Source organism: Bradyrhizobium sp. CER78 (genome assembly GCF_029846235.1).
Classification (GTDB): domain Bacteria; phylum Pseudomonadota; class Alphaproteobacteria; order Rhizobiales; family Xanthobacteraceae; genus Bradyrhizobium.
In genome coordinates, this window is the sequence record NZ_JARVWP010000031.1 from 1 (window position 1) to 48326 (window position 48326).

A 48326-nucleotide genomic window follows, 5' to 3' on the forward strand; every position below is an offset into this window, starting at 1 on the left:
GGCGAATCCTTCACCAAAGAGAATCATCCCGGGTGACTTCTGCAAAGCCCTCGCTTCGCGGGTGATCCAGTATTCCAGAGACGCCGGTGCTGGAGCCGAAAGGCCGCGGCGTACTGGATCGCCCGGTCAAGCCGGGCGATGACAGCTGAGGGACGGCTCTCGCCAGTTGTCGTCCCTGCGCAAGCAGGGACCCATACGCCGCGGCCGGTGTTGTTGGAGGAGATCGTCGTTCCAACATCGCTCACCAATAACCATCGTCGTTATGGGTCCCTGCTTTCGCAGGGACGACGGTGAGGACGGTTCGCGATTCAAGACGCCGAACACGGGTGTCATCACCCGCGAAAGCCGAAAGCGGGTGATCCAGTATTCCAGAGACGGTTGTGCTTGAGCCGAGAAGCCGCGGCGTACTGGATCGCCCGGTCGAGCCGGGCGATGACAGTTGAGGTCGTGTTCAATCGGCAACGCCTCGAGCGGACGCTGCGGCATGGACCGAATCCATCGCTGCGCTATAGTGAGAAGCCATCGGTCAACGATGGGTTGGAGCACCGCAGAATGATTACCTGCTACCTGCGTTATGAGATCAGGCTGGGCAAGCTCGCCGACTTCGAAGCCTATGCTGCCATGTGGCTTGAACTGGTGCCGCGGTTTGGCGGCATCCATCACGGCTACTTCCTGCCATCCGAAGGCGCGAGCGACGTCGCGTTGGCGATGTTCAGCTTTCCGAGCCTCGCTGCCTACGAGCAATACCGGAAGGATTCCGCCGCCGATCCGGACGTGCAGAAAGCGATCGCTTTCGCCAAGGAGACCGGCTGCTTCACACGCTATGATCGGTCGTTTTTCCGGCCGTTGTTTCCGAAGGCGGCGTAAGGTCTGAGAAGCCAGCTGCGAGGTCATTCGCGCCGATCGACCGCTCCCCGGTTTCGATCGCCTACACCCCGAGCTTGTCCCGCACCCGCCCGGTGAGCACCGCCGTGGTGACACCAACCCGCCAGAAGGCGTGCATCGGGATCGGCTTGATGCCGGTCACGGGCATGTCGATCTCGGCCGTCGCGCCGCCAATCAGGCGGCGGGCGAGTTGTGCGCCCATCGCGGTCGAGAGCGCGACGCCGCGGCCGTTGCAGCCGAGCGAGATCAACAAGTTCTCCGCGGGCTCATGGACGTGGGGATAGTGATCGGCGGTGATGGCGAGACGGCTGTTCCAGCCATGGGTCCAGCTCGTGCCCTTGAGCTGGGGCCACAGCCGCTCGGCGTAGCGGATCAGATAGGCGACGTCGGCCGGCTTGCTGATCCAGCGCATCGGGCCGCGGCCACCCATCAAGAGCCGATTGTGCTGGTCGATGCGGTAGTAGACGGTGATATGGCCGCTCTCGTAGAGCACCTGGCGGCCTGGCATGATCGAACGCGCGACCGCGTCGGACAGCGGCGCGGTGGCTGCGATCGACGAGAACACCGGCACGATGGTGCGGCGGAGCGCAGGCCAGAGATCGTCGGTAAAGCCATTGGTCGCGAGCAGCACCTTGTCGGCGTGCACGACCGCACGCGGCGTCTCGATCCGCCAGCGATTGCCGTCGCGGCGGAGAGACAGTGCCGGCGTCTCGCCATGGACAGCGACGCCGGCCCCGATGGCGGCGCGCGCCAGGCCGCGCGCGTAACTCAGCGGGTGCAGGTCGCCGCCGCGCGCATCGAGCATGGCGCAGAGATAACGGTCGCTGCCGGTCATCGCGCGCAGCTCGGCGGCGTCGAGCAGTTTTACGGGCATGCCGCGCTGGATGCACTGCTTCGCCGTGGTCGCGATCGCAGCGGCACTCGCCTCATTGTAGGCGGCGCGCAGCGTGCCGTTCTGCCGCGCCTCGCAGGGGATCTGGTAGCGGCGGATCAGATCATGGGTGAAGTTGGTGGCGCCGTAGGAGAACGCGATCATGCGGCGGCCGAGATCGGCGCCGAAATGCTGCTCGATCTGGTCCGGATCGTGCTTCAGCCCGGGATTGGTCTGGCCGCCATTGTTGCCGGACGCGCCCCAGCCCGGCTCCTGCGCCTCCAGCACGGTCGCGAGCACGCCTTGCTCGGCAAGATGCAGCGCGGTCGACAGGCCGGTGAAGCCGCCGCCGATGATCGCGACCGGAACGCTCTTGTCTGAAGTCAGCGGCGGCGTCGGGGTCGCCTCGACCGCGGTGTCGGCGTAGAGACTCGGGGGCAGCGGCAGGCGGGCGGGAGCATTCATTGGATGAGACCGGATCACAGCGGATGCAGCACGCGGCGCAGGAAATCCTGGGTGCGCGAGTGCTGTGGTTGGTTGAGGACGGATTTGGCGGCGCCCTGCTCGACGATGACGCCGCCGTCGATGAACAGCACGCGGTCGGCTACGTCGCGGGCAAAGCCCATCTCGTGCGTGACGACCACCATGGTCATGCCGTCATCGGCGAGCTTGCGCATCACCGAAAGCACTTCGCCGACCAGCTCGGGATCGAGCGCCGAGGTCGGCTCGTCGAACAGGATCGCCTTCGGCTGCATCGCCAGTGCCCGGGCGATTGCGACGCGCTGCTGCTGGCCGCCGGAGAGCTTTGGCGGATGCACCTCGGCCTTGTCGGCGAGCCCGACCTGGGCGAGCAGCGCGCGGCCGCGGGCAATCGCCTGCTCGCGCGGCTCCTTCTTCACATAGAGCGGGCCCTCGATGACGTTCTCGAGCGCGGTGCGATGCGGAAACAAATTGAAGCGCTGGAACACCATCGACACCTGGGTGCGGATCCCAACGATCGAGCGGTCATTGCTGTCGACGCGCGCGCCCTCGACGCTGATCTCGCCGCGGTCGTAGCTCTCGAGCCCATTGATGCAGCGCAGGATGGTCGACTTGCCGGAGCCCGAGGGACCGATGATGCAAACTACCTCGCTCTTGGCGACCGAGGCGGTGATGCCCTTCAGCACCTCGACCTTGCCAAAGCTCTTGTGGACGTCGTTGAGCTCGATCATTTGCGGTTCGCCTTGTTCTCGAAGTGCCGAACCAGCAGGATGAGCGGAATGCTCATGGTGAGGTACATCAGCGCCACCAAGGTGAACACGCTGGTGTTCTTGAAGGTCGAGGACGCGATCAGCTTGCCCTGCAGCGCGAGCTCGGCGACCGTGATGGTGGAGGCCTGCGAAGAATCCTTCAGCATCATGATCATGATGTTGCCGTAGGGCGGCAGGATGATCCTGACCGCCTGCGGCAGCACCACGCGGCGCATGGTGAGCCACCAGCCCATCCCGATGGTCTGCGCCGCCTCGATCTGGCCCTTGTCGATCGCCTCGATGCCGGCGCGGAAATTTTCCGCCTGATAGGCCGAGTAGGCGATGCCGAGCCCGATGATCGCGGCCTGCAGCGCCGAGAGCGCGATGCCGAAATCGGGCATCACGAAATAGATGTAGAACAGCAGCACGATGATCGGGATGCCGCGGATGATATTGATGAGCGCGGCGCTGAGCCAAACGAGAATACGAATGCCGGATACCCGCATCAGCGCCCACACCAGCCCGAGCACGGTCGACAGCAACAGCGAGCCGACCGTAACGACGATGGTCAGCCAGACACCCTGCAGCAGGATCGGCACGAACTCGACGGCGTCGTGGAAGAATTTTTGCATCGGTTTACGCGCTCAAATGCTGATACCGTCACCCTGAGGAGCGCGTAGCGCGTCTCGAAGGGTCGACGGCCACCAGCCGGGCCGTGCATCCTTCGAGACGCGGCGAAGACGCCGCTCCTCAGGATGACGGGTCACATCAAATCCAATCGGAGGCAGGCGCCCTCACGACCCGCTGGCCTTCTGGCCCCATTTCTCGAGAATCTTCGCAATCGTGCCGTTGGCCTTCAGCTTCGCCAGCGAAGCGTTGATCTTGCCGAGCAGATCCGTGTCGCTCTTGCGGACGCCGATCGCGACCGTGCCGACGGTCACGGGCTTGTAGCCGTCGACCAGCCGGACGTCGGCGAAATTGCCCTGCTGCAGATTGTAGGCGAGGATCGGATAGTCGGCGAAGCCGGCCTTGAGGCGGCCCGCATTCACGTCACGCAGGATATCGGGAATGGTGTCGTAGACCTTCACCTCGCTGAACAGCCCGGTCTTCTTCAGCGCATCGACGAAGGCGGTCCCGACCTGGGCGCCGACCACCGTGCCCTTCAGGTCCTCCTGCGTCGCATAGGCCTTGTTGTCGGACTTCGGCACGACCAAACCTTCACCGTAGGTGTAGACCGGCTCGGAGAAGTCGATCACCTCCTTGCGCGCGGCGGTGGCGAACATCGCGGCGGCGATGATGTCGATCTTGTTCGCGGTCAGCGAGGGGATCAGCGCCGAGAACTGCATCGGCTCGATCTGCACGGTAAAGCCGGCATCCTTGCCGATCTCGGTGGCGAGATCGACCATGATGCCCTGGATCGAATTGGTCTTGGTGTCGAGGAAGGTGAAGGGGATGCCGGTCGGCGTCGAGCCGACCTTGAGCACCTGCTGCGCCGGCGCCGGTGCGCTCACGGCAAGGGCAAGCGCCGCCACCGCGGCCTGAACGAGACGCTGAAAGGACATCGCACCACCTCCCAAACTGGCGCCGGTGCCGCCTCGCCCGCTGTGTCAGCGCTTTTGGTTGCGGGCGACGCCGTTCCGGCCTATTTTCACCAATATGAAATTGTGGTCACGAAACCGCGGTCAATGCAAGCGGTTTTCATGCACATGAAGGAAGCGCACTGACGTGAGCGGCGGCAAGAGAATGCGCAAAGGTGCGGCAGCGAAGCCCGCGACGGCACGCCGCGCCGTCAGGAAACCCGTGAGCAAGCCGCCCGAGCCCGCGATGGATCTCGCGGTCGGACGCCGCATCCGCGATCTGCGCCGAGCTAAGCAGATGTCGCTGGAGCTCGTTGCCGCGCGCACCGATTTGTCGATCGGCTTCATCAGCCAGATCGAGCGCGGCCTGTCGTCGCCCTCGCTGCGCGTGCTGGCAACCTTGGCCGACGTGCTCGGCGTTGGCATCGCCGCGCTGTTCGGCGCGGCGCCCAAGGACGAGAGCGCCGGCGGCGTGGTGACCCGCGAGGTGCAGCGCGCCGAGCTGAAGCTGTGGCGCACCGGCATCTCAAAGCAGCTGCTGAGCCCCGCCGGCAGCGAGAGCCGGCTCAATCTGTTCCTGGTGCATCTCGAACCCGGCGGCAACACCGGCGACGAGTTCTATACCCATGACGGCGAAGAGGCCGGCCTCGTGCTCCAGGGCGAGATGACACTGACGGTGGACACCGAGACCTGGACGCTGAAGCAGGGCGACAGCTTCCGCTTCGCCAGCCGCCGCCCGCATCGCTTCTCCAATCCGGCCCCCGATGCCAAGGCCGTGGTGCTGTGGGTGAATTGTGTGACGGCGGCGGGATAAGCCGTCGCTCTCTGGCCGTCGTCCCGGCGAAAGCCGGGACCCATTACCACAGGATTGTGTTGTCGAAGAAAGCTGGAGCCCCAGCGTCGCTCCATAACTCACATTCGTGGTTATGGGTCCCGGCTTTCGCCGGGACGACACCTGTTGTTACGGAGTCCTCGCGTCAAGACGCGTCAGCCCAACCCCATCACGATCTCCTCGATCTTGATCGGGAAATTCCGCACCCGGATTCCAGTGGCGTGGAAGACGGCGTTGGCGACGGCGCCGGCGCTGCCGGTGATGCCGATCTCGCCGACGCCCTTGATGCCGAGCGGATTGACGTGCGGATCGTGCTCGTCGACCGTGATCACCTCCATCGGCGGCACGTCGGCATTCACAGGCACATGATACTCGGCGAGGTTGGCATTGAGGATGCGCCCCGACCGCTTGTCCATCACCGCCTCCTCATGCAGCGCGAAGGAGAGGCCCCAGATCATGCCGCCGCGCAGCTGGCTCTCTACCAGCAACGGATTGATGATGCGGCCCGCGGCGAACGCGCCGACCATCCGCGTGGCGCGAATCTGGCCGAGCTCCGGATCGACCTTTACCTCGGCAAAGACAGCGCCATGCGCGTGCATCGCATATTGCGATTGCGCCGCCGCATCCGCTGCGCCGCTGCCGGTGGCGTCGACCTCGGCAAGGCCGGCGCGCGCCAGGATCTCGGCATAGCTTTCGCTGCGCGTATCGTCGTCGCGGCGATGCAGCCGCCCGGCCCGCGCCACCACGCCGGCATTGCCTGCACCGAACAGCGGCGAGCGCTCGTCCGAGGTCGCAAGCTCGGCGAGTTTTGCGATCACGGCAGCACCGGCATTGTGGATCGCGGCGCCGACGGTTGCGGTGTGCCCCGACCCGCCGGCGATGCCGGCATCGGGCAGATCGGAACTGCCGGAGCGGAACGTCAGCTGATCGAAATCGAGACCGAGCGAGTCGGCCGAGATCTGCGCCAGCGCAGTCCAGGCGCCCTGCCCCATGTCGTGCGCGCCGGTCTCCATCACGCCCTTGCCGTCGGCGCGGATCACCGCACGCGCGTTGCCCTGGAACATGATGGCCGGGAAGGTCGCGGTGCCCATGCCCCAGCCGACCAGAAAACCGTTCTCGTCACGCATCTGCCTCGGTTGCAGCGGACGTCCCGCCCAGCCGAAGCATTCGGCGGCCTTGGCGTAGCACTGCCGCAGCGCCTTGGAGGAGAACGGCTTGCCGGTGGTCGGCTCGACCTCGGCATAGTTCTTCAGCCGGAACTCCAGCGGATCGATGCCGCAGGCGAACGCCGCCTCGTCGATCGCGCTTTCCAGCACGATCGATCCGGTGGCCTCGCCCGGCGCGCGCATGAACAGCGGCGTGCCGGTGTCGACGCGCACCGCTTCATGCGCGGTGCGGATCGCCGGGCTGGCATAGAGCGTGTGCGAGGCGTCGGCCGCGGGCTCGTAGAAATCGTCGAAGCTCGACGTCGTGACGCGCGCCTCATGATTGATCACGGCGAGCACGCCGGCATCGTCGGTGCCGATCCGGATGCGCTGGCGCGTCGGCGGACGATGGCCGACCGGGCCATACATCTGGCTCCTGCGCAGCACGAGCTTGACCGGGCGACCGATCAGCTTGGCGGCCATGATGCCGAGCACCTGCGGCCCGGAGATCAGCCCCTTGGAGCCGAAGCCGCCGCCGAGGAATGGGCTGTTGATGTGGATATTCGCCGGCGGAATGCCGAACAGGCCGGCGACGCGCATCTGGGCGAACCCCATGCCCTGGCTCGGCGTATCGATGAACAGACGATCGCCATCCCACACCGCGACGATCGCGTGCGGCTCCATCGCGTTGTGATATTGCGCCGGGGTCTCGTAGGTCGCATCGGTCAGCTTCGAAGCGGCAGCCATGCCGGCGTCGATGTCGCCATGGCGGACTTCGGCGGGATTGCCGATCCCGACCACCGGCGGCGCGTAAGCTTCGCCGGCGTCGAGGCCGACGCGCGCGATCTCGACCTGGTAGCGCGGCGACAGCAGCGCCGCGCCTTCGGTCGCGGCCTCCAGCGTCTCGGCTATCACGACCGCGATCGCCTGGTTGGCATAGCGCACCTCGTCGCTCTGCAAGAGCTCCATCCGGAACGCGAACGGATTGCCCTTTGCATCGGGGTCTTCCGCCAGCTGCGGCTTGTGCGCCGGCGTCATCACGTCGATCACGCCGGGATGGCGCTTGGCGGCGGCGACATCGAGCGAAGTGACGCGGCCGCGCGCGATGCAGCTGGTCGCGATCACGGCATAGACCATGCCGGCCGGATGATTGTCGGCGGCATAGCGGGCCTTGCCGGTGACCTTCAGCACGCCGTCGGTGCGGGTCATCGGCTGGCCGATATTCGAGCCATGCCGGATATGGGCGGGGTCGCGGGTCAGACTGAGTTCAACCGTCATGCGTTACGCTCCTGCAACGGATGAGAAGGGAGAGCCGGGCAACGCGGGAATGCGATCCGGCGTGCCTCTGGCAGCAAGGGTGAGCGCGCGCACCATGATGCGCTGCGCAAGCTCGATCTTGAAGGCGTTGTCGCCGGACGGTTTTGCCTCGGCGAGCGCGGCGCGTGCGGCCTCGCGATAGACCGCCACATCCGGCGCGGCGCCCGTCAGCACCTGCTCGGCCTCGCGCGCGCGCCACGGCTTTGCCGCGACGCCGCCAAGCGCGAGCCGCGCCTCGCGGATCCTGCCGTCCTCGATGCGCAGGCTAGCGGCGGCCGAGACCACCGCGAAGGCATAGGACGTGCGTTCGCGGACCTTGACGTAGCGGGCATGGCCGGCGAAGTTCTTCGCCGCAGCCGGCAGGCGCAGCGCGACGATCAGATCGCCGCGCTCCAGCGCGGTCTCGCGCTCCGGCGCATCGCCGGGCAGACAATGCAGCGCCTCCAGCGGCAGCTCGCGCCGGCCGCTTTTGCCCTCGATCTCGACAACCGCGTCGAACGCTACCAGCGGCACGCAGAAGTCAGACGGATGGGTTGCGATGCAGCCCTCGCTCCAGCCAAGCACCGCGTGCAGCCGGTTCTCGCCCTTCAGCGCGTCGCATCCGGCGCCCGGCCAACGCCGGTTGCAGGCGCTGCCGGCGTCGTAGAAATAGGCACAGCGCGTCCGCTGCATCAGATTGCCGCCGACCGTCGCGGCATTGCGCAGCTGCGCGGAGGCGCCCGACAGCAACGCCTCGGCAACCGCGGGATAGTTGCGCGCGAAGTCGGCGTCATGCGCCAGATCGGCGTTGCGCACCAGCGCGCCGATGCGCAAGCTACCGTCGGCGAGATGCTCGATGCGGTCGAGCCCGGGCAGGCGCGTGACATCGACGAGACGGCTCGGCCGGCTGACGCCGCCCTTCATCAAATCAAGCAAATTGGTGCCTGACGCGAGATAGCTCGCGCCCTTTTCGGAGCCCGCCGCGATCGCGTCCGCGACGCTGGCCGGCCTGACATAATCGAAGTTCATCATGCGGAGCGCCTCTGCTTGGTGGCGGTCATGTTGGATTGCGCCTCGAGCACGGCCTCGGTGATCCCCTGATAGGCGCCGCAGCGGCACAGATTGCCGCTCATGCATTCGCGCACGCGCTCCGGATCGTCGCCGGCCTGCCCCTCCTGGATCATGCCGATGCCGCTCATGATCTGGCCCGGCGTGCAGAAACCGCACTGGAAGCCGTCATGGGCGATGAAGGCGGCCTGCACCGGATGCAGCTCGCCGCCGCGCCCGACACCTTCGATCGTCGTGATCTCGGCGCCGTCATGGCTGACGGCGAGCGCAAGGCAGGAGTTGATGCGGCGGCCGTCGACCAGGATGGTGCACGCGCCGCACTGGCCGCGGTCGCATCCCTTCTTGGTTCCGGTGAGGTCGAGCCGCTCGCGCAGCAGGTCGAGCAGCGTGACCCGGGGGTCGTCGAGGACAATTTCCCGTCGGACGCCGTTAATGGTGAGGCTGAGTGGAAGATTCATGCAGGGCTCCGATCCGTGTATGGTCGGGTTGAATCGAGGCAACGCAGACCCGTGGCCGCCGATCCAGGGGGTCGGCGCGCCTTGTCAGGCCCGGTGCTGGTCGCCATATACGGAGGCATCCTCCGTTTACAAGGGAGGGTGAAAAGAAAAAGCAATGGCCGATCCATCACCAGAAATTGTCCGCAAGCCGCGCGCCGATGCGGTGCGCAACCGCGAGCGCGTGCTGGAAGCGGCCAAGGCTGTGTTCTCGGCCGGCGGCAGCGAGGCGAGCCTGGAAGCGGTGGCGCGCCATGCCGGCGTCGGCATCGGCACGCTCTACCGCCACTTCCCGACCCGCGAGGCGCTGTATGAGGCGGTCTACCGCCGCGAGGTCGAACAACTCGGCGATCTTGCCGAGCAATTGCAATGCGCCCCCGAGCCGGTCGAGGCGCTGCGGCGCTGGCTGCGCGCCAATGTGGAATTCGTCGCCACCAAGAAGGGCATGGTCGCAGCTCTGGCGCTGGTCGCGCATGGCTCGACCGAGCTGCACGCCTATTCGTTCGACCGCCTGACCAAGGCGATCGGCACCCTGCTCGCGCGCGCCGTCGCGGCAGGCGTCATCCGCAGCGACATCAGCGCCGAGGACGTGCTGCGCGCGCTGATCGGCATGTGCTACATGCACGACCAGCCCGGCTGGCAGACCACCGCGCTCAGGCTGTTGGATGTGTTCGTCGACGGCTTGCGCGTGCAGCCGGCGGCCAAGGCGGCATCGGCGAAGCCTGCGAAGAACGCCGGCCGAAAACCGCCGCGCAAGGCATAGCTGCGGGAGCCCGCAGAAAAAAGATATCGGCAAATGTGAAAAAGTGCACAGACGGTCCGGCCGGCGTCCGGCTAGATCGCCGTATTGACGCGTCCAAGCTCATATTTGCTCTAGTACATATTTGCGATCCAGCCCGGCCACCGCGCCGGGCTTTTCGTTGATCCGTCGCATGTTCGGCGAAAAACCCCGCGCGAGGCGGGGTTTTCGGGGTCATCGCGGATTGGGCCGCGTTCCGCTATTGTCGCCGGGCAGGTTCGAAGTCCCGGTCCCCGTCGCGGAATTGTTGCTCGGATCGGTCCCGTAGTTCGGTGTCGCGGCGCCCGGATTGTTCGTGTTGCCGGTGGTGCTGCCGGGCGGATTGCTCAATCCCGGGCCCTTTCCCATCCCGGTTGTGCCGCCAGCGCCGGACGAACCGGTGCCGGTGCCGGTTCCTGTGCCCGAACTTCCCGTCCCTGTTCCTGCGCTCGCGCCGCCTGCCGATCCGCCACCTGCACCGCCTGCCCCGCCGCTGCCCTGCGCGAATGCGAGCGGAGTGGACAGCATCACTGCCGCTGCCAGACCGACCGTTGCCAGTTTCTTCATGTGAGGTCCTTTCCTGGTTCGAACCGGAGCAACGTGTTCCGCGAGGCGGGCGTTCCTAAGCGACCAGATGCGCATCGCGACGTGGGGAACATGATGCAGGCTGTCCTGTTGAGCGGAATAGCGTTTCCGGAGATGCCCCATGAAGACACTTCAGATGCAGCACGAACTGACGGCCGAATTGGAAAGGCGGTCCGGCGTGACCGGATTGAAGCTGATCCGCCTCAAAGGCTATAGCCCGAGCTGGGACCTCGGCGGCACGCGCGAGACCGCACTGGGCGAGGCAAAGGAAAAACAACTCCGCGACACCGTAACCGCGATGCAAGACCAGTTCGACATCGCCTAGCACCCTCCGGCAAACCAGCCGCCGATATATCGTAACAAGACATATCTCGCGCCGGACACACGTTTGATTTCGCCCAAACCGCAATGAAAACGTGCGGATTCCGACAATTGAACGAAGGTCGAATGGGCGATCCGACGTTTCCATTCGCGTGTCGTCTCCGGGAATGAGTATTCTGGCAAAAAAACAGGCAGACGCGCAGGCCAACTTCGCGATCTGCCGATTGGCCATGGCGAGGAAAACGCGCGTTCGCGCTCGAGCTTTCGAGGACGACTCCCGACATTCGGGAAAAGATGCGCCTGCCGTTCATTTGGATTGCAGAAATGAACGAGAGCATCTCATCTCCGTTTATCCGCTACCCCATCGGCACCTCGCTGCTGATGGCCGGCGTTCTGTTCGTCGGCATGGTCGCCTATCCGCTGCTGCCGGTCGCGCCGCTGCCGCAGGTCGACTTTCCGACCATCCAGATCTCCGCAAGCCTGCCCGGCGCCAGCCCCGAAACCATGGCCTCCTCCGTCGCGCAGCCGCTGGAGCGGCAATTCGCGCAGATTCCCGGCATCGCGCAGATGACCTCGACGAGCTCACTCGGCTCGACCGCGGTCACCATCCAGTTCGATCTGAACCGCAACATCGACGGCGCCGCCAACGATGTCCAGGCAGCGATTAATGCCGCAGGCGGCCAGTTGCCCAAGAACCTGCCGTCGCCGCCGACCTATCGCAAGGTCAACCCGGCGGACTCGCCTGTCCTCATCTTGTCGGCGACCTCGGACACCCTGCCGCTGATCAAGGTGAGCGATGCGGTCGACGCCCAGCTCGGGCAGCAGATCAGTCAGATTTCGGGCGTCGCCCAGGTGTTCATCGGCGGGCAGCAGAAGCCCGCCATTCGCGTCCAGGTCGATCCCGCCAAGCTGGTCGCCAAGGGGCTCTCGCTGGAAGACATCCGCGGCCAGATCGCCATCACGACGACAGACAGTCCGAAGGGCAACATCGACGGCAATAGCCGCGCCTATACGATCTACGCCAACGATCAGCTGCCGGATGCCAAGGACTGGAACGACGTCATCGTCGCCTACCGCAACGGCGGCCCGTTGCGGATCCGCGACATCGGCCGTGCCGTCGCCGCGCCGGAAGACATGAAACAGGCCGCTTGGGCCGATGGCCAACGCGGCGTGTTCCTGGTCATCTTCAAGCAACCCGGCGCCAATGTCATCGGAACGGTCGACAGGATCAAGGAGCAGCTTCCGAGGCTGATTGCCGCGATTCCGCCCGCCATCAAGATCAAGATCATCAGCGACCGGACCTTGACGATCCGCGCTGCGGTCGAGGACGTCCAGATCACCCTGCTGATCACCATCGTCCTCGTCGTCATGGTGATCTTCCTGTTCCTGCGCAGCTTCTGGGCCACGGTGATTCCGGCCGTCACCGTGCCGCTGGCGCTGCTCGGCGCCTGCGCGCTGATGTGGGTGTTCGGCTATACGCTCGACAATTTGTCGCTGATGGCCCTGACGATTGCGGTCGGCTTCGTGGTCGACGACGCCATCGTGATGCTGGAAAACATCACGCGCTATGTCGAGCAGGGTGAGCGGCCGCTCGCCGCGGCATTACGAGGCGCGGGCGAGATCGGGTTCACCATCCTGTCGATCAGCATTTCGCTGGTTGCGGTGCTGATCCCGCTGCTGCTGATGGGCGGCGTGATCGGCCGGCTGTTCCGCGAGTTCGCGGTGACCCTGGCAATGGCGATCTTCGTCTCGCTGGTGGTGTCGCTGTCGCTGACGCCGATGATGGCATCACGCTTCCTGCGCACACATGCCGAAACCAGGCACGGCCGACTCTACCAATGGAGCGAAGCGGCATTCGATTGGATGCTGCACGGCTATGAGCGCGGCCTCGATCTGGCGCTGCGCTGGAGCCGCACCACGCTCTGCATCTTCTTCGCGACCGTTGCACTGTCGGTCTATTTGTTCGTGATCATTCCCAAGGGATTCTTCCCGCAACAGGACAACGGCTTCCTGATCGCCGTATCGCAGATGGCGGAAGATATCTCGTTTGCCGACATGGAGCGGCATCAGGAAGAGCTCAGCAGCATTGTCCGGGCCGATCCCGCGGTCGACAGCATGGCCGAGTTCATCGGCGGCGGCGGCACCGCGCTGAATTCCGGCCGCATGTACATCACACTGAAGCCGCGCGAGGAGCGCGACGCCAACGCCGAGCAGATCATCGCGCGGCTGCGGCCGAAACTCGAGGCGGTCGAGGGCGCACGGCTCTACATGCAGGCGTCGCAGGACGTCCGGCTCGGCGGCCGGGCCACGCGGACGCAGTTCGAATACACCCTGCAGGACGCCAACCTCGCCGAGCTGAACGAATGGGCGCCGAAGATCCTGACCAGGCTGAAGACCCTGCCCGAATTGCGCGACGTCGCCACCGACCAGCAGACCGAGGGAACGACGCTGACGATGACCATCGACCGCGACACCGCGTCGCGCTACGGCATCCAGCCGCAATTGATCGACGACACGCTGTACGACGCCTTCGGCCAGCGCCAGGTGACGCAGTACTTCACCCAGCTCAACAGCTATCACGTCATCCTGGAAATCCTCCCCGAATTGCAGGGCAAGCTCGACACGCTCGACAGGCTCTACATCAAGTCGCCGACGACCGGCGACGAGGTGCCGCTCTCCGTGTTCGCCAAATGGACGACGGTTCCGGTGCGGCCGCTCGCGATCGCCCACCAGGGGCAGTTTCCGGCGACCACGATCAGCTTCAACCTCGCGCAAGGCGTGGCGCTGGGTCAGGCCACCGACGCGATCCAGAACGCCGTCGCCGACCTGGGCGCGCCAGGCACGCTCAGTTCGAGCTTCCAGGGCACCGCGCAGGCCTTCCAGCAATCATTGAGATCGGTGCCGCTCCTGATCCTGGCCGCGCTGGTCGTGGTCTACCTGATCCTCGGCATGCTCTATGAAAGCTACATCCATCCGCTCACGATCCTGTCCACGCTGCCGTCGGCGGGCGTTGGCGCGCTGGCGATCCTGATGGCCTTCGGGTTCGATTTCAGCCTGATCGCGCTGATCGGCATCATCCTGCTGATCGGGATCGTGAAGAAGAACGGCATCATGATGGTCGACTTCGCGATCGCCGCCGAGCGCGAGGAGCATCTGTCGCCGCGTGAATCGATCCGGAAAGCGGCACTACTGCGCTTCCGGCCGATCATGATGACGACGATGGCGGCCCTGCTCGGCGGCGTGCCGCTGATGCTCGGCACTGGAACCGGATCGGAAATCCGTCAGCCGCTCGGCTATGCGATGGTCGGCGGCCTGATCGTGAGCCAGGCGCTCACGCTGTTCACGACGCCGGTCGTGTATCTCTACCTCGACAGGTTCTCGAACGCGCTGTCGCGCCGGACGGCAACCAAGCGGGACGAGGATGCCGAACCGCCGGTGAGGAACGCCGCCGAATGACAATTCGTGCGCGGGCCTGGTCCCTGGTGATCGTCACTCCGGCGACTTCAGGCGAATGTGATCGGGAATCGGCAACGGCTTGTTGGGTCCGTCGAGGAATTCGACGGTCGTGAAGGCGAGATCGGTGTCGCCGATGTTGTGGACGGCGTGCACGAGATATTCGTTCGCGGCCAGTTCACGGTGCTGGGTGAAACCCTTGTAGAGCACGCGCTCGGCCGAGGAGCCATCCTCGAACCAGTTGCGCGAGCGTCCATCCGTCATCGCGGTCCAGAAATGGCTCAGCACATGACGATGAAAGCCGAACCAGGTCCCGGCCGGTATGTGCAGATGCCAGACCCTAAGCTTCGCGGTCTCGGACACCAGCTGGCTGCCGACCGCACCATTCCATTTGCCCGCTTCATATGCGTCCTGAAGCTCTTTCGGCCATGCCGCACGAGAATTTTCCGACATCGGTTTGCTGGCTCCTTTTGATACCAATATAATTATTGGTCTCAATGTAAGACTGATATTTACGCAAATATCCGCATAACTCCTTGCTCGCAAGGTCAAACCATCGGTACCATTTATGATTGATCTTGACATGGCGTGGGCCGAAGACTTACGACCGGACAAAACAAGCTGCCGCCTTGCAACGGTCGAACGCTGCGGCGTCAGCGACGCGAGAGGAAGTGCCATGTTGGAAACGCCTGTCCTGATCGTCGGCGCCGGACCTGTCGGTTTGACGGCCGCCATCGCACTCTCTCAGCATGGCATCCGCTCCGTGCTGGTCGAACGCCATCCATCGACCTCCATCGCGCCCAAGGCCCGCGGCATCAACGCGCGCACGATGGAGATGTACCGGCAGATGGGCATCGAGGACGACATCCGCGCGGCCGGCATGCCGGCGCGATACGGCAAGATGATCCTGTGGGCGGAGAGCCTGGCCGGCCGGGAGATCAATCGCCTTGAACCCGGACGAGGCTCGGCAGCGAGCCGCATGATGTCCCCGGCCGGCAATTGCGGCTGCTCGCAGGATATTCTCGAACCGATCCTGCGGCGTCACGCCGAAGCGCTGGCCCCGGACAGCATGCGGTTCAACACGGAGCTGACCGAACTCAAGCAGGATGCAAGCGGCGTCAGCGGCGTCCTCACGGACCTCGTGAAGCAGGCCACGATTCCATTCCATGCACGCTACGTCGTCGCTGCGGACGGCACGCGGAGCTCGGTGCGCGACGCGCTCCAGATCGGCAGGACCGGCGAAAGAGACATCTACGATTCAGTCAACGTTCATTTCCGCGCCGATCTGCGCCCCTGGGTCGAAGACCGCCCGGCTGCGCTGTATCTCATCGAGCAACCGGACTTTCGCGCCACGTTCCTGACCGTGAATGGCACCGACCGCTGGGGCTTTCTCGTCCACAGCCTCAGCGCCTACGGCTTCACGCGCGAGAATCTTACGCCCGAGCGATGCGTCGCATTGGTTCGCCGGGCCGTGGGAGCGCCGGACCTGCCGGTGGAGGTGCTCGGCATCAGTTTCTGGAACTGCTCGGCGATGGTCGCCGACAGGTTCAGCGACGGCAACATCTTCCTGGTCGGCGATGCCGCACATGAAACGACACCGAGCGGCGGCTTCGGCATGAATCTCGGCGTGCAGGACGCGCAGAACCTTGCGTGGAAGATGGCCGCCGTGCTGCACGGCGAAGCCGCCCCATCGCTGCTCGACACTTACGATGCGGAACGGCGGCCGCATGCCTCCGAGGTCGTGCAGGCGACGCTGCTCAACATGCAGAGCTTCGATCGTACGGCGCGCCAGATCGAGGCAAAGTTGCCGCGGAAGGAGTTTCTCAACGAGCGCGGCCTGATCTTCGGTGCATGCTACCGCTCAACGGCCGTCGTTCCCGACGGATCGCCGCCCCCCGTCACAAGCGTCACAGAGTACGAGCCCTCGGCCCATCCCGGCTGCCGCGCTCCGCATGTCTGGCTCGCGCGCAACGGCGAGCGCATCTCGACAATCGATCTGGTCGGACGTGGTTTCGTGCTTCTAACCGCGTCTGGTGGCGAGGCCTGGCGCGCGGCCGTCAACCAGCGCGGCCTGCCGCGGATCGACCTGCACGCTATCGGCGAAGAACTCATTGACGCTGAGGCCGGCTGGATGAACGCCTACGGCGTTCAGGAGGGCGGCGCGGTGCTTGTGCGTCCGGACGGCTATGTGGCCTGGCGTGCAGCGTCCTTGCCTGATGATCCCGTGCGCGTTCTCGCCGAGGTTTTCGCTCATCTGCTCGGCCGCCAGCTCAACACCCAAGCTGCCTGAGCCTTGCGCACCAGCCCGCCGGCGATCCGCCTGCGCGTTGCCGAAGAGGGGGATGCCGTGACGATAGCCGTGCCGGATGTGCGGGAATCTCCGCAGGTCGAGCAAGCCGCCAGTCAGGCCACGTGGTACGCGTGGTACGTCGTGTTCATCCTCACCGCCTGCTACACGCTCGCCTTCGTGGATTCCAAAATCCCGTTCATCCTGGTGCAGGCGATCAAGAGCGATCTCGCGCTGACCGATACACAGCTCGGCATCATCGCGGGGCCCGCCTTCTCGCTGATGTATGCCGCCGGCGCGATGCCGATCGCAAAGCTGTCGGACCGCATCGCGCGCAAATACGTCATCGCCGTTGCGGTGACGATCTGGAGCGGCTTCACCGCCGCCGGCGGCGCCACCCACTCGTTCCTCGCATTCATGTTCAGCCGCACCGGCGTCGCGCTCGGCGAGTCGGCGCTGACACCCGCCGCGCATTCGATATTCGCGGACTACTTCCCGGCGGGCCAGCGCTCCAAGGTGATCGCGATCTACTCGTGCGGGATTGCGATCGGCAGCTTCATCGCGCTGACGGTCGGCGGCGCGCTGTCCGATCGGCTGGGCTGGCGCACCACCTTGATGATCGTCGGCGGTGTCGGCCTGGCGCTGTCCTTCATCGTCGCCGCCACCGTTCGGGAACCGGCGCGCGATCTCAGCACGTCGGGCCGGCAGATGTCTGAGGGCAGCCTGGTCGCACTCCTCAGCGATCCGGCGATCCGCAACACCATCGTCGGCGGCATGATCCTTGGCATCGCCAACGGCTCGGTGAGCGCGTGGGGACCGGCCTACATCATGCGCACCTTCCACCTGTCGGCCGCGGCCACGGGTGCGACCTACGGCACGCTGCTCGGCATCCTCGCGATCGTCGGCACGCTGGCGGGCGGGTTGATCGCCGGTTGGCTCTCGAACAAGGACGTCAGATACGGCTTCCGCCTGCTCGCTGCGGCGTTCCTGATCTCGACCATCGCCAAGATCATCTCGCTGCTGACGCCGAGCTACGTCCTGTTCCTGGCGTTCGGCGCGGTCTCGGCCTTCTTGCAGCTGTTCTATCCCGGCCCGACCTACGCGACGATCCAGTCGCTGGCGAAACCGAATGCGCGCAGCTTCGCGTCGGCGGTGACGATGTTCTGCATCAACGCCGTCGGCATCGCCGGCGGCGCTTTCCTGACCGGATTGTTGAGCGACCACCTGGTGCCGTTCGTCGGCGCCGAGTCGTTGCGCTGGTCGCTCGGGATCATGTCGCTGATGTCGGCGTGGGCCGCCATCCACTACTGGCGGGCATCCTATCACCTCGGGCGACGGGCCAAGGCAATCGGCTGACGATTACTCGAACAGGTTTCGTCGCGTCGTCAGCAGATGATCGCGCATCGCGCGGGCCGCGTCGTCGGCCGAGCGCCGTCGCAGCGTCTCGCAGATCGCGCGGTGATGGGCGAACGACCTGCGCCGCTTTTCGGGCGTGATCGCGGCGAGCCGCAGGGCCTGCCAGTCTCCGGTCGATCGCGCCGCGTTGAACGCCGTCACCAGGCCGACCAGGATGTCATTGCGGGTCGCCTCGGCGATCGCCAGGTGGAACGCGCCGTCCCAGCGCACCCAGGCCTCATCGTCCTTCACCTCGGTGGTGCGGCGCATGCAGGTCTCGATATTCGCGAGGTCTGCTTCGCTGGCGTTGACCGCTGCGATCGCTGCGATCGAGGGTTCGACGACGAGGCGGGCCTCGAGTACGGCAGCCGGACTGCCGCGCGCGATCAGGCGCTCGATGCTGACGGGACCGACGGTGCGGCGGCCGAGAAACGTGCCGTTGCGGCGGCCGCGCCAGATCTGCCCCTCGAGCTCCATCTGGGTCAGGATCTTGCGCAATGCGCGGCGGCTGATGCCGAGCTCGGTGGCGAGCTCCCGCTCCGGCGGCAGACGATCGCCCTCGCCAAGTTCGTTCTGCTCGATGAAATGGAGCAGCTCGTTGGCTTCTTCGGCGTCGGTCTCTTGGTCTGATGGCGCCGCTCTCGGCACGTCGGGCTCGCTATCCTGAAAGGACTCTTGCGGAGTTTACTACCCCCGCAAGAAGCCGAATAGCGCTATTCACGCGACCGACCCGCGACGCGACGTGCTATCCAAAGCGATGGTCGTAGCGGGTGATCGACAGCTCCTTGGTGTCGATCTCGGGCGTCTTACCGGAGAGCATGTCGGCGAGCACGCGGCCCGAGCCGCAGGCCATGGTCCAGCCGAGCGTGCCGTGACCGGTGTTGAGGTGCAGATTGGCAAGGCGCGTTGCGCCGATCACCGGCGGGCCGTCCGGCGTCATCGGGCGCAGGCCGCACCAGAAGGTGGCCTTGGGAAGGTCGCCGCCGCGCGGGAACAGATCGGTCAGCGAATGATCCAGCGTCGCGCGGCGCGCAGCGTAGAGCTTGGTCGAATAGCCGGAGATTTCCGCCGTGCCGCCGACGCGGATGCGATCGCCGAGCCGGGTGATCGCAACCTTGTAGCTCTCGTCCATCACGGTCGATTCCGGCGCGCCGCTGGCGTCCTTGATCGGCACCGTGATCGAATAGCCCTTCACCGGATAGACCGGCAGCGAGATGCCGAGCGGCCGCACCAGATGCGGCGAGTAGCTGCCGAGCGCCAGCACATAGGCGTCGGCGGTCATCATGCCGGCGCTGGTCGCAACGCCGGTGATCCGGGTTGCGTCCGCATTCAGCCCGTCGATGCCGACGTTGAAGTTGAAGCGCACGCCGATCTTCTCGGCTTCCTGCGCCAGGGCCTGCGTGAACATGTGGCAGTCGCCGGTCTCGTCGTGCGGCAGCCGCAGCCCGCCGGCGAATTTCTCTTTCACGCCGGCCAGCGCCGGCTCGGCGGCGATGCAGCCCTCGCGGTCGAGCACCTCGAACGGCACGCCGTATTGCTTGAGCACCGCGATGTCGTCGCCGGTGCCATCGAGCTGCGATTGATAGCGAAACAGTTGCAGCGTGCCTTTCGCGCGCTCGTCGTATTTGATGCCAATCTCGCTGCGCAGCGCCTGCAGGCAGTCGCGGCTGTATTCCGCGATCGGGATCATCCGGCTCTTGTTCACCGCATAGCGCGACGTGGTGCAGTTGCGCAGCATCTTCAAGAGCCACAGCCACATCACCGGATCGAGCTTCGGGCGGATCACCAGCGGGCCGTGCTTCATCAAGAGCCACTTCACCGCCTTCACCGGCACGCCGGGACCGGCCCAGGGCGACGAATAGCCCGGCGACACTTCGCCGGCATTGGCAAAGGAGGTTTCCAGCGCGGGCTTCGGCTGACGGTCGATCACCGTCACCTCATGGCCGGCGCGCGCAAGATAATAAGCCGAGGTGACGCCGATCACGCCACTGCCGAGAACAAGGACCTTCACTTTTCCTCACATCCTGCAGCGAAAACGCAATCGCCGCTGCGAAACCACTCTGCTTCGCAACGGCGACAGCAATTTGTAGAGCTAGCTAGTATCTAGCTAGCAATTATCAGGCCACCCGCTTGATCGAGTCGCCGAGGATCGAGACGATGTCGTCGATGTGCGACTTCTCGACGATCAAGGGCGGCGACAGCGCCAGCGAGTCGCCGCTCATGCGGAAGTAGAGGCCGCGATTGAAGCAATCGACCATCACGTCGTAGCCGCGTACGCCGACGACGCCGTCACGCGGCGCGAGCTCGACCGCGCCCATCAGGCCCTGGTTGCGGATGTCGACGACGTTCGGCAGGCCCTTGAGCGAGTGCAGGCCATCGCGCCAGTAGTCGGCGATCGAAGCGCCGCGGGTCAGCAGGGCCTCGTCCTTGTAGATGTCGAGCGTGGCAAGACCCGCCGCGCAGGCCACCGGATGCGCCGAATAGGTGTAGCCGTGGAACAGCTCCATCGCGTTGTCCGGGCCGACCATCAGCCCGTCATGGACCTGGCGGCTGGCGAACACCGCGCCGCAGGGCACGGTGCCGTTGGTGATGCCCTTGGCGGTCGTCATCATGTCCGGCGTCACGCCGTAGAAGTTGGCGGCGAACGGGGTGCCGAGGCGGCCGAAACCGGTGATGACCTCGTCGAAGATCAGGAGGATGCCGTGCTTGGTGCAGAGCTCGCGCAGGCGCTGCAGATAGCCCTTCGGCGCCGGCAGCACCGCGGTCGAGCCCGGCACCGGCTCGACGATCACGGCGGCGATGGTGTCGGCGCCATGCAACGCGACCATCCGCTCGACGTCGTCGGCGAGTTCGGCGCCATGCTCCGGCTGGTCCTTGGCGAAGGCGTTGCGGGCGAGATCATGGGTATGACGGATGTGGTCGACACCCGGCAGATGGGTCGCGAACTGGCGGCGGTTGGCGACCATGCCGCCGACCGACATGCCGCCGAAGCCGACGCCGTGATAGCCGCGCTCGCGGCCGATCAGACGGGTGCGGGTCGGCTGGCCGGCGGCGCGGTGATAGGCCAGCGCGATCTTCAGCGCGGTATCGACCGACTCAGAGCCCGAATTGGTGAAGAAGATCCGGTCCAGCCCCTTCGGGGCGATCTCGGCGAGACGCTCGGCGAAATCGAACGCCAGCGGGTGACCCATGTTGAACGAGGGCGCGAAGTCCAGCGTCGACAGCTGGCGCTCGACGGCGGCCGCGATCTGCGGGCGGCCGTGGCCGGCGTTGACGCACCAGAGACCGGCGGAGCCGTCGATCACCTGCCGGCCGTCGACCGAGGTGTAGTACATGCCCTTGGCGGAGGAGAACAGCCGCGGCGCTTTCTTGAACTGCCGGTTGGCCGTGAAGGGCATCCAGAACGAATCGGTCTTGATGGTGTTCGGAATCTGATGAACGGTCACGGCGGCGCTCCATTGTTGGTTGGCCTAGTCGGACCATTCTTCACGGCACTCAACAAGTCCTTTTCTGTCGCACCGCAAGCCATTGATCTTGTTGAGGCGGTCTGCGAATATTTGTTCGATCCGCAACACCTGCAACAGGGATCCTGTCATGAGCGTCGACATCGGCGGTCGGCTTCGATTCATCCGCGCGCGGCACAAGCTGTCGCAGCGCGAGCTCGCCAAGCGCTCCGGCGTGACCAATTCGACGATCTCGCTGATCGAATCCAACCAGATGAACCCGTCGGTCGGTGCGCTGAAGCGCATCCTCGACGGCATCCCGATGGGGCTTGCGGAATTCTTCGCGATCGAGCCGGAGCGGCCGCGCAAGGCGTTCTACCGCGCCGACGAGCTGACCGAGATCGGCAAGAAGCCGATCTCCTACCTGCAGATCGGCGACAGCCTGTTCGGACGTGCGTTGCAGATCCTGAAAGAGCGCTACGAGCCCGGCAGCGACACCGGCCGGGTGCCGCTGGTGCATGAGGGCGAAGAAGGCGGCATCGTAGTCTCGGGCCGGCTCGAGGTCACGGTCGACGACGAGCGGCGGGTGCTCAATGCCGGCGACGCCTATTACTTCGAAAGCCGCCGGCCACACCGCTTCCGCTGCATCGGCGCCAAGCCGTGCGAGGTGATTTCGGCCTGCACGCCACCGACGTTTTGAACCCGGCGCGGGCGATGCGCGACCCAAGCCGCAAGGGCCGCATCTCGCGGCGTTGCGGGTGACGTCCATGCCTTGCTCCCCTCGGCTTGCCGCCGCGGTCGCGGCCATCTCAGTCCTTGCGTCCGCCCCGTCGGTTGCGATGGACGATTTCCTGCTCGCATCGAGCAGCGCACCGACCGCGATCAGCCTGTGCGGCGACGGCGGGGACGCCCGGATCAAGACCGCCGACTGCAGGAGGGCCGGCACCGACAAGCTGGTGACGCAGATCGACAAGGCGTTCGACGCGGCGCTCGCGAAGATGCCGGCGAATGCCCGGCCGCTGCTGAAGCGCGACCAGGCCTGGTTCAACGAGATGATCATCGACGCGGCGGAAGTGCTGGCCGATTCCGGCGAGGACGAACTGAAGCAGAGTTTCACTGAGGCGTTGCGCCGCCGCGCGGCCGCGCTTGAGGGGATCGCATCCGGCCGGCCCGGCATCGCCGGAAAATGGGTCAATGCCTTCGGCAGCATCACGCTGACGCCGGCCGACGGCGGCGCCTATCGCCTCGCCGCCGATCTGCGCGGCGACTATGGCGGCGACCGCAGGCGAACCTGCAAGCTGACCGCTGAGTTGAAGCCTTCGGGGACGGCGTGGCTCGCCGGCACCCTGGTGATCGTTGCGGACGCACCGGCCGACAAGCCGAAGACCGACGCGGCGACCGACGCAGCCGCCACGCCCGCCAAGCCGCCGTCGTTAAAGCTCCGCCGCCAGGGCGAGACCCTGCGGATCGTCGGGACCATCGATGACGAGGAGTTTGACGGCCTCAACGACTGCTCATCGATGTGGCAGGTCACCGGCAGCTATTTTGCGGCCGGCAAGGATGCGGCATCCGACAAGGCGGACACCGCCTTCGTCGCTCCGACCTTCGACTGCACGAAACCTGAGACCGCCACCGACGAGGAAATCTGCGCCGATCCTGATCTCGCCGACAACGACCAGCGGCTGAACCGCGCCTGGAAGGCGCTGCAGCCGCGGCTCGACGAGGCGACGCGGCGCGCGCTGATCGACGACCAGCGCAACTGGGTGAAGAGCCAGACCGAGCAATTCCCGGAATTCCTGCATCCGGCCTGGAACAAGCAGAGCTCGCAGGTCCACTTCACCGTCGATGCACGCGATCACGTCGACGGCTTGCAGCGCGAACGCCTGGCGCTGATCGAAGGCTTTGACGACAAGCGCAGCGGACTTGCCGGCGTCTGGCTCGCCTACAACGCAATCATCAAGGTCACCGTCGACGGCAGCGGCGCCGTGACGGCCAAGGGATGGAAATGGGACCAGGGCGACTGGAAGGCCGGCTGCGACTACGAGATGACGGGCAAGATGGCAGGCGGCGCGTTCCGCTCCGACGAGCGGCGCAAGAATCCCGATACGCTCGAGCGCGACCATGCGATGCTGATCGTCAACCGGCTCGACGATGCCTTCGCCAGGAAGCGCACCGGGAAAGACGGCGCTGAAGACAGCGCCGACGAAGCCAAATGCAGGCGCCGGCTCGACAACTCCTCGACCGCGCGGCTGTTTCCCGCCCGTCCCTCGCCTGATATCGACAATCTCAAGGGCTCGGTCAGGTAACCGTGCGGCCAGAGGGCTGCGCCATCACAAGTTGCGGGTCTGCCGGTCGCCATAGGCGATCACGAATGCGACCGTTGCGAACATCATGGTCACCGCGACGACGACGAGAATGGTATCCAAGTTCATGGCGCTCCTCCAATCTTGACGAACGAACGCTAGTGCGCCGGCCGGAAGGAGCCTTGCGGCAGATCAATTTTGATCGAAAATCGTATCGGCATGAAACCGCGGCGGTTCTTTTGCGTATGCTCAGCCATCGAAGGGAGCATTCCAATGCGCGCGATCGCCCTCATTGCCGCCATTCTGTTCGCCCTCGTCTCGCCTGCCGCGGCCGACGACGCCGGCGCCGCGCAGGACGTGATCCGCGCCCAGGAGCAGGCGTTCGGCCGCGACGACGCGGCTGGCGCCTATTCCTATGCGGCGCCCGCGATCCGGCAGATCTTTCCGCAGGCCGAGATCTTCATGTCGATGGTGCAGAGCCAATACGCGCCGGTCTATCGCCACAAGAGCTTCGAGTTCGGCGCGGCGCAGAGCGACGGCGACCGGATTGCGCAGCGCGTTCACATCGTCGATGCCAATGGCGAGGCGTGGGAGGCGCTCTATACGCTGGAGCGGCAGGCCGACGGCACCTTGAAGATCACCGGCTGCTCGTTGCTGAAGGCCGGCCAGTCGGTGTGATCGCCGCGATCGGCCGCGCCATTGTCCCCTCAGGACAAGCCTTTTCTCAAGCGCAGCCTGTCTTCGAGCCAGTCGAAGACGACTTCATTGACCAATGTCGGGTTGTCGATATGACCTTGCATGGCCGCGGTTTCGGCGCGCCGGAACAGGATCAGCCTGGCGTCGCGGTGCGTGTTGCCCAATTGATCGCCGAATTCGGTCAAGGCGCCCGGAAGAAGCCAGCCGGCTTCGCCCGCGGTGACGAGCAGCGGGCATTCGATGCTTCGCGAGATCGCATTGGCTTCCTCGAGCCATCCGGCCTGCTCGTCGTCGCCGGCTTGCCGAAAGAAGAAACTTCTCTCATGCGAGTCCCACATTCCGGCATCGCAAACCGCCGCGGCAAACCGGGCATCGCTTGCCGCCGCGCGCGCGACCAGGGAGGAATTGCACGCGTCGGCCACGATGGCGATCCGCGTGCTGTCGACACCAGGCTTCTCCGAAAGGAAGTCCAGCACGCGGCTCATGGCGGCTTCGAACCTGTGGCCCTCGAGCCGTTCCGGTGACAAGGCCATCTGCGTGCCCAGCAGATCCACGGCGAGCAGCGAGAAGCCGCGCTCGTTCGCATGACCGGCGTATTTGGTGATCAACTCTTCCTTGTAGGAACCGGGCTCGCCGATGCACACGATGACGGGCCCATCTTCGCGAAACGCCGACGGCAAATAGTAGGCCTGAAGCGACAGGTCTTCGGTCCACGGAATCGAGAGCACCTGACCGGCCGGAACCCGGGTCTTCAAAAAGCTGGTCGCGCATCGCCGCATGCCGTCGACGGCACGTGTCAGCAAATCGTTGGCGTATCCGGGAGGCCTTGCGGCCGCATGAAAGTAGGTCGTGGCCCGAAGCCAATTGCGACGAGCGGTGACCAGGTTGTTGTTCAGCAACGAAAGCTCGGCGCGCGCCTCGTTCAGCTCCGCGGTCCTGATCCACTGTTCGGACCACGAGCTCTCCGAGGCGAGGTTGATCTTGCTCAAGGTCAACCAGCATTCGGAAACCGTCGAACCGCCTTCCTGTGCGGCGGCCAGAAGCTTGACGAACTCCGCCGACAAGTCCTCTCGATCCGGCCAGGCAGGCCAGCCTTTGTCGTCGAACTCGACGCTGCTTGACGAGGCTCCGCGCGCCCCACAGTGGTCATGCATATTTCGTCAACTCGTTCGCACCCGGCTCCGCTGCCGGTATGCGTGATCGGTACGAGTCCACTTGTTGTTATCGATGAGCCGCCGCCTCGATAGCCGCGTGACGTTGGCGCCACAATCGCAAACGCCAATCACCCGGCTCTCCCAAGAAAATATTCCAATGTCGCTTCATATAATTGAAGTAATTCGGCGGCGGCAAATGTTGATATGGCGGCGCAGGAATGCGTTGCGCTTATGCCTGAGGGCCGAACGTTGCTGCAGCAATCGTTGCCGAGCAAACGCTCGGTAAATTGTTCCGTTTGCGAACTTGCCGCCGGCGTACGCCTGCTCACGGGATCGCGAGAACCGGCACGCCGCCACTCACCCGGTCGTGACAAAGCTGACCGCTCGAAACGCGCAGGCATATCCACGCACCGCTAAAACGGGTGCACTGTCGTCCGTCCTTAACCAGGTAGTCCTGCATCACCCGATCGCCAGACCTGATGCAGCGCGCGACGAGATCGAGAGAGATCGAGAACTCCGCATCGCTCATGCCATCCAGCCAGACGTCGCTGACGTTTGCCTGCATCGACCCTATTCGAACAGCGCACGATCCTACCTCCCTCAAATGAAAAACCTCCGGCAGGGCATTGCCGGAGGTTTCGGAGGCTAGTTCATGAAGAAGTCTGATATCTCCTCGTCATGGTCGGCAGAGCAACCGACACTTGGTTTCTACATGATAGACTAATGTTAGTAAATCATACAATGCGCTCTTCTTCCAAAATCAAAGCCTCGACAGTTTCCCGTCGAGGCTTTGGGTCGCGATCAAGTCCGGATCAACCGGGCTTTACCAGTTGCGCTGCGCGCGGAGCAGCAACATGTAGGTATCCTGGTTGCTGAGCGAGTAGACAGCGGCCGGCTTGCCGATCGCAGCGTTACCCGGGTAGCTGATCGTGCCGGCGTAGTTCTGATCCAGATGGGTGTAGGTGAAGTCAGCCGAGAAGGTCAGGTTCTTCACCGGGGTCCACTGGGTCTGGGTACCGATCTGAGCAATGCTGTAGTCGGGGTTGCACGAGGTCAGGTTCGAGGTGGCGCCGATCAGCACGCCGAACGATCCACCGACGCCAGTGCCGCCCGGGCCGCAGATGTAGCTCTTGGCGGTGCCGTTGTAGTTAACCTGGGCCCATGCACCATAGACGCTGGTGTTCCAATAGGGATTCCAGTTGTGGACGTATGCGCCGCGCACGCCGTACGTCGTGATCAGCTGCTGCTGACCGCCGGAGACGAACACGCTGTCCGGCGCGATGCCGAAGCCGATGCTCTGATAGGCGCCGGGAACGCTGGTGTTGCCGAAGGAGGTGAACGCACCGGCACCCGAGAGATCCTGGATGTTGTAGCGCGTTGCGCCGTTGGTATAGACGCCCTGGACGTTGATGGTATCGCCAGGTCCGGTCGGGATGTTCTTGATCGACAGGGCCAACTGACCCGCCCAGCCCCACTTGTCGTCGGGATGACCGGTGAGTTCAGTGCCGCCGTAGTAGGCCGCGTGATTGTCATGCGCCGCGAACGACGCCTGGAACAGGCCCCAGGCCTGGTCGACACGGAGAGACGCGACGAGATCCGGAGCAATCGTGCCGGCATAGTCGCTCGCGCCGTAGGGACCGAGAGCGCCGGTACCGAGCACGCCGAGATTCTGCACGCCGGCCTGATAGTAGGCCGACTGATCCTGGGCCGACAAGGCCAGCGACACGCCGTTGCCGAACTGCGCGGTGTAGGTGAACTGGTTCACACCGGTGATCGTGCCGCCGCCGCCGACGAGACCGTCGAAATTGTTGCCAGGGTAGTTGGCCCACGGCGTAGCGAACTGCGAGACCGCCTTACCCATTGTGAAGCCGGCGAACTGAATGAAGGCGTAATAGACGCCGACCGTGCCGGCGGCGACACCGCCCGCGCTGGCGTTGTTCGGAGCAGCAGACGTTCCGATCGGCGAGTAGACCGTCGAGCCTGCCGCGGCGCCCGCGCCATAGCTGTCCGAGGTCCAGCTGAAGGTCGCATCGAAGAAGGTGCGAACCACGCCATATTCGGTCGCGGTGCGGGTGTCGACGTTGAGGTCTTCACGCGAGCGCCAGGTGTAGCCGTTGGTGAAGCGGTTATTCGCGCCGCCGGCGCCGGCGTAGTTGCCGGTGTGATCCGAATTGGTGTTCGCCAGAACGTCGACGCGCAAATAGCCGCCCAGCTTGATGCAGGTGTCGGTGCCCGGAATAAAGTAGAAGCCCGGACCATAGAGCGAGCAGACCTTCACGTACTCGACCGCCTTGGCCTTGACCGGAAGGTCGGCCGCCATGGCTCCGCTGCTCGCGGCGAGAGCTGCCGCCGAGCCCAACAAAAGGCCCTTAACTATCTTCATGCTATCCTCCAATTGATGCCTTGCTCTGCTGGCAAAGCGACAAACGTTCCCATCCCGAAAACCGCTGCGGCGCAGCCATTTTCAAGATGCTCGTGGTCAACTCGGCCACTGCAGGCGTGAGATGGTGGATGCCCCCCATCTACGATGCGGAACAATGCAATTGAGAGGTCACATATTCAACTTATATTAGTTAGTCATTCTATGTTTGCGCACCCTTGTGTCATTCAGGCAACGCCCGCACGAACATTTTCGTCCGCCGCCTGCTTCAAAAATTGCTCGATATCTATGAAGATGAATTTTTGTTAAGGTAGGTCATGACCGAGCGTAAATCGACCGACAAACTGCAGGACGCGGCTGAGCGATTGGCTTGGGAGATCGTGTCGACCAGCATCCGCCTCGACGAGTTGCGCAGCATCTGGGCCAAGATGATCGGAATCACCGGGCCGCAATGGATGATCATGACGGTGCTGGCGAATGCCGAGGACCGCAGCGTCGGCCTACCGGTCGGCGCGGTTTCGAGGGCACTGCGCGTCGATCAGTCGTTCGTGGTGACGCAGTCGAAGCTGCTCGAAAAGAAGAACCTCGTGCGCCGCAAGAGCTCGACCGAGGATGCCCGGGTCGTAAACCTGTCGCTGACCGAGCACGCCAAGAAGCAGATGGCGAACCTATCCGCGCAACGCCGGGAGTTGAACGAGTTCGTCTATGCCGACATCGATCTGCGGGAGCTGCTGCAACTGACCGGCAAGATGGATTCTATCAAGAGCCGCCTGGACAAGGCGATCGCGAGGATCTCGGTCGATCTTTAGGAGATCGCTGATATCAGCCGCAGTCCGAATCAAGCTCTCATCTGAGCGTGATCTCGTCTGAGCATGATCTCTCCGGAAAACCGCTTCGCACTTTTCCGGATCAAGCCATCGCCAGCCGCTGCCGCGACCGCAGCAAGAGCAGCAGGATGATGCTGACATTGAGCAGGTTCCAGGCCAGGCCATTGGCGAAGGCGGCCGCGTAGGAACCGGTGGCGTCGAAGATCACGCCCGAGATCCAGCCGCCAAAGGACATGCCGAACACCGAGGCGAAGATCACGATGCCGATCCGGGTCGCAGCCTCGGACGCCGGCATCGCCTCGCGCACGATGATGGCGTAGCTCGGCACGATGCCGCCCTGGAACAGGCCGAACATCGCCGAGATGACATAGAGCGAGGTCAGGCTGTCGAAGAACAGATAGAACAGCAGCGCCGAGCCCTGCGCGATCGAGCCGATCAGCAGCGTGCGGATGCCGCCGATCCTGTCGGCGAGGAATCCCGAACCGATCCGGCTGATGATGCCGAAGCCGAGCATCAGCGACAGCATCTCGGCGCCGCGCGCCACGCCGTAGCCGAGATCGCCGCAATAGGCGACGATGTGAACCTGTGGCATCGACATCGCCACGCAGCAGGAGATCGACGCCAGCGACAGGATCGCGGTCAGCGCGTTGGTGGAGAGCCTGAGGTCGACGAGCGGCGGCGCCGCGTTGACATGGCTGCGCCGGGTCGCCGCCCCCATCAACAGCCGCAGCACCACGAGCGCCAGCGCCATCGCGATCGCGGTGAAGATGCCGATCGCGACGTGGGTGGTGCGCCAGCCGACGCTCTGCATGCCGAAATTGACCAGCGGCGGCCACACCGTGCCGCCGACATAATTGCCGCTGGCGGCGATCGCGACCGCAAGCCCGCGGTAGCGCTCGAACCAGTGCGAGGCCTCAGCCATCAGGGGACCGAAGGTCGCGGCCGACGACAGGCCGATCGCGAAATGGAGCAGGATGAAGGCCAAGATCGACGGCGCGTAGCCGGCGCCGATATAGCCGAGGCCGAGAATGCCGATCCCGGCGCCGATGGCCGCGACGATACCGTAGCGGTCGCTGATCTTGCCCGTCACGACCTGGCCGAGGCCGAAGCCGAGCATCACCATCGTGAAGGCGAGCGAGGCCGTTCCGCGGGTCGCGCCGAAGTCGGTCTGCACCATCGGCAACGCCACCACGACCGACCACATGCCGACGCTGCCGAGCGAGCCGATCACCACGGCGACGACAAGGCGCAGCCATGCCCGGCTCGAGTCGGGAACGAACGTTGCAGCTTCAGGGGAATATTCAGAAGAAATTACCACGGCACGCGGAACTTCGTCGGCAATTGCCTCCGGGTCAAGCCGCATTGCCGAGAGATTAGGCATGCAGCAACAAGGGGACGCGCCGAACTTCACCGGCGCGTGAGCAGCTCATTTGCCGTAGTTCGGATCCTGCGCCTGGAACGGGCCGCACTTCGCATCGAGCCCGAACCGGTGATCGAAATCGACGGTGCCGCCGCCGACCGGGATTCGGGTCGGCGGCAGGCCTCGCGTATACTGATCCACCGTCACGAACTTCTTGTCCGCGCTCATCGTGACGTGCACCGGCTCGAGGCCCTTGCCCTTGTTGAGCTCGGTCAGATCGAGCGTGTAGTAGCCCTCCGCCGTCATGCCCGCCGCCATGCCGCCATGCGGCGCGAACGCGACGGATTGCGGCAAATAGACCTCCATCAGGACGCCGTTGCCGTTGCAGACGATCATGCGGATCAGCCAGGTCCGATCGTCCGGCAGCGTCGCGGCCGAGGCCGGCGCCGACAGCAGCGCGATTGCCGCGGCGAATGCTGCCGTGACGGTTCGACCAGCGCGGTTCACCATGGATGCCTCCGGCGGCTGAATTGCCTTGCTGGCGCTTTCGTCGAAGACGAGGCCGCGAAAGTTCAATGGCGGTGCGGACCGCAGCGATCGCGGCCGGACCGGTCGGCCGGGAATATCGTCGGCCGAACCGTGATCCATGCTGACGAGGAAAAAACTGATACAATGCGAGCCGGTTCACACAGGCGGCTCGCCATCCGGACCTATCATCCCGCCGGATGGCGCGCAGTTCGCAGGTTATGAGGATCGAAGCGCACACTGTCGGAGGCTCATCATGCATTCGTCGTCAGCAGAGTGGTTACCCGTTGCAACGGCGCCGTCGGACCGCGAGCTCGAGGTCTGTGTCCTCGACTATGACGGCATGGTCCATGCGCTGATGTTCCCGTGCCACCGGGATGGCACTGAGTGGGTCGACCATGCCGGCAGCAGGCACCTCGACATCCAGCCGACGCATTGGCGCAGATGGATGCAGTCAGCCAACTAGCGCCGCGCTGATCGGTCCGGTGCAGCCGACACCGGCCTCGCACCGGCTCTGATATTGGGCTAGAATTGCCACGTGAGGTTCAAGGGTGGGCCAGGAGGCTCGTCATGGAATCACACGTGATCCCTTTCGAAAATCGCTGGACCAACGGCAAGCATGCCTGGGAGTGGCATTGCGAGCTCGAGCGGCTGGGCGCGGCGACCGTCCGGACCATGTATAGCGAGCATGAGACGCACCATCACGACGAGCCCGCCGTGGTGTTCGACATCCCCGCGGGCTTTGTCCGCGACTGGCTGGCCTTTCATGACCAGCGTACCGCTCGGCAGCAATTGCTGTGGCGGGCCAGCGTCATCACGCTCGGCATCATCGCCGCATCGGGCGTCGTGCTCGGCGCGCTCAGATAGCGGCCGCAAGCGCCCCCTCGGAACAGCCGGACGGTCCAAACCGCCCTTCCCGGCCCGGAATCGCATTCCCCGGCCCCTGCGACGTCCCGCGCAGCCCCTTAGGGGCACTTATTAACCCTTTGCTAACCATACACCCGGCAAGAATTGCCGAGTGAAGTCGAGTGTCGTCGAACGCGTCTAACGGGCGGAGATCCCCGTGAACGCCAGCGCGGTGCCTCACTTTCGGAACGGCGGCCCCGCGGCCGTCGCGCAGACGCTTGGCGGCCGCGGCCGCCAGTCGCGAGGGAGAGCGGCTACCATGGTCGACGTCACGGCGGGTCAGGGGACGGCAGGCAAGAGCGGACTACCGAGCCTCGGCGAGATCGGCGACATCCTCAAGCGCGGCGACATCGCGCTGGCGGTCGGCGTCCTCACCATCCTGGTGGTGCTGATCCTGCCGCTGCCCTCGATCGTGCTCGACCTCTTCCTGGCGGTCTCGATCACGGTCTCGATCCTGATCCTGATGACCTCGCTGTTCATCCAGGCGCCGCTGGAATTCTCGTCGTTTCCGACCATCCTCCTGATCTCAACCATGCTGCGGCTGTCGCTGAACATGGCCTCGACCCGGCTGATCCTGAGCCACGGCCACGAGGGCACGGCGGCCGCGGGCCACGTCATCGAGGCCTTCGGCAACTTCGTGATGGGCGGCAACTTCGTGATCGGCATCATCGTGTTCGCGATCCTGGTGATCGTGAACTTCGTGGTCATCACCAAGGGTTCGGGCCGGATCGCCGAAGTCGCGGCACGCTTCCAGTTGGACTCGATGCCCGGCAAGCAGATGGCGATCGACGCCGACCTCTCCGCCGGCCTGATCGACGAGAAGGCCGCCAAGGAGCGCCGCAAGGCGCTGGAGGACGAAAGCGGCTTCTTCGGCGCGATGGACGGTGCCTCGAAATTCGTCCGGGGCGACGCCATCGCCGGCCTCCTGATCGTCGGCATCAACATCGTCGGCGGCATCATCATCGGCGTCGCCCAGCAGGGCCTGTCCTTCAGCGAAGCCGCCCGCACCTACACCGTGCTGACGGTCGGCGACGGCCTCGTCACCCAGGTGCCGGCGCTGATCGTCTCGACCGCAGCCGGCCTGCTCGTCTCCAAGGCCGGCATCAGCGGCGCCGCCGACAAGGCGCTGATGCGCCAGCTCTCCGGCTATCCGCAGGCGCTCGGCATGTCGGCCGGCGTCATGCTGGTGCTGGGGCTGCTGCCGGGCATTCCGACCCTGCCGTTCCTGGCGCTGGGCTCCGGCGCGGCGATGCTGGCCTGGAACGCGCGCAAGCAGAAGCGCGCGGCGAAGGCGGCCGAAACTGCAGCGGCTGCGGCCCCCGCTGCGGCCGCAGCCGCTGCCGCCGCGGAAGAGCCGATCGCCGCCGCGCTGAAGATCGACGACCTCAAGATCGAGCTCGGCTACGCCCTGCTGCCGCTGGTCAACGGTCCTGACGGCACCGACCGCCTCACCGAGCAGATCAAGGCGCTGCGCCGCTCGCTCGCGATCGAGATGGGTTTCGTGATGCCGGCGGTGCGCATCCTCGACAACGTCCAGCTCGAGGCCAACAGCTACGCCATCAAGATCAAGGAGGTCGACGCCGGCAGCGGCAAGATCTGGCCGGCCCAGTTCATGGTCATGGATCCCGCCGGCAACCAGGTGCAATTGCCGGGCATCCACACCATCGAGCCGACCTTCGGCCTGCCGGCGACCTGGGTCGATGCCGGGCTGAAGGAAGAGGCGGCGCTGAAGGGCTACACCGTGGTCGACGCCGCCACGGTGCTGTCGACGCACCTGACCGAGCTGCTCAAGACCAACATGTCGGACCTGTTGTCCTACGGCGAGGTGCAGAAGCTGTTGAAGGACCTGCCGAAGGAGCAGGGCGAATTGATCAAGGACATCGTGCCGAGCCAGGTCACGGTGTCGGGCATCCAGCGCGTGCTGCAATTGCTGCTCGCCGAGCGCATCTCGATCCGCGATCTCTCGACCATCCTCGAGGGCATCGCCGACGCGCTGGCGTTCTCGCGCAACCCGGCGACCATGGTCGAGCACGTCCGCGCCCGGCTGGCGCGCCAAATCTGCGCCCAGAACACCTCGCCGAACGGCTACCTGCCGCTGATCGCGCTGTCGGCGCGCTGGGAGCAGGCATTCGCCGAGTCGATCGTCGGAACCGGCGACGACCGCAGCCTCGCAATGCAGCCCTCGAAGCTTTCGGAATTCATGACCGCCGTGCGCAACGCCTTCGAGCAGGCGGCGCGCGAAGGCGAGGCGCCGGTGCTGGTGACGTCGGCCGCGATCCGGCCGTTCGTTCGCTCACTGGTGGAACGGTTCCGTTCGCAGACCACCGTTTTGTCGCAGGCCGAGATCCATCCGCGGGCCCGGCTGAAGACGGTCGGCAGCGTCTAAAGCTTCGATTCTGGCCGAGGCGGAACCGAAGCCCTGGGTTGTTATCTGACGCGTCGTCGTCACGCGAACCGGGCGTCCACTTCGTTTGAAAACGCCCTAGCGGCCGCAAATCACTCGCGTTTTCGCCTGTGTTTTCTCGCCACAGGCAACTGATTTATGTGGAACAGACCGAAACGGACCTATCTGGGATGCAGCATTCCAGCGTCCGTTCAAGATACTGATATTACACTGGTTTAATGCGACTCCAGATTACCAAAGGGTCATCTTTGATCGCGCCCGATCACGTCTTATCACGCCCTTGTGATGACCTCTGGGGAACGGAATCGGCAAATCCTACGTTAGCGAGGCACGAGACGTTGAACCGGGCAGCAGACCGAACCGACAGATTGACAGAGAGCAGGAAGGCGGCAGGAGACTTCCATGAACCACTCGATCTACAGCGCTGATCGTATGACGCACCTGAAGATTGTGGTCGTGGCGTTGGTCGCCGGTATCCTGGTCGCTGGTTTCGGCATCTCGGCGCACAATTCGTCGGACGAGGGTTACACGCAGACTGCGCGTGTGATGAAGGCCGGCAAGCCGGTCGCCATCACAAGCTCGGGTACCTCAATGGTCCGCTAACAGGAGAGTTTCACGAATTCACGTGGTGTTCTTTACAGCCCCCCAAAGTCGCTACGTGGATATTTAAGACCCCCAACTACCCCCAAGTTGACTATCGAAAACGCCCGCTCCCCACGGGCGTTTTCTTTTTTGTGCGGGTGGCTAAAAGCACTCGCGTCCCGTCCACGTCATTGCGAGCGAAGCGAAGCAATCCATGTCTCCGCATGCGCGGAAGCATGGATTGCTTCGTCGCTCCGCTCCTCGCAATGACGGGGTTACCGCTTCCGACAGTCTCCGACGACGAGACGCCTGGCCTATCGCGGCGTCGAACCTGACGCAGGCGGCACGGTCTCGATCAGCTTGCCGGTGAAGATCGGCGCCGAGGTCGGCTGACCGTTCGGCGAACCGCCGGCCTGTTCGACGGTCACCGCGTAGGTGGCGCCGTTGATCACGTCGGGATCGTAGCCCGACAGTACCGGGCGCGCGGTGAAATCATCGGCGCCGATCACGCCGAGCGAACGCGGCTGCGGCAGCTTGTCGGAGATCAGCCAGAGCTCGAAGCTCTTGCCGGGTTCCGAGGCGGCGCCGACCTTGCGCACGGTAAAGTTCTTGGTCGCGCCGTCGATGGTCATGATGAAGGCCGGCCCGCCATTCTGGCCCTGCAACAGCGCGACATATTGCGCCGACGGCGTGAAGGCCGGCGCGGGCGTCTTCACTTCCACGGTCTGGATACGCGGCTTCGGCCGGATCGCGTTCGGCAAGGCATCGGGCCGGTAGATCTGCAGGCCGAGCGTCACCAGCAGCGCGGCCGCGATCGCGGTCGCGGCCGACGCGATGCCGCGCCAGCGCTTCATGCGGCTCGTCAGCGCGATCACCTGGCTGTCGTCGATGCCAAAACGCGCCCGGACCGATGCCCGCCGGGCCTCGGCCGGCTGCTGGACCCCTGGCGGCTGCGAAGGCTCCGGATCGAACGCCGAGCCGAACTCGACATCGTCTCCGATCGGCGTCGGTGGCGGCGGCGTCACCGTGGCGGCCGGCGTCTCGGGCAGCACCAGCGGCGCCTGCGGCGCGGTGGCATGGCCGATCGCCGCCTTGATGTTCTCCCAGACCACCGGGCGCGGCTCGACCAGGCCGACCATCTGGTTCAGCGGCCCGAGCCTGAACTCCCAGGCCTGCACGAGCGCGGCGAACTCGGTGTCGACGGCCATCATGGTCTCGACCTGCGTGCGCTCGTCGGCATCGAGTGTACCGAGCGCATATTCCGCGGCGAGCGCGATATGGTCTTCGCTATAGGCCATCAATCAGAGTCCAAGACACTCCCGGATATCCATCAGGCTGCGGCGCAGCCAGGTCTTCACCGTGTTCACCGGTGTCTCGAACTTTGCGGCGAGCTGCTCGCGGCTCCAGCCGTTGTAATAGGCGAGCAGCACGAGCTTCTGACGATCGGGCTCCAGGCGACCGACGCACTCCAGCAGCCGCTTCAACTCTTCCGTCATCTCCCGTCGCGCCAGCGGATCGGGCTGGTCGGCGGCGACTTCCATCGCGGCCGGCTCCTCTTCCAGCGAGGACTCGCCTCGCTTGCGCACCACGTCGATGGCGCGGTTGCGCGCGATCGACGTCATCCACGTGATCGGGGAGGACAGGGCTGGGTTGAATTGCCCGGCGCTGTTCCAGATCTTGACGTAAGCCTCCTGAATGACCTCCTCGGCGAGGTCCTGTCGCCGCAAGATACGGAGCACCACGCCAAAGAGTTTCGCGCGGGTCGCGGCGTACAGCCGCTCGAAGGCGGCCTCATCCCCCTTGGCGACGGCGGCGATCAGCCAGACGAGCTCAGCCGGCGTCAGCATTCAGCGCCCTCCAAGCCTGCATCCCCCATCGCCTCATTGCCACCGCGCTGCCGATCATCCGGTCCGGACCGGTGGTAGCATATTTTGGCACATCACGATCCGCCAAGTGGTCGCGACAAGAGGCCGGCTTGTGGACAGCGCCCAACAGAAAAGCCCGGGCGATCGGCCCGGGCTCGCAAGATGGTCAGCGGAGGGAGCTAAGGTTCAGGCGATGACGCCGAGACGGGCCCGCATCAGGCCGATCGAATCCATGTCGGCTTGCTCGCGAGCGCTCTCCTCCGCGCGTTCGCGCGCCTGGTCGCGCTCGTCGAGCAGCTCGACCTTCTTCAGCTCCTCGAAGGCTTCCGACAGCAGCGCCTTGGCGTCGTCGAGCTGGGCGCGCAACTCGTCGGCCGAGCGGGTCAGGTTCTCGCGGCGCTGGATCGCGGCCTTGGCATAGGTGGGATAGGCGAAGTGCGAGGGATCATTGATCCCGGCGCGCTCCTGCTCGGTCTGGATCTCGCGCTCGAGTTCGACGGACATGCGCTGGAAGTCGGCGATCATGCCTTCGATCTGGGTAACCCGACGGCGCTTTTCATCGACCTGAAATTTCTTCAGGCGGATCAGCGTTTCACGTGACTTCATCGACTCATACTCCCCAGAAGTCCCAAATCCGAACGCGGGACAGAGCCGGCTCCCCGCTGGGCCCCGCCGGCATAGCTATGGTGTGCCGGGGATGATGGCCTGACAAAGTTAGCGTTCCGTTTCCAAACCCGACAGGATTTGAGCGAGTTGCCGGTAACCGTCGCCGAGACTGGTCGCCTCGTCCTTGGCCTGGCGCAGGAAGCCTTCCAGCGGCTCATGCAGCCGGATCGCCTCGTCGACCTCGGGGCTGGAACCCGGCCGGTAGGCGCCGAGCCGGATCAGCTCTTCCATGTCGGCATAGGTCGCCATCACCTGCCGCGCCTTGTTGATGAAGGGCAGGAAGCCGGGGTCGGCCGACTTCGGCATGGTGCGCGAGACCGACTTCAGGATGTTGACGGCGGGATAGCGGCCGCGCTCGGCGATCGCCCGCTGCATCACGATATGACCGTCGAGGATACCGCGCACCGCGTCGGCGATCGGCTCATTGTGATCGTCGCCGTCGACCAGCACGGTGAAGATCGCGGTGATGGTGCCGGCGCCGGTGCCCGGCCCTGCCCGCTCCAACAGCTTCGGCAGTTCGGTGAACACGGTCGGCGTGTAGCCCTTGGCGGTCGGCGGCTCGCCGGCCGAGAGCCCGATCTCGCGCTGCGCCATCGCAAAGCGCGTCACCGAGTCCATCAGGCACAGCACGTCCTGGTCCTCGTCGCGGAAATACTCCGCAATGGCGAGCGTGAGGTACGCCGCCTGGCGCCGCATCAGCGCCGGCTCGTCCGAGGTGGCGACCACCACGACCGAGCGCGCCAGCCCCTCCTCGCCGAGATCCTCCTGGAGGAATTCCTGCACCTCGCGGCCGCGTTCGCCGATCAGCCCGATCACCGAGATCGCGGCATCGACGTTGCGCGCCAGCATCGACAGCAGCACCGACTTGCCGACGCCGCTTCCGGCGAAGATGCCGAGCCGCTGGCCGCGGCAGCAGGTCAGGAAAGTGTTGAGGCCGCGGACGCCGAGGTCGAGCGGCGGACCGACGCGCCTGCGCGAATGCGCCGGCGGCGGCGAGTTGCGGTAGGACATCGGCGAGGCGCCCTGCGGCAGCGGCCCCTTGCCGTCGATCGGTTCGCCCATCGCATTGACGACGCGGCCGAGCCAGGCCGACGACGGCCGCACCTGGCTTGCCGCATTGGCGATGACGGCGCGGCATCCGCGCCTGACGCCCTCGAGCCCGCCGAACGGCATCACTACCGCGTTCTCGCCGGAGAAGCCGATCACCTCGGCCGGGATGAAGCGTCCGGCGCCGACGTCGATCACGATGCGGGCGCCGACCGACATCGCGTGAATGGGGCCGGCGATCTCGACCATCAGCCCGCGGACGCCGACGACACGGCCATAAATATTGACGCCGTCGATGTCGCCGATCTGCTCCGCGAGGGCCTTCATTGCGAAAACCTTAAGTTTCCGCGATTTTGCTCCAACCGCTTAACTTCGTGTTTACCCGCATCATTAATCATTGCGTCACTGTCTTTGGTGACTGAGGTCGCTTGCCCATCAGAAGAAGGGCGAGTCGCGAGAGTCGGTTAGGCCCGTCTCTTAATGTGGAAACTGAACGAGCGCGGTTAGGAAAAGCTTCTTCTACGCAATATCTTAGGGCGATTCGACAAAAATTGCACGGTTAGAGCTTGCGTCGAGGAATCAGTTTTTGTTAACCATATCTCGTCAGGATCCGAATCAGTTGTTCAAAGGCGTTTTGTGAGTGCCGCAAGTGCGGCCGACCTGACGCCCGGAGCGGCGACTATAGGGGACTGGCATGCGCGTTTTGCTGATTGAAGATGATAGCGCCGTCGCGCAGTCGATCGAATTGATGCTCAAATCCGAGAGTTTCAACGTCTACACGACGGACCTCGGTGAGGAAGGCGTCGATCTCGGCAAGCTTTACGACTACGACATCATCCTGCTCGACCTCAACCTGCCCGACATGTCCGGCTACGACGTGCTCAAGCAGCTCCGGGTTTCGAAGATCAAGACTCCCATTCTGATCCTCTCCGGCCTCGCCGGCATCGAGGACAAGGTCAAGGGTCTCGGCGTCGGCGCCGACGACTACATGACCAAACCCTTCCACAAGGACGAGCTGGTCGCCCGCATCCACGCGATCGTCCGCCGCTCCAAGGGTCACGCCCAGTCGGTCATCCAGACCGGCGATCTCGTGGTCAACCTGGACACCAAGACGGTCGAGGTCGGCGGTCAGCGCGTGCACCTGACCGGCAAGGAATACCAGATGCTGGAGCTGCTCTCGCTCCGCAAGGGCACCACGCTCACCAAGGAAATGTTCCTCAATCACCTCTACGGCGGCATGGATGAGCCGGAGCTGAAGATCATCGACGTCTTCATCTGCAAGCTCCGCAAGAAGCTCGCCAACGCCTCCGAGGGCCGCAACTTCATCGAGACCGTGTGGGGCCGCGGCTACGTGCTGCGCGAGCCGCACGAGGCCGACGAGCGCATTCCCGCCTGACGCTTTCTGCAGCAAACCTCATGAACCCCGCCGCAAATGGCGGGGTTTTTGTTTTTGGGAGGGCTACGCCACCGGGACCGCGGCCAGGGCGGTGAGAACATCCGCGCCCCTGGGAACGCCGAGCCCGGTGCAGGCGCTCCAGCCGGGGCCGGCATCGTAGCCTTTGCCGCCGACGCGGTTGTTGCCCTGCTCGATCGCGCGGAAGGCGCCGGGATTGGCGTAAAGCGCCGCATTGAGCAAGCCGATCTGCTCGCCGCGTGCGGCGATCGCAATCGCGACCAGGGCGGCCCATAGCGGTGTCGCGGCGCTGGTCCCGCTCATCGCCATCGCCTGCCCGTTGACGATGATGCGGTAGCCCGGGCTTGCCGCGGCCGCGCAGGCAACGTCCGGGACGCCGCGCCGGATCGCGCCGTCGTTCTGCGACTTCGGCAGCGTCAGATGCGACTGATAGTCGGGGACGGGAAACGCATCGCTGATGCCGCCGCCGGTGCCGATCGCGCCGGCGTTCCACACCGCCTCAGCTCCGGCCGACCCGTTGCCCGCGGCGAGCGCCGGCTGCGTGCCGCCGCAGCTCGTCGCATAGGGGCTCGAGGCGGGAAACCAGACATGGACCTTGCCGTCGGTCAGGCCGCTGGTCGCCAGCTGATCGCCGGAGGCGAACAGTACGCTGACGCGCAGCCGCGCGGCATCGGCCAGCACCGCCTGCATCGCATCACGCCCCGGCTCGGTCCAGAATTTCTCGGCGCTGCCCCAGCTGACCGAGATCACCTGCGGCGAATGCACTTCATCGAACACCGCCTGATGGATCGCGTCGGTGAGACCGGCGGCGGAGTTCTCGGCAAAATAGACCACGATCCTGGCCTTCGGCAGCAGGCCGGCGAGCACCTGGAGGTCGAGCGCGAGCTCCTGATCGGCGACATCGTTGGTGCCGAGACCGCTGTCGTTACCGGTCTGCGGCACATTGACGACGACCGGCGGCTGCCGGTTCATGCCGGTTAGCGCCATCGCGAGATCGCTCTGCAGATAGCCGCCGCCGAGCGCGACGATACCGACGCAGATCGACGACACGTCGCGGTCCAGCGGAATGCCGTAGAGCGCCGCGATGTCGGTCGGCCACAACCCGCTGTCGCTTCCCATGTCGGCGCGGGCCTGCACAAGCGGCGGCTTCGTGGTCCGGAGCGGGCGCTGATCGAAGCCGAGAATGGCGCGGGTCCATGGCGCGATCTCGGCCGGCACCGTCAGGCCGCCGACCCGCGCACGAAATTCGCGCTGGCCGTCACGATAGATCCGAAGCGTTGCGCCGAAGGTCTCGGCCATCTGCCTTGCGGTGCCTTCAATCATGACGGTGCGCGCGACAACATCGGTGCCGAGGACGCTCAGTCCCCTCTCCGCCGCCAATCGAGCGATCCGCGCGGCGGCGCGGGCATGGCTGCGGTGGCGCTGGGTCGCGAGCTGATGCCGCGTGACCGGTTTGGCGAGCCGGGCCAGATCACCGGCGCTGCCCGGCTGAAACTTGTCCGGGGTGCGCCGCTTGACATAGACCACGATGGAGATCCGCTCGTTCGGATCGACATCGCCGACCAGCGTCGCGCCATCGGGCGCGGCGCGGTTGCTGCCCGCAAGCGGAATCCTGCGCTCGTGCGAGCCGGCCATCAGTCCGGTCTCACTTCCCGGCGCATGGCGTCGGCTGCACCGGACTTTGCGTATCGTCATAGGCGCAGAACGGGATCGACCAGACGAAGTCCGCCGCGGTCGCGATCCGCGTGAGACCGGGCTTGCCCTCGAAGATCGGCGGCTGACTCGAGAACTTCCAGTACCATTCGGGCAGCAGCGGCCCGAGCGGAGCGACCGGACCATTCGGACCGAACGAGAGGAACCCGGCCTGCGACGCCGGCGTGCCGTCCGCCTTGAAGGCGGCGCGGCCGTGGCAGGTGATGCAGGACGACGTCGCGACGAAGCCGTCCTCGGTGACGGAATTGCCGACCCTGATGTCGAGCCCGGCATTGTCGACGAAATCGACCTGCGACCCCTTCAGGCAGTAATTGTTGTAGACGGGATCGATGTCCGCGCTCGACAGCATCGCCGTCAGCGCCGGCGTCTTCACGCAATCCGGATAGCCCTGGCCTGCGGTCCGGTTCGACGGCACGAACGCGGTCTGCGCGCCGAAACTATCGCGGCAGCCGATGATGTCGCAGCGGCCCGGATTGAAGCGGTGCTCGAACGTCGCCCAGGTCCAGTTCGGCACCTGCTTGCTGATCACATGCATCGAGACCAGGGCGTACTGCACGCCGGCCGCACTGTTGACGTGATAGAGCTGCGGCACTTGGGCCACCGTCACCTTGTTGTTGGTGAATTGCGGAATGTCGCTGACCGGCACCCAATTCCCCTTCACCTCGATCGAATCCACCGGGAACGACAGCGTCTTGCCGAATGCGGCCTTCACGCCCGACAGCTTGTAGAGGTTGTTCTGGACGATGAAGTCGAACGTCGCCTTGTTGTGACGCGTTTCCTCCATCTGCCCTTGCGCTGCGCCCGGCGGCAGCGCCGGCAGCAATCCGCCGCTCTGCTGCACGCCCTCGCGCGCCACCTGCGGCAAGATCGGCGGGCGCAGCGACGGCGGCGTCGCGGCGGCCGGAAACTGCGGGTTGGGCTGGAACAGGTCGGTATCGCTCGCCCAGGTCTCGAACGTCGAATTGCTGCCGCCGGCACGGGTATTGGCCTGGATGAAGAGCTGCCAGGCGACCTGATCCGGCGCGGTCATCGCAGGATTCGGCGGCGACTGCGCCGCGGCCGGCACGGCGGGAAGCACAAACAGACCACAGACGAGCAGCGTGTCGATCGACCTTCTCATCTTTGCTCTCCACATTGAGGTTCAAGGTTGGAAGCCGTCTCCCATCCAGCTCGCATAGAGATCGAGCGAGTCCTGCGTCCATCGGTGACCGGGCGGCATGAAGCCGGACGACAGCGCGGCGAAGACACGGCGCGCGTTGGCGTGATCGGCAAAATCGTCATTGCCGGACGGGTCACCCATCCAGTCGGCGTCGCCGAGCCGAACGCCCTTTGGCGTCATGCAGGCGATGTCGCCCGGTCGAAACATCGGCAGGATGTCGTTGCCGAAACTGGTCGTCATCGGGATCACCGAGCCCATTCGCGATATGCACTTCTGGTTGCATATCGTATAGACGGCTATCGCAAAGACCGCTGTGAAGCGGCTCACACCGGCGCAGCAATTTCTGGCGGCCGTCGGCGCACGCCGGTGCACAAGCCGGCGGCCGGATCGAACCGGAGCTTCGCGAACCGCGACCAATCAGCTATAGGATGACCATCTGGAGCATGATCCGGAAAAGTGCGAAGCGGTTTTCCGGAAAGATCATGCTCAAACAACGAGCAAAAGCGCGATGACAATTCAACCTGATCTCATCGCGCTTTTTGGGCTGTTCGGGCGCATCACATGATCCTGCAATCCCTCGCCGGCCTGCCGGCGTTCCTGGTCTATTTCTGCACGGCGCTGATCGCCGTGGTCGCCTACCTCTTCGTCTACACCCGCGTCACGCCGCATGACGAATTCCAGCTGATCCGCGACAATGATTCCGCGGCGGCGATTGCGCTCGGCCTCAGCCTGCTCGGCTTCGTGCTGCCGGTCGTCAGCGCCATCGCCCACTCCGCCAATGTGATCGACTGCCTGATCTGGAGCATCATCGCGCTGATCGTCCAGATCATCGTCTATTACATCGTGAAGATCCCGGTGCCGAACCTGTCGGCGCGGATCGCCTCCGGCGAAATGGCGGCGGCGATCTGGCTCGGGCTGTCCTCACTGGCCGCAGGTGCGCTGAACGCGGCCTGCATGATCTACTGAGCCATCGAGCCGAACCATGGCGCGCAAACCCAACCCGGAATTCGGCAAGCGGCGGCCGGTGGTGCCGGCGATGCCGCCGCGGCAGGATCCGCCCTCCAAGCGCTCCAACCATGTCGCGCTGCTGATGATGGGCACGCTCGCGGTCGGCGGCGGCGCCTACGCGCTGATGCCGCGTCAGAATTGCCAGCCGATCCCGCCGACGCCGCCGGGCGTCACCGCGCCGGCCGTCCCGCAACCCGGCGCCGATTGCACGCAGCGCAGTTCGTCGTCCGGATCGGGCGGCAGCGGCGGCGGCGGCAGCTCGTCGCGCAGCAGCTTCTACAGCGGCAGCTCGTCGTCGGGCGGCTCCTCATCCTCCTCGAGTTCGTCGTCAAGCTCATCGGTGAGCCGCGGCGGCTTCGGCTCGTTTGCGCATGCATTCGGCTTCGGCGGTAGCTGATGAGCACTTTGGCGCGTCGTCACGTGCTTTCACTTGCCCGGCGATCAGGGCTGATGGAAACTCGGCGCGGCTCCGCAAACGGCAGGGCAGAAGGCAGGGATCGCGTCGATGAAGCGCTCGCGCCGCGTTTGGCTGAAATTGATGGGAAGCGTCGCGATCGGCGCAGCGTCGATCGGCCTGACGCCAGGCAATGCTCGCAATCATCACCACCATGCGAGGCACGGAGAAAGGCGAAAGCCCGAGCAAGTGTACCCCTCCGGCGGCTTCGGCGATGCGCCGCGCGCGCTCGCTCGCGGCGAGCTTTCGCATGGCGGTGGCTGACCCGAGGCTGACACACATCTTCTGAAGATCACGGTCCCCTTCATGCAACGCATCGCATGTCCCGAGCGCGACGATTGGCAGGCAACCGCCGAGAGCGCCGGTTTCACCTTCCACACCATCGACGGCGAACGTTACTGGGACGAGCGCGCCTATTACGCCTTCACGCTCGACGAGATCGAGCGCGATATCGAGGCGCCGACCGGCGAGATCGATGCGATGTGCCTCGAGCTCGCCGGACGCGCGGTCAAGGACGAGCGCTATCTGCGCCGGCTCAAGATTCCCCAGGCGTTCTGGGACCTGATCGCGGAAAGCTGGCGCCGCAAGGATCCAAGCCTCTACGGCCGGCTCGACCTCAAATTCAGCGGCAGCGGCCCGGCCAAGCTGCTCGAATACAATGCCGACACGCCGACCTCGATCTTCGAGGCGGCGGTGTTTCAATGGACCTGGCTCGAACAGGCGATCCAACGCAACATCATCCCCAAGCGCGCCGACCAGTTCAACTCGATCCATGAGCGGCTGATCGAGGCCTGGAAGACCATCGGCGCCAACCATCCGCTGCATCTCACCGGATTGACCGGCAATGCCGAGGACGCCGGCACGCTCGCTTATCTCGAGGACACCGCGGCGCAAGCCGGGCTGAAGACCACGCTGCTCGACATCGAGGAGATCGGACTGCGCGATGATGGCCGGTTCGTCGACCTCGACGAAAGCCCGATCGCGCTCGCCTTCAAGCTCTACCCGTGGGAGTGGATGTTTCACGACGCATTCGGCAAGAACCTCAGCTCGGCGCCGACGCAATGGATCGAGCCGCCGTGGAAGGCGATCCTGTCCAACAAGGGCATCCTGCCGCTGTTGTGGGAGATGTTCCCAAGCCACCCCAATCTGCTGCCGGCCTATTTCGATGACGACCCGCAGGCAGCCCAGCTCGGCAGCTCCTTCGTGCGCAAGCCGATCTATTCGCGCGAAGGCGCCAATGTCGAACTGGTCAGCGCCGGCATCACGCTGGTCGCCGAGCAAGGTCCCTACGGCGCCGAAGGTTTCATCCGCCAGGCGCTCGCGCCGCTGCCGAATTTTTCCGGACAGTATCCGGTGCTCGGAAGCTGGCTGGTCGACCACACGCCTTGCGGACTCTCGATTCGCGAAGATGAAAATCCGATCACCGGCAACACCTCGCGCTTCCTGCCCCACGCGATTTTGTAGCGGCGAGAACAGTTAGAGCGAGCGCAGTTCTTTCACCGTCATCCTGAGGAGCCGCGAAGCGGCGTCTCGAAGGATGCACGGCCCGGCTGGTGGCCGTCGATCCTTCGAGACGCGCGCAAAAGCGCGCTCCTCAGGATGACGGGGAGAAGCCTAGCCAGATGTTGAACGCAAGAGAGCTGACCTCACCGCGCAGCGGACGCGACCGCCTTCAGCACATGCAACGCGGCGCCGGCGCGCGCGACCGGAGCGGTGCTGGGCTGATAGAGCCCGCGGCGGTCGGGATAGGGCCTGAACAAATTGGTGATGCCGACCACGGATTCCGCCGCGCCAAGCGCGAGCACGCCGTCGGGCTCGAGCATCCGGGAGATCTTGCTGAAGATGCCCGCCTTGGTCTGCTGATCGAAATAGATCAGCACATTGCGGCAGAAGATCACGTCGAAGGTGCCGAGATGCGAGATGTCCTGCAGCAGATTGAGCTGGCGATGCTGCACCATGCCGCGGATGTCGGCGTTGAGCTGCCAGAGTTCGCCCTGCTGCGTGAAGTACTTCACCAGCAGCTGGATCGGCAGGCCGCGCTGCACCTCGAACTGGCTGAACAGGCCGGCCTTGGACTTTTCCAGCACCGCCTGCGACAGGTCGGTGGCGATGATCTCGATGCGCCAGCCGCTGAACAGCGCGGTCATTTCCTTCAGCAGCATCGCGATCGAATACGGCTCCTGCCCGGTCGACGATGCCGCGCACCAGATCCGCAGGCTGCGGCGCGCAGCGCGCGCCTGTGCCAGCGCCGGCAGCACCGCTTCCTTGAGATGATCGAACGGGATCTTGTCGCGAAAGAAGAAGGTCTCGTTGGTGGTCATCGCTTCGACCACCTCCGAAGTCAGCATCTCGGCGCCGCCCTTCATCCTCAGAACCAACTCGGGAATGCCGGCAAGGTTCGACCTGCGCGCCAAAGGCAGCAAGCGGCTCTCGACGAGATATTGCTTGTCGCTCGACAGATCGAGGCCGGAACGTTCTTTCAGCAGCTTACGCAGATACTCGTAGTCCAGCGGCGTCACGAACGGTCTCCCGCAAACACCCGAACAAGCTTCGGGGCGATCTGATTGAGCGGCAGCACGGCGGCGCAGATCCCGGCATTGACCGCAGCACCAGGCATGCCCCAGACCACGCTGGTGGCTTCGTCCTGGGCGATCACGCTGCCGCCGGCGGCGACGATATCCTTGCCGCCGCGCATGCCGTCGGAGCCCATGCCGGTCAGGATCACCGACATGATGCTGCCCTGCCAGACATCGATCGCGGAGGCGAACATCGGGTCCACCGCGGGCTTGCAGAAATTGACCGGCGGCCCGTCGTCGAGCGCGATGGTGGCGTCGACGCCGTGGCGGACGATGCGCATGTGGCGTCCGCCCGGCGCCAGATAGATCTGGCCCGGCTTGATGGTCTCGCCGTCGATCCCCTCATGCGCCGGCCGCTTGCTGGCGCGCGCCAAATGCTCGGCGAGAATCGTGGTGAAGGTCGGCGGCATGTGCTGGGTGATCAGCACCGGGACGCGATCGATCACCGGTCCGATCTCGGCAACCAGCGACATCAGCGCCTGCGGGCCGCCGGTCGACGAGCCGATCATCAACACCTTCGGCTGCAACAGGCCGAACGAACGGCGCGCGATCTGGGCCGGCGCGATGGGCGCAGCGACAGGAGCGAAAGTCCGCGGTCTGTCGTGACCGGGCGCGAGCGGCGGGCTCGCTGTCGTGTGCACCGTGCTGCGCCGTGCCTTGGCGCCGAGATGACGGATCTTCTGGATCAGGTCGTGGCGGAAAGTTTCGGCGGCGGTGGCCTCGCGCGTGCTCTCCGGCTTCGGAATGTAGTCGGACGCACCGAACGAGAGCGCCTTCAGGCTGATCTCCGCGTTGCGGCGGGTCAGCGTGGAAGCCATGATGACGACGAGATCGCGCTTTTTCGCCAACAGCTGCGGCAGCGCCGAGATTCCGTCCAGGTCGGGCATCTCGATGTCGAGCACCGCGACGTCGGGATTGATCCGCTCGAGCTGGTTGACGGCGTCGAGGCCGGTGCGCAGCGAGGCCACGACCTCCATGTCGGGCTCGGCGCTGATCCAGCGCGAGATCATCCCGCGGATCACCACGGAATCGTCGACCACCATCACCCGCACCTTGTCGGACCGGGTCGATGTCGGAACCGCAGTACTTGTCAACGCAACACTCATGACTTCACCAGCGACGCAACACGACGCACAACAACCGTTGAGCCGAAGGCTTCTGCCGCCGGATCGAACGTAGATTTAGATAAGCCCGACTTCCTGGAACTTCGCGGTGACGATGTCCCGGTCGAACGGCTTCATGATGTATTCGTTGGCACCGGCATGCAGCGCGCGTGCGATATGCGCGACGTCATTCTCGGTGGTGCAGAACACGACCTTGGGCTGATCGCCACCGGGCATGCGGCGAAGATTGCCGAGAAACTCGTAGCCGTCCATCACGGGCATGTTCCAGTCGAGCAGCACGGCCTCGGGCATCGCGCGCTTGCATGCCTCGAGCGCTTTCGCGCCGTCCTCAGCCTCGACGATCGTGAAATCGAGCCCTTCCAGGATACGGCGGGCGACCTTGCGAATGACGCTTGAGTCATCGACAACAAGACATGTTCTCATCTGCGACCTCTACTTCCTCATCCCCGGTGGGATGTTTCAGTTTCTTCAATTGCAGCGGCTGTCTCAGGCCGCTTTGGCATC

At 64.9% G+C, this 48326-nt stretch carries 47 protein-coding genes; 20 read left to right on the plus strand and 27 right to left on the minus strand.

All coding sequences use genetic code 11. The annotated features are described in order from the left end of the window. The first annotated feature begins 552 nt into the window (after positions 1–552). The gene (locus QDT69_RS35955) at positions 553–867 is read left to right on the plus strand and encodes an NIPSNAP family protein (protein WP_279711241.1); all 315 of its coding nucleotides are present in this window, start codon (positions 553–555) and stop codon (positions 865–867) included. Between the two features lie 61 nt (positions 868–928). Here the strand turns inward: QDT69_RS35955 and QDT69_RS35960 are convergent, their stop codons facing one another. From QDT69_RS35960 to QDT69_RS35975, 4 genes are all read right to left on the minus strand, one after another. Next, entirely contained in the window at positions 929–2221 is a 1293-nt protein-coding gene (locus QDT69_RS35960; protein WP_279711196.1) for an FAD-binding oxidoreductase, read from the minus strand. Between the two features lie 14 nt (positions 2222–2235). Continuing rightward, positions 2236–2967 (minus strand): amino acid ABC transporter ATP-binding protein, encoded by a 732-nt coding sequence (locus tag QDT69_RS35965; protein ID WP_279711197.1) that lies wholly within the window; start codon positions 2965–2967, stop codon positions 2236–2238. After that, complete coding sequence (locus QDT69_RS35970) at positions 2964–3617, minus strand: amino acid ABC transporter permease (RefSeq protein ID WP_279711198.1); 654 nt, start codon at positions 3615–3617, stop codon at positions 2964–2966. Before QDT69_RS35970 ends, QDT69_RS35965 begins: the two co-directional genes overlap by 4 nt. A 162-nt stretch (positions 3618–3779) precedes the next feature. After that, on the minus strand, positions 3780–4547 hold the full coding sequence (locus QDT69_RS35975; protein ID WP_279711199.1) for an ABC transporter substrate-binding protein: 768 nt from the start codon (positions 4545–4547) through the stop codon (positions 3780–3782). 181 nt (positions 4548–4728) lie between these two features. On the opposite strand from QDT69_RS35975, the gene QDT69_RS35980 reads away from it, so the two are divergent. Continuing rightward, the gene (locus QDT69_RS35980; protein ID WP_279711200.1) at positions 4729–5376 is read left to right on the plus strand and encodes a cupin domain-containing protein; all 648 of its coding nucleotides are present in this window, start codon (positions 4729–4731) and stop codon (positions 5374–5376) included. A gap of 173 nt (positions 5377–5549) precedes the next feature. Here the strand turns inward: QDT69_RS35980 and QDT69_RS35985 are convergent, their stop codons facing one another. Genes QDT69_RS35985 through QDT69_RS35995 form a run of 3 tightly spaced genes read right to left on the minus strand, consistent with a single transcriptional unit; the run spans position 5550 to position 9361 of the window. Next, entirely contained in the window at positions 5550–7817 is a 2268-nt protein-coding gene (locus QDT69_RS35985; protein ID WP_279711202.1) for a xanthine dehydrogenase family protein molybdopterin-binding subunit, read from the minus strand. Positions 7818–7820: 3 nt separating this feature from the next. Next, positions 7821–8867, minus strand: coding sequence for a xanthine dehydrogenase family protein subunit M (locus tag QDT69_RS35990; protein WP_279711203.1), 1047 nt, complete (start codon positions 8865–8867; stop codon positions 7821–7823). After that, complete coding sequence (locus QDT69_RS35995; RefSeq protein ID WP_279711204.1) at positions 8864–9361, minus strand: 2Fe-2S iron-sulfur cluster-binding protein; 498 nt, start codon at positions 9359–9361, stop codon at positions 8864–8866. Before QDT69_RS35995 ends, QDT69_RS35990 begins: the two co-directional genes overlap by 4 nt. 154 nt (positions 9362–9515) lie before the next feature. On the opposite strand from QDT69_RS35995, the gene QDT69_RS36000 reads away from it, so the two are divergent. Then, positions 9516–10160, plus strand: a complete 645-nt coding sequence (locus QDT69_RS36000; RefSeq protein WP_279711205.1) for a TetR/AcrR family transcriptional regulator — start codon at positions 9516–9518, stop codon at positions 10158–10160. A 210-nt stretch (positions 10161–10370) separates the two neighbouring features. On the opposite strand, the gene QDT69_RS36005 is transcribed toward QDT69_RS36000, so the two are convergent. Further along, a complete protein-coding gene (locus tag QDT69_RS36005; protein WP_279711206.1) occupies positions 10371–10742 on the minus strand; it encodes a hypothetical protein in 372 nt (123 codons plus the stop codon). Between the two features lie 139 nt (positions 10743–10881). On the opposite strand from QDT69_RS36005, the gene QDT69_RS36010 reads away from it, so the two are divergent. Together QDT69_RS36010 and QDT69_RS36015 are read left to right on the plus strand one after the other, a co-directional pair. Further along, entirely contained in the window at positions 10882–11085 is a 204-nt protein-coding gene (locus QDT69_RS36010) for a hypothetical protein (RefSeq protein ID WP_279711207.1), read from the plus strand. Between the two features lie 320 nt (positions 11086–11405). Continuing rightward, positions 11406–14537: a multidrug efflux RND transporter permease subunit gene (locus QDT69_RS36015; RefSeq protein ID WP_279711209.1), complete on the plus strand. Its 3132-nt coding sequence runs from the start codon at positions 11406–11408 to the stop codon at positions 14535–14537. A 33-nt stretch (positions 14538–14570) separates the two neighbouring features. Here the strand turns inward: QDT69_RS36015 and QDT69_RS36020 are convergent, their stop codons facing one another. Further along, complete coding sequence (locus tag QDT69_RS36020) at positions 14571–14987, minus strand: hypothetical protein (RefSeq protein WP_279711210.1); 417 nt, start codon at positions 14985–14987, stop codon at positions 14571–14573. A 130-nt stretch (positions 14988–15117) separates the two neighbouring features. Between QDT69_RS36020 and QDT69_RS36025 the strand changes: the two genes are divergently transcribed. Then, the gene (locus QDT69_RS36025; RefSeq protein WP_279711211.1) at positions 15118–16824 is read left to right on the plus strand and encodes an FAD-dependent monooxygenase; all 1707 of its coding nucleotides are present in this window, start codon (positions 15118–15120) and stop codon (positions 16822–16824) included. 57 nt (positions 16825–16881) lie between these two features. Beyond that, the gene (locus tag QDT69_RS36030) at positions 16882–18177 is read left to right on the plus strand and encodes an MFS transporter (RefSeq protein ID WP_279711212.1); all 1296 of its coding nucleotides are present in this window, start codon (positions 16882–16884) and stop codon (positions 18175–18177) included. 3 nt (positions 18178–18180) lie between these two features. Here QDT69_RS36030 and QDT69_RS36035 read toward each other — a convergent pair whose 3' ends face one another. The 3 genes from QDT69_RS36035 to QDT69_RS36045 form a co-directional block, all read right to left on the minus strand. Continuing rightward, positions 18181–18864 (minus strand): FCD domain-containing protein, encoded by a 684-nt coding sequence (locus QDT69_RS36035; protein ID WP_279711213.1) that lies wholly within the window; start codon positions 18862–18864, stop codon positions 18181–18183. Positions 18865–18961: 97 nt separating this feature from the next. After that, positions 18962–20227 (minus strand): D-amino acid dehydrogenase, encoded by a 1266-nt coding sequence (locus QDT69_RS36040; RefSeq protein ID WP_279711214.1) that lies wholly within the window; start codon positions 20225–20227, stop codon positions 18962–18964. 106 nt (positions 20228–20333) lie between these two features. Continuing rightward, on the minus strand, positions 20334–21662 hold the full coding sequence (locus tag QDT69_RS36045; protein ID WP_279711215.1) for an aspartate aminotransferase family protein: 1329 nt from the start codon (positions 21660–21662) through the stop codon (positions 20334–20336). Between the two features lie 148 nt (positions 21663–21810). Between QDT69_RS36045 and QDT69_RS36050 the strand changes: the two genes are divergently transcribed. The 3 genes from QDT69_RS36050 (at position 21811) to QDT69_RS36060 (ending at position 24640) form a co-directional block, all read left to right on the plus strand. Then, positions 21811–22359, plus strand: coding sequence for a cupin domain-containing protein (locus QDT69_RS36050; RefSeq protein ID WP_018273259.1), 549 nt, complete (start codon positions 21811–21813; stop codon positions 22357–22359). Between the two features lie 67 nt (positions 22360–22426). Then, the gene (locus QDT69_RS36055) at positions 22427–23965 is read left to right on the plus strand and encodes a lysozyme inhibitor LprI family protein (RefSeq protein WP_279711218.1); all 1539 of its coding nucleotides are present in this window, start codon (positions 22427–22429) and stop codon (positions 23963–23965) included. Positions 23966–24235: 270 nt separating this feature from the next. Then, complete coding sequence (locus QDT69_RS36060) at positions 24236–24640, plus strand: DUF4864 domain-containing protein (protein WP_279711219.1); 405 nt, start codon at positions 24236–24238, stop codon at positions 24638–24640. Between the two features lie 29 nt (positions 24641–24669). On the opposite strand, the gene QDT69_RS36065 is transcribed toward QDT69_RS36060, so the two are convergent. The 3 genes from QDT69_RS36065 to QDT69_RS36075 all read right to left on the minus strand — a co-directional run bounded on the left by QDT69_RS36065 (position 24670) and on the right by QDT69_RS36075 (position 28195). After that, positions 24670–25722, minus strand: a complete 1053-nt coding sequence (locus tag QDT69_RS36065; RefSeq protein WP_279711220.1) for a dienelactone hydrolase — start codon at positions 25720–25722, stop codon at positions 24670–24672. A gap of 415 nt (positions 25723–26137) precedes the next feature. Then, complete coding sequence (locus QDT69_RS36070; protein ID WP_279711221.1) at positions 26138–26377, minus strand: hypothetical protein; 240 nt, start codon at positions 26375–26377, stop codon at positions 26138–26140. Between the two features lie 258 nt (positions 26378–26635). Then, positions 26636–28195: a porin gene (locus QDT69_RS36075; protein WP_279711222.1), complete on the minus strand. Its 1560-nt coding sequence runs from the start codon at positions 28193–28195 to the stop codon at positions 26636–26638. A 314-nt stretch (positions 28196–28509) separates the two neighbouring features. Between QDT69_RS36075 and QDT69_RS36080 the strand changes: the two genes are divergently transcribed. After that, the gene (locus QDT69_RS36080; protein ID WP_279711223.1) at positions 28510–29001 is read left to right on the plus strand and encodes a MarR family transcriptional regulator; all 492 of its coding nucleotides are present in this window, start codon (positions 28510–28512) and stop codon (positions 28999–29001) included. Between the two features lie 100 nt (positions 29002–29101). Here QDT69_RS36080 and QDT69_RS36085 read toward each other — a convergent pair whose 3' ends face one another. Further along, the gene (locus QDT69_RS36085; RefSeq protein ID WP_279711224.1) at positions 29102–30337 is read right to left on the minus strand and encodes an MFS transporter; all 1236 of its coding nucleotides are present in this window, start codon (positions 30335–30337) and stop codon (positions 29102–29104) included. A 108-nt stretch (positions 30338–30445) separates the two neighbouring features. After that, entirely contained in the window at positions 30446–30889 is a 444-nt protein-coding gene (locus QDT69_RS36090; protein ID WP_279711225.1) for a hypothetical protein, read from the minus strand. A gap of 271 nt (positions 30890–31160) precedes the next feature. Between QDT69_RS36090 and QDT69_RS36095 the strand changes: the two genes are divergently transcribed. The 4 genes from QDT69_RS36095 to QDT69_RS36110 all read left to right on the plus strand — a co-directional run bounded on the left by QDT69_RS36095 (position 31161) and on the right by QDT69_RS36110 (position 34817). Continuing rightward, positions 31161–31370, plus strand: coding sequence for a hypothetical protein (locus tag QDT69_RS36095; RefSeq protein WP_279711226.1), 210 nt, complete (start codon positions 31161–31163; stop codon positions 31368–31370). 104 nt (positions 31371–31474) lie between these two features. Continuing rightward, a complete protein-coding gene (locus tag QDT69_RS36100; protein WP_279711227.1) occupies positions 31475–31771 on the plus strand; it encodes a hypothetical protein in 297 nt (98 codons plus the stop codon). Positions 31772–32069: 298 nt separating this feature from the next. Further along, on the plus strand, positions 32070–34196 hold the full coding sequence (gene flhA, locus QDT69_RS36105) for a flagellar biosynthesis protein FlhA (RefSeq protein ID WP_279711228.1): 2127 nt from the start codon (positions 32070–32072) through the stop codon (positions 34194–34196). A 420-nt stretch (positions 34197–34616) separates the two neighbouring features. Continuing rightward, positions 34617–34817 carry a hypothetical protein gene (locus QDT69_RS36110; protein ID WP_279711229.1) on the plus strand — a complete coding sequence of 67 codons (201 nt, stop codon included), beginning with the start codon at positions 34617–34619 and terminating at the stop codon, positions 34815–34817. 293 nt (positions 34818–35110) lie between these two features. Here the strand turns inward: QDT69_RS36110 and QDT69_RS36115 are convergent, their stop codons facing one another. The 4 genes from QDT69_RS36115 to fliI all read right to left on the minus strand — a co-directional run bounded on the left by QDT69_RS36115 (position 35111) and on the right by fliI (position 38701). Continuing rightward, the gene (locus tag QDT69_RS36115; RefSeq protein ID WP_279711230.1) at positions 35111–36094 is read right to left on the minus strand and encodes an anti-sigma factor; all 984 of its coding nucleotides are present in this window, start codon (positions 36092–36094) and stop codon (positions 35111–35113) included. A 3-nt stretch (positions 36095–36097) separates the two neighbouring features. After that, positions 36098–36643 (minus strand): sigma-70 family RNA polymerase sigma factor, encoded by a 546-nt coding sequence (locus QDT69_RS36120; protein WP_050425319.1) that lies wholly within the window; start codon positions 36641–36643, stop codon positions 36098–36100. A 204-nt stretch (positions 36644–36847) separates the two neighbouring features. Next, on the minus strand, positions 36848–37267 hold the full coding sequence (gene fliJ, locus QDT69_RS36125; RefSeq protein ID WP_021081901.1) for a flagellar export protein FliJ: 420 nt from the start codon (positions 37265–37267) through the stop codon (positions 36848–36850). A gap of 108 nt (positions 37268–37375) precedes the next feature. Then, positions 37376–38701, minus strand: a complete 1326-nt coding sequence (gene fliI, locus QDT69_RS36130) for a flagellar protein export ATPase FliI (RefSeq protein ID WP_279711231.1) — start codon at positions 38699–38701, stop codon at positions 37376–37378. A gap of 367 nt (positions 38702–39068) precedes the next feature. On the opposite strand from fliI, the gene QDT69_RS36135 reads away from it, so the two are divergent. Next, a complete protein-coding gene (locus QDT69_RS36135; RefSeq protein ID WP_016848562.1) occupies positions 39069–39770 on the plus strand; it encodes a response regulator transcription factor CtrA in 702 nt (233 codons plus the stop codon). A 63-nt stretch (positions 39771–39833) separates the two neighbouring features. On the opposite strand, the gene QDT69_RS36140 is transcribed toward QDT69_RS36135, so the two are convergent. From QDT69_RS36140 to QDT69_RS36150, 3 genes are read right to left on the minus strand one after another with little or no spacing between them, the layout of a single operon-like run. Further along, positions 39834–41423, minus strand: a complete 1590-nt coding sequence (locus QDT69_RS36140; RefSeq protein ID WP_279711233.1) for a S53 family peptidase — start codon at positions 41421–41423, stop codon at positions 39834–39836. A gap of 10 nt (positions 41424–41433) precedes the next feature. Further along, a complete protein-coding gene (locus QDT69_RS36145) occupies positions 41434–42621 on the minus strand; it encodes a hypothetical protein (RefSeq protein WP_279711234.1) in 1188 nt (395 codons plus the stop codon). 21 nt (positions 42622–42642) lie between these two features. Beyond that, the gene (locus tag QDT69_RS36150) at positions 42643–42900 is read right to left on the minus strand and encodes a hypothetical protein (protein WP_279711235.1); all 258 of its coding nucleotides are present in this window, start codon (positions 42898–42900) and stop codon (positions 42643–42645) included. A 321-nt stretch (positions 42901–43221) separates the two neighbouring features. On the opposite strand from QDT69_RS36150, the gene QDT69_RS36155 reads away from it, so the two are divergent. From QDT69_RS36155 to QDT69_RS36170, 4 genes are all read left to right on the plus strand, one after another. Then, complete coding sequence (locus QDT69_RS36155) at positions 43222–43626, plus strand: DUF350 domain-containing protein (RefSeq protein ID WP_074132099.1); 405 nt, start codon at positions 43222–43224, stop codon at positions 43624–43626. Between the two features lie 16 nt (positions 43627–43642). Beyond that, the gene (locus QDT69_RS36160) at positions 43643–44065 is read left to right on the plus strand and encodes a hypothetical protein (protein WP_279711236.1); all 423 of its coding nucleotides are present in this window, start codon (positions 43643–43645) and stop codon (positions 44063–44065) included. Between the two features lie 108 nt (positions 44066–44173). Next, positions 44174–44386 carry a hypothetical protein gene (locus tag QDT69_RS36165; RefSeq protein WP_279711237.1) on the plus strand — a complete coding sequence of 71 codons (213 nt, stop codon included), beginning with the start codon at positions 44174–44176 and terminating at the stop codon, positions 44384–44386. A gap of 42 nt (positions 44387–44428) precedes the next feature. Next, positions 44429–45586 (plus strand): glutathionylspermidine synthase family protein, encoded by a 1158-nt coding sequence (locus QDT69_RS36170; protein WP_279711238.1) that lies wholly within the window; start codon positions 44429–44431, stop codon positions 45584–45586. A 182-nt stretch (positions 45587–45768) separates the two neighbouring features. Here the strand turns inward: QDT69_RS36170 and QDT69_RS36175 are convergent, their stop codons facing one another. The 3 genes from QDT69_RS36175 to QDT69_RS36185 form a co-directional block, all read right to left on the minus strand. Further along, on the minus strand, positions 45769–46641 hold the full coding sequence (locus QDT69_RS36175) for a protein-glutamate O-methyltransferase CheR (RefSeq protein WP_279711239.1): 873 nt from the start codon (positions 46639–46641) through the stop codon (positions 45769–45771). Further along, on the minus strand, positions 46638–47804 hold the full coding sequence (locus QDT69_RS36180) for a chemotaxis response regulator protein-glutamate methylesterase (protein WP_279711240.1): 1167 nt from the start codon (positions 47802–47804) through the stop codon (positions 46638–46640). Before QDT69_RS36180 ends, QDT69_RS36175 begins: the two co-directional genes overlap by 4 nt. Before the next feature lie 75 nt (positions 47805–47879). After that, positions 47880–48245, minus strand: a complete 366-nt coding sequence (locus tag QDT69_RS36185; protein WP_021081912.1) for a response regulator — start codon at positions 48243–48245, stop codon at positions 47880–47882. Positions 48246–48326 lie beyond the last annotated feature (81 nt).

What these genes read in the sequence shown, in the direction of transcription:
- QDT69_RS35955 (WP_279711241.1), top strand. Translation starts at nt 553, where the DNA reads ATGATTACCTGCTACCTGCGTTATGAGATCAGGCTGGGCAAGCTCGCC.
- QDT69_RS36115 (WP_279711230.1), bottom strand. Translation starts at nt 36,094, where the DNA reads ATGGCCTATAGCGAAGACCATATCGCGCTCGCCGCGGAATATGCGCTC.
- QDT69_RS36090 (WP_279711225.1), bottom strand. Translation starts at nt 30,889, where the DNA reads ATGGTGAACCGCGCTGGTCGAACCGTCACGGCAGCATTCGCCGCGGCA.
- QDT69_RS36060 (WP_279711219.1), top strand. Translation starts at nt 24,236, where the DNA reads ATGCGCGCGATCGCCCTCATTGCCGCCATTCTGTTCGCCCTCGTCTCG.
- QDT69_RS36095 (WP_279711226.1), top strand. Translation starts at nt 31,161, where the DNA reads ATGCATTCGTCGTCAGCAGAGTGGTTACCCGTTGCAACGGCGCCGTCG.
- QDT69_RS36075 (WP_279711222.1), bottom strand. Translation starts at nt 28,195, where the DNA reads ATGAAGATAGTTAAGGGCCTTTTGTTGGGCTCGGCGGCAGCTCTCGCC.
- QDT69_RS36165 (WP_279711237.1), top strand. Translation starts at nt 44,174, where the DNA reads ATGAAGCGCTCGCGCCGCGTTTGGCTGAAATTGATGGGAAGCGTCGCG.
- QDT69_RS36055 (WP_279711218.1), top strand. Translation starts at nt 22,427, where the DNA reads ATGCCTTGCTCCCCTCGGCTTGCCGCCGCGGTCGCGGCCATCTCAGTC.
- QDT69_RS35960 (WP_279711196.1), bottom strand. Translation starts at nt 2,221, where the DNA reads ATGAATGCTCCCGCCCGCCTGCCGCTGCCCCCGAGTCTCTACGCCGAC.
- QDT69_RS36155 (WP_074132099.1), top strand. Translation starts at nt 43,222, where the DNA reads ATGATCCTGCAATCCCTCGCCGGCCTGCCGGCGTTCCTGGTCTATTTC.
- fliJ (WP_021081901.1), bottom strand. Translation starts at nt 37,267, where the DNA reads ATGAAGTCACGTGAAACGCTGATCCGCCTGAAGAAATTTCAGGTCGAT.
- QDT69_RS35980 (WP_279711200.1), top strand. Translation starts at nt 4,729, where the DNA reads ATGCGCAAAGGTGCGGCAGCGAAGCCCGCGACGGCACGCCGCGCCGTC.
- flhA (WP_279711228.1), top strand. Translation starts at nt 32,070, where the DNA reads ATGGTCGACGTCACGGCGGGTCAGGGGACGGCAGGCAAGAGCGGACTA.
- QDT69_RS36120 (WP_050425319.1), bottom strand. Translation starts at nt 36,643, where the DNA reads ATGCTGACGCCGGCTGAGCTCGTCTGGCTGATCGCCGCCGTCGCCAAG.
- QDT69_RS36160 (WP_279711236.1), top strand. Translation starts at nt 43,643, where the DNA reads ATGGCGCGCAAACCCAACCCGGAATTCGGCAAGCGGCGGCCGGTGGTG.
- QDT69_RS35970 (WP_279711198.1), bottom strand. Translation starts at nt 3,617, where the DNA reads ATGCAAAAATTCTTCCACGACGCCGTCGAGTTCGTGCCGATCCTGCTG.
- QDT69_RS36000 (WP_279711205.1), top strand. Translation starts at nt 9,516, where the DNA reads ATGGCCGATCCATCACCAGAAATTGTCCGCAAGCCGCGCGCCGATGCG.
- QDT69_RS36080 (WP_279711223.1), top strand. Translation starts at nt 28,510, where the DNA reads ATGACCGAGCGTAAATCGACCGACAAACTGCAGGACGCGGCTGAGCGA.
- QDT69_RS35985 (WP_279711202.1), bottom strand. Translation starts at nt 7,817, where the DNA reads ATGACGGTTGAACTCAGTCTGACCCGCGACCCCGCCCATATCCGGCAT.
- QDT69_RS36135 (WP_016848562.1), top strand. Translation starts at nt 39,069, where the DNA reads ATGCGCGTTTTGCTGATTGAAGATGATAGCGCCGTCGCGCAGTCGATC.
- QDT69_RS35990 (WP_279711203.1), bottom strand. Translation starts at nt 8,867, where the DNA reads ATGATGAACTTCGATTATGTCAGGCCGGCCAGCGTCGCGGACGCGATC.
- QDT69_RS36145 (WP_279711234.1), bottom strand. Translation starts at nt 42,621, where the DNA reads ATGAGAAGGTCGATCGACACGCTGCTCGTCTGTGGTCTGTTTGTGCTT.
- QDT69_RS36020 (WP_279711210.1), bottom strand. Translation starts at nt 14,987, where the DNA reads ATGTCGGAAAATTCTCGTGCGGCATGGCCGAAAGAGCTTCAGGACGCA.
- fliI (WP_279711231.1), bottom strand. Translation starts at nt 38,701, where the DNA reads ATGAAGGCCCTCGCGGAGCAGATCGGCGACATCGACGGCGTCAATATT.
- QDT69_RS36140 (WP_279711233.1), bottom strand. Translation starts at nt 41,423, where the DNA reads ATGGCCGGCTCGCACGAGCGCAGGATTCCGCTTGCGGGCAGCAACCGC.
- QDT69_RS36015 (WP_279711209.1), top strand. Translation starts at nt 11,406, where the DNA reads ATGAACGAGAGCATCTCATCTCCGTTTATCCGCTACCCCATCGGCACC.
- QDT69_RS36180 (WP_279711240.1), bottom strand. Translation starts at nt 47,804, where the DNA reads ATGAGTGTTGCGTTGACAAGTACTGCGGTTCCGACATCGACCCGGTCC.
- QDT69_RS36100 (WP_279711227.1), top strand. Translation starts at nt 31,475, where the DNA reads ATGGAATCACACGTGATCCCTTTCGAAAATCGCTGGACCAACGGCAAG.
- QDT69_RS36050 (WP_018273259.1), top strand. Translation starts at nt 21,811, where the DNA reads ATGAGCGTCGACATCGGCGGTCGGCTTCGATTCATCCGCGCGCGGCAC.
- QDT69_RS35975 (WP_279711199.1), bottom strand. Translation starts at nt 4,547, where the DNA reads ATGTCCTTTCAGCGTCTCGTTCAGGCCGCGGTGGCGGCGCTTGCCCTT.
- QDT69_RS35965 (WP_279711197.1), bottom strand. Translation starts at nt 2,967, where the DNA reads ATGATCGAGCTCAACGACGTCCACAAGAGCTTTGGCAAGGTCGAGGTG.
- QDT69_RS36185 (WP_021081912.1), bottom strand. Translation starts at nt 48,245, where the DNA reads ATGAGAACATGTCTTGTTGTCGATGACTCAAGCGTCATTCGCAAGGTC.
- QDT69_RS36110 (WP_279711229.1), top strand. Translation starts at nt 34,617, where the DNA reads ATGAACCACTCGATCTACAGCGCTGATCGTATGACGCACCTGAAGATT.
- QDT69_RS35995 (WP_279711204.1), bottom strand. Translation starts at nt 9,361, where the DNA reads ATGAATCTTCCACTCAGCCTCACCATTAACGGCGTCCGACGGGAAATT.
- QDT69_RS36025 (WP_279711211.1), top strand. Translation starts at nt 15,118, where the DNA reads ATGGCGTGGGCCGAAGACTTACGACCGGACAAAACAAGCTGCCGCCTT.
- QDT69_RS36150 (WP_279711235.1), bottom strand. Translation starts at nt 42,900, where the DNA reads ATGACGACCAGTTTCGGCAACGACATCCTGCCGATGTTTCGACCGGGC.
- QDT69_RS36010 (WP_279711207.1), top strand. Translation starts at nt 10,882, where the DNA reads ATGAAGACACTTCAGATGCAGCACGAACTGACGGCCGAATTGGAAAGG.
- QDT69_RS36005 (WP_279711206.1), bottom strand. Translation starts at nt 10,742, where the DNA reads ATGAAGAAACTGGCAACGGTCGGTCTGGCAGCGGCAGTGATGCTGTCC.
- QDT69_RS36170 (WP_279711238.1), top strand. Translation starts at nt 44,429, where the DNA reads ATGCAACGCATCGCATGTCCCGAGCGCGACGATTGGCAGGCAACCGCC.
- QDT69_RS36070 (WP_279711221.1), bottom strand. Translation starts at nt 26,377, where the DNA reads ATGCAGGCAAACGTCAGCGACGTCTGGCTGGATGGCATGAGCGATGCG.